We start from the raw sequence: 57,076 nt of genomic DNA on the forward strand, positions 1-57,076 counted from the left end.
ACCAAACCCATCGACAATGTCACCGAACACCACGACGCCAGCCACGGCATGATCCGCACCGAAGTGCGCAGCAAATACGGCGACAGCCACCTCGGCCACGTCTTCCCAGACGGCCCACGCGACCGTGGCGGCCTGCGCTATTGTATCAATTCGGCGTCACTGCGCTTCGTCCACCGTGACGACATGGAGGACGAAGGCTATGGTGAGTACCTGAACCAAGTGGAGGATGTAGCATGAGCGATCAACGCGCCGTACTGGCAGGCGGCTGTTTCTGGGGCATGCAGGACCTGATCCGCAAGAAACCGGGGGTCAAGGCAACGCGGGTGGGCTACACCGGCGGTGATGTCCCCAACGCCACCTACCGCAACCATGGCACCCACGCCGAAGGGATCGAGATCATCTACGACCCCTCCGTCATCACCTACCGCGATCTTCTGGAGTTCTTCTTCCAGATCCACGACCCCACCACACTGAACCGTCAGGGCAACGACGTCGGCCTCAGCTACCGCTCGGCCATCTACTACGTGGATGACGCCCAGAAACAGGTGGCAGAGGACACGATCGCGGACGTCGAAGCCTCAGGCATCTGGCCCGGCAAAGTCGTGACCGAGGTTGAACCGGTCGGCGACTTCTGGGAGGCAGAGCCGGAACACCAAGACTACCTCGAACGCTTCCCCAACGGCTACACCTGCCATTTCCCGCGCCCCAACTGGGTCCTTCCAAAACGCGCCGCAGAATAAATCTCGGAACAATCACCAGCGGCCCACGTTCTTTCTCCAAGACAGCAACCGATAGAGAAAGGACGAACACATGCTTGGTTGGGCACTGACCTTCCTGGTGATCGCCCTGATCGCTGGGCTTATGGGCTTTGGCGGGATCGCCGGGGTCTCGGCTGGGATCGCACAGATCCTCTTCGTCATCTTCCTGATCCTCTTCGTGGTGGCTATGCTGGCCCGCGCCATTCAGGGACGCCCCCCGATCTAGGGCGACGACTAGAGATCGCAAAAAAGGGCGGGCCATTTGGCTCGCCTTTTTTCATGCCTACGCGATCCGTGGCCGACCCGCCGCCTCTGCGGTCAGCGTCGCCTCGACAAACACCTCCCGCGCCTCGGCCTGCACCGTGCGGATGTCCCGCGACACACGCAGCTCAATATCGAACGCGCCCGCAGCACGCGCAGCCGCCCGCGCATCCTCAGCTAAAACAGTCTCTAACTTGGCCAAAGCAACCTCAGAAGCGGCAAAATCCTCCGGCCCCGTCGGCAAATGCACCCGAAACCGGCCCTCACTCGGCGCCGTCACCGTCCCGCTGCGCCGCACAGTCACACGGCCCACAACAGCACCAATCGCATTCGCCACACCGCCATCCTCCGGCAACTGCATCTCGCAGCCCAACCGCTCTCCCACCGCCGGATAATACGCCCGCGCCGATGCTCCCAATCCAACCACCGGCACATCCAAACCGGTCGACACACGCACCAACCCGCGCGCATCCGACAGCCCGCGCTGCATCAACGCATGGGTGGCCAAGTCCTCATCCAACCCATCCTCCGCCAGCGCTGCCTGCAACAACGCCACGCCCGTCTGATGCGTCAACCGATCCACAACAATCCGCGCCATCTGCTCGGGCTCAACGGCCAAGCGCTCCCCCGCCCCGGTCCGCCGCCGCCCGAACAGGGCGCAAGCCATCCGCGCTGCCTCCGCGTCCCAGTCCGACAGATACCCAAGCACGTGACTCGCATCCGATGGCGTGAGGCCTGCAACCTGCACCAGCCCCCGCGCCACCAATCGCTTCAACGCCGCCTGATCCATCCGGGTCCGCAACACGGCACCAAGCCCATGCACACGATCACCGATCCGCTCCAACAACGCCGCGTCCCGCGCCACCAACCCATCGGCAGACACCCCCGGCACCGTGCGCACAAAGCGCCCATCATGCTCCCCCGGCGTCGCACTCCGCATCTGCGCCTCAAGCAGCGGCAACACCACATCCGGCGCCTCATGCGCAATCAAGGAGACAGGCAGAACCCGACGGGGTCCAAGGGTGACACCCCCCTGCAGGCCCTCGGCCACAAAATGCACCTCACTGTCGCCACCCAGACCCGTGGTCCGCATCGCCACCGCCTCGACCATCGTGCGATGCGGCCCAACCCGCGCGCCGTCCGGGTCGATCACAGGCCGACCACCACGCAGCACGGCCACATCCGTCGTCGTCCCGCCAATGTCACTCACCAGCGCATGATCCGTGCCGGTCAGCCACCGCGCGCCGACAATCGACGCCGCCGGCCCGCTCAGGATCGTCTCAATGGGCCGCGCCCGCGCCTGCGCCGACGACATCAGCGCGCCATCGCCCCGCACCACCATCATCGGCGCAGTGATCCCAATGCTGCGCAACTCCGCCTCAGCACGGCCAATCAGCGCATCAATCATCCCGATCAGCCGCGCGTTCAGCACCGCCGTCAGCGCCCGCTTCGGGCCACCCAGCTTCGCCGACAACTGGTGCGAAGCGGAAACAGGCCGCCCCGTCACCTCGCGCACCATCTCCATCGCCCGCAACTCATGCGCCGGGTTCCGCGTCGCAAACTGTGCTGCCACGGCAAACCCGCTCACATCGCCAGAATGTGTCTCTAAAAAGCTCAAAAGCGCCGTTTCATCTAACGGCGAAACCTCCGCCCCATCATGCCCATGCCCCCCGGCCAGCACGCAAACCGGATCATCGCCCAAGGCCTCGGCAAGCCCCTGCGCCGCCAAATCCTTCTCCCGAAACCCGATATAGATCAGCGCAACACGCCCGCCCTGCCCCTCCACCAGCGCGTTGGTTGCCAGCGTCGTGGAAAGCGAAGCCATCCCGACCTCCTCTGCCTGCACGCCAGAGGCAGCCAAAACAGCACGCACCGCCTCACCCACGCCGACAGCCAAGTCATGCCGCGTCGTCAACGCCTTGGCGCGGGCCAGCACCCGCGCCTCGTCCTGCATCAAAACCGCATCGGTATAGGTGCCGCCCGTATCCACACCCAGCAAAATGGCCATGCCCGCTCTCCGTCTTTTCCAGCGGCCTACCGCACCTATTCGCGATCCGTCGCGCCCAATTGCGTCAACGCCCAGCGCGCCGCGTCGGCCACGGCTGGATCGGCGTCATCGACCAAGGCCTGCGCGGCGTGAACCAACTCTGGCAGCCCCGAATTGCCAATGGCATAGGCCACATTACGCACAAACCGATCCCGCCCAATCCGCTTGATCGGCGACCCGGAAAACCGCGCCCGAAATCCCGCATCATCAAGCGCCGCCAACTCGGCCAAAGGCGGCGCGCCAACAGCACCCAAATACCGCATATCACTCGCCGCTACAGCAAACTTGTTCCACGGACACACGGCCAGACAATCGTCACAGCCATAAATCCGGTTGCCCAAACCAGACCGCAGCGCCTCATCCACAGGCCCCTTATGCTCGATCGTCAGATACGAAATGCACCGCCGCGCATCGAGCTGATAGGGCGCAGGAAACGCATTCGTCGGACACACATCCAGACAGGCCCGACATGACCCGCAATGATCCACCTCAGACGCATCCGGCTCCAACTCCAACGTGGTAAAAACAGATCCTAAAAAGGCCCAATTGCCCCACTCCCGGCTCACGAGATTGGTATGCTTACCCTGCCACCCCAGACCCGCCGCCTGCCCCAACGCCTTCTCCGGCACTGGCGCAGTATCGACAAACACCTTCACCTCGCCCCCAGCCTCGGCAATCAACCACCGCGCCAACCGCTTCAGCCGCTTCTTCACAATGTCATGGTAATCCCGCCCCTGGGCATAAACAGACACAGCCCCCAACTCGGGCCGCTCCAAAACTGCCAACGGATCATGCTCCGGTGCATAACTCTCGGCCAGCATGATCACGGACCGCGCCTCGGGCCACAGCGCCGCAGGATTGCCGCGCCAATGCATCCGCTCCGCCATCCACCCCATCTGCCCATGGCGCCCTGCCTCAACAAAGGCCTCCAACCGCTCTGCCACCTCCGGCACAGCGTCCGGCCGGCACACACGCGCCATGATAAACCCCTCATCCAGAGCACGCCCTATGACCCGCTCTTTCAGGTCCATCTCTTCCCTGTTTCAAAAAAATCCTCGGGGGTCTGGGGGCAGACAGCCCCCAGTCCGACAGAATGATCAGAAATCCAGATCATTATAGTGCCGCGGCGGCGGAAACCCTGGCACCTGATCTGCCAGGATCGACCGAAAGGCCGGGCGCGACTTGATCTTCGCATACCAATCCTTGACCACCTCACTGCGGTTCCAATCCACATCAGAGATATAGTCCAAAGCAGACAAATGCGCAGCCGCCGCAAAATCGGCCAGGGTCATCACATCCCCCGCCAACCACCGGCGATGGTCCAAAAGCCACGTCATGTAATCGAGGTGATACTTGATCGCCTTCGCCCCATCCTTGACGTTGCGGCTGTCCGGGAAGCCCTGCCCCATCACCTTCTTGTTCACCCGCTCATAAAGCAGCTTCGACGTCACCTCATTGTGAAACTTGTCGTCAAACCACCCCACCAACCGGCGGACTTCCAGCTTGGCCACAGGGTCCGAGGGCATGAGCGACGGCTCCGGCCGCGTCTCCTCGATATACTCGCAAATCGCGGCGCTCTCGCTCATCATCACGCCGTCCAGACGCAGCACAGGCACCTTGGCGGCAGGGTTGCGGCGCAGGAAATCCGGATCAGCCTCCCAATACCGCTCCTCAACCAGCTCCACCTCGATCTTCTTCTCGGCGAGGCTCAGACGCACCTTGCGACAGAACGGAGAAAGCGGAACGTGGAACAGGCGGGCCATGGACAATCCGGGGTCTATAAATGGGTCAGGCATCCATGCACGGCGCGCACAGGATTTTCAACTCTCGAAACAGCGGGCCCGACCATCCGCGCGGATCGTGGCTGCCCCGTCAAGGATGCCGGCGGCGCGCTTGCGCACAAAGGACGACGGCTGGCTGGCTGACCGGCCCTTCGGGTTCGGCAGGATCGCGGCCAGACGGGCGGCTTGCGTGCCCGACAACGCATCAGGCGCAACTCCAAAATAGTGCCGCGCGGCAGCCTCTACGCCAAACACACCCTCATCGAACTCCGCCACGTTCAGATAAACCTCAAGGATCCGCCGCTTCGACCACAACGCCTCCATCAGCGGGGTCATCGCGGCCTCCATCACCTTCCGCACCCAGGACCGGCCATGCCACAGGAACACGTTCTTCACGACCTGCTGGCTGATGGTCGACGCGCCGCGATTGCTGCCCTCGTCAATCGCACGACGAATAGCCACCACATCCAAACCCCAATGATTGCAGAAATTCGCATCCTCCGCCGCGACAGCCGCACGGGCCATGACCGGGGCGATCTCCTCCATGGGCACCCACTGGTGATCTACACCGCCCAGACGGCGGCTTTCCTGCATCATATAAAGCGTCGTCGGCGGGTTCACGACGGACCACAACAACGTCACAGCAACCGCCAACAGAAACACCACGCTCACCACCCGCAGCGACCACCGAAACAGCCACCGACCGGGCCGAAACGCACGTTTCGCCGCTTTCTTTGTCGTCCGCTTACTGCTCTTTCTTGCCATGCGCCCAGCTATAGGGCGCAGGTCCCGCTATGAAAACTACCGCGCGAGCGATTGCGCCAGATAGGTGCCGATACGACGCGCCCCCGACGGCGACGGATGAATACCATCAAAGGCAAAAAGCGACCGATCCGACGGGTCCATCACATCCTCGCTGTCCAGAAACCGCACACCGTCGGTCTGCGCCGCAAACCGGGCAAGGCGCGCATCATACTCCACCAGATACGGACGGCACCCGGTAAACTGCCCAGACCGCGCACTGGCATAGTATCCCATCCACAGGACCTCCGCCCCGGTCTGCCGCAACCGCATCAGGAAATCGGGCACCTCACCGGTCAGCTCCGGCCCAATCAGCCCATTCAACACGCCATCACAGGCGCTACACGAACAATCATTCAGAAAGTCATTCGCCCCGCCATTGATCAGGATCACGTCCCAATCGCCCTGCCGAAACTGCGCCCGCACGTCGAACCCGACAGCACGGCCCAGCGCGGACGCATTGGAAAAGCGCGACCCGGCAACAGCCTTATTCTCCACCTGCGCGTCCAGCAAATCGCCCACGACAGCAGGAATGTCGCGCCCGGTCCACTTGTGCCACGCCATCAGACTGTCGCCGATGGTCAGCACGCGCAAAGGCTCGGCAGACACCGCCGACCCAAGCAAGATCAGAACCACAGCCAACAATCGCATGAATCAAAGATATATCAGCAGCGCCCGGATACCACCGGCAACATTCGATTCACCAATTCATCAGAAAACTCTAATCAAAAACAAAACGTTAATCGCTTCAGGGCGAAGACCGATTCTGTTAACCTCTTTCCGGGTGAGGGCACTTTTTCGTGCTCGGAGACAGGAGATGATTGAAATCACAACCGGCGTCCAACCCGGCGCCATCGCCCCGCAATACCGCGTGCTGAACGCGACCGACGCCGCCCTTGTATGGGTTCTGAAATGGGGCGGCGATGCAGACCACGTGATCGCCAATAAGCTCGACACCATGCCCAGCAAGGTGGCCGACATCCTCGCCGAAAACACCCATGTCGGTAGCAAGGACCAGGCGACCAAGATGGTCGCCCAGTCCAAGGACTAGACCCTATTCCGCAGGAATAGCCGCGTCTTCCAGGCTGATGGGATGCTCCAGCTTGTCCAGCATCTCCTTCGGGCAGACCTGAAGGAAGTTGTGCTGCTCGGTGTCCCAATGCTGGAGAATATCGGCGGCCTTCGCGCTGCCGGTCTCTTCCAGATGGCGCTCCAGCAACCCTTCCAACTGCGCTTTCCAGTGATCCACAGTCACCGGGCAAGTCACCAGCGTCTCAAGGTTCATCAGCGCTTCTGCCTTACCGTCCGGGTCATACAGATACGCCATACCCCCGGTCATCCCGGCGCCAAAGTTGGCCCCGATTTCGCCCAGGATCACGGCAACACCGCCGGTCATGTACTCACACCCGTTCGACCCACAGCCCTCGATCACGACCTTCGCGCCCGAGTTCCGCACGGCAAAGCGTTCACCCGCGCGACCCGCCGCAAACAGGTAGCCATCGGTCGCACCATACAGCACCGTGTTGCCGATGATCGTGTTGTCAGCGGCCACGATGGGCGAGGCCATTGGCGGACGCACCACCACGGTGCCGCCCGACAGGCCCTTGGCCACGTAGTCATTGGCATCGCCAGACACTTCCAGCTTCAGCCCCGGCGCTGCAAAGGCACCCAAGCTCTGCCCGGCACTGCCGGTCAGCTTCACCGTCAAGTGGTCGGGCTGCAAAGCATTGCGCATCCCGAACTTCCGAACAATGTGGCTGGATGTCCGCGTGCCGACGGTCCGATGCGTGTTCTGGATCGCGTATTGAAGCTGCATCTTCTCGCCATCTTCCAGGAAGCGCGCCGCATCCCGAACGATCTGCGCATCCAGCGTATCGGGCACCGCGTTGCGATCCTTGTCCCGGTTGTAGACGATGTCCGCCGCCCCATCGACGGTGATCAGCATCGGGTTCAGGTCCAGATCGTCCAAGTGGGCCGACCCACGCGACACCTGCGCCAGCAGATCCGCCCGGCCAATCACCTCGTCCAAGCTGCGCGCACCGATCTGGGCGAGCAGCTCACGCACTTCCTGCGCATAGAAAGTGATCAGGTTCACCACCTTGTCCGCGTTCCCGGTGAACTTCGCACGCAGGCTCTCGTCCTGCGTACACACGCCCACGGGGCAGGTGTTCGACTGGCACTGACGCACCATGATACAGCCCATCGCGATCAGCGCCGCGGTGCCGATGCCGTATTCCTCGGCCCCCAGCATCGCTGCCATCACAATGTCACGCCCCGTGCGCAGACCACCATCGGTCCGCAAAGTCACCCGGTCGCGCAGGTTGTTCATCGACAGCACCTGATGCGCCTCGGTCAGGCCCATCTCCCACGGCAGGCCCGCATATTTGATCGACGTCGCAGGCGACGCACCGGTCCCGCCATTGTGGCCGGAAATCAGGATCACATCCGCCTTCGCCTTCGCCACACCGGCGGCGATGGTCCCGACGCCAGAGGACGCCACCAGCTTCACCGTCACCTTACAGCGCGGGTTGATCTGCTTGAGGTCATAGATCAGCTGCGCCAAATCCTCGATCGAGTAGATGTCGTGGTGCGGCGGGGGCGAGATCAGCGTCACACCCTTGGTCGAATGCCGCAGACGCGCGATCAGGTCGGTGACCTTCATGCCGGGCAACTGCCCACCTTCGCCAGGCTTCGCGCCCTGCGCCACCTTGATCTCCAGCTCTTCGCACTGGTTCAGGTATTCAGCCGTCACACCAAAGCGGCCTGACGCCACCTGCTTGATCTTGGCGGACGGATTGTCGCCATTGGGCTCGGGGTGGAAGTGCGCCGGATCTTCACCGCCCTCACCACTATCCGACTTCGCGCCGATACGGTTCATCGCCACGTTCAGCGTCTTGTGCGCCTCAGGCGACAGCGCGCCCAGCGACATGCCCGGCGTGACAAAGCGTTTCCGGATCGAGGTGATGCTTTCCACCTCTTCCAGCGGTACCGGCTTGCCCAGCGGCTTGATGTCCATCAGGTCGCGCAGATGAATGGGCGGCTGCGACCGCATCTTGGCGCTGTACTGCTTCCACAGCTCAAACGACGCGCGGTTACACGCCATCTGCATCATGTGCATCGAGGTCGCTTCCCACGCATGGGTCTCCCCCGACTTCCGCGCCTTGTAGAAGCCACCGATGGGCAGCACATTCGTGCCGGTCCAACCCGCTGCATGCACTTCCTCGGCCTTCGCCTGAATGCCGGTCACACCGATGCCCGAGATGCGCGAGGTCATGCCGGGGAAATACTCCGCCACCATGGCCCGAGACAGCCCCACAGCCTCAAAGTTCAGACCGCCACGATACGAGGACACAACGCTGATGCCCATCTTCGCCATGATCTTCAGCAGACCCTGATCAATCGCATTCCGATACCGCGCCACCGCTTCGGTCAACGTGCCATCCAGCAGCCCCCGATCAATGCGGTCCGCGAGCGAGTCCTCAGCCAGATAGGCGTTCACAACAGTCGCACCGCAGCCAATCAGCACCGCAAAGTAATGCGGATCAATACACTCCGCAGACCGCACATTCAGCGAACAGAAGGTGCGCAAACCATTGCGGGTCAGATGCGAATGCACAGCCGACGTCGCCAAGATCATCGGCATCGCCACCTTGTCAGCATCCGCATGATGATCGGTCAGCACAATATGCCCCGCACCCGACCGCACAGCATCCTCAGCTTCGGCTCTAACACGGGCCAAAGCAGCACTCAGCGCGCCCTGCCCAGGCTCAAAGGTACAGTCAATCTCCACCAGATCGGCATTGAAATAGCTGACCAGCTTGTCCCACTGCGCATTGCCCACGAACGGGCTGTCGAGGGTAATGATCTCGGTCTGCGCACTGCTCTCATCCAGCACGTTCTTCAGATTCCCAAACCGCGTCTTCAGGCTCATCACCCGGTACTCACGCAGCGAGTCAATCGGCGGGTTCGTCACCTGAGAGAAGTTCTGACGGAAGAAATGCGACAGCGGCCGATACTTCTTCGACAACACGGCGCTCGGGGTGTCATCCCCCATCGACGCCAACGCCTCTTTCCCATCCTCAGCCATCGGGGCCAGAATGTTCTCCAACTCCTCGATCGAGTAGCCAGCGGCAATCTGACGACGCCGCAGCGCCTCACCATCAAACATCGCCTTCTCGGTCACACCGGACAGCTCACCCTCAAGGTCGGTGATCTTACCCACCCAATCGCCAAAGGGCTGCGAGGCCGCCAACTGATCCTTGATATCCGTGTCGTGGAACAGCTTGCCCTCGACCATATCAACGGCCAGCAACTGACCCGGACCCAGCGCGCCCTTCTCCACAACGTTGGACTCTTCCAGCGGCACCATCCCGGTCTCGGACCCGGCAATCACCATCCCGTCACGGGTCACGACATAACGCATCGGACGCAACCCATTCCGGTCCAAACCGGCACAGACCCAACGGCCATCAGTCATCGCCAAAGCAGCGGGCCCATCCCAGGGCTCCATCACCGAGTTGCAGTAGGAATACATATCCCGCCACGCCTGCGGCAGTTCAATCGCCTGCTTGGACCACGACTCCGGCACCAGCATGGTCTTCGCCATCGGCGCATTGCGGCCCGCACGGACCAGCACTTCAAACACCGCATCCAAGGCAGCCGAGTCCGACGACCCACTTGCAACAATGGGTTTGATGTCCTCCGCCATATCGCCAAACGCACCCGACGCCATCCGGATCTCGTGTGACTTCATCCAGTTCAGGTTGCCCTTCAGCGTGTTGATCTCACCGTTATGGGCCAGCATGCGGAACGGCTGCGCCAGCCACCACTGCGGGAACGTGTTGGTCGAATAGCGCTGGTGATAGATGGCAAAGGCAGACTCAAAACGCTCGTCCAAAAGGTCGGGATAGAACTCCGCCACCTGCTCGGCCAGCATCATGCCCTTGTAGATAATCGACCGGCAGGACAGCGACGCAATATACAATTGCGGCACCTGCGCAGCAGCCGCCGCCTTCTCGATCCGGCGGCGAATGACGTACAGCTCACGCTCAAACGTCTCTTCGTCCACCCCCTTGGAATTGCTGATCAAAATCTGCTCAATCTCGGGCCGGGTCGCATTTGCCTTCTCGCCCAGGCACTCGACATTCACCGGCACATGGCGCCAGCCATAGATGTAATAGCCCATGCGCAGAACTTCGGATTCAACGATGGTCCGGCAGGTCTCCTGCGCACCAAAGTCGGTGCGGGGCAGAAACACCTGCCCCACAGCCAGCAACTCATCACGGTTGGGGGTGTGCCCGGTCCGCTCCACCTGATCATAGAAAAACGCAACCGGGATCTGCACGTGAATGCCCGCGCCATCGCCAGTCTTGCCATCAGCATCCACAGCACCCCGGTGCCAGATCGCCTTCAGCGCCTTGATGCCATTCTCAACAACGGCCCGGCTTTTCGACCCGTCCACGGAAACCACAAGGCCGACACCGCAGGACGAATGCTCTTCCGCCTCGGAATAAAGACCGTTTTCGGCCATAAACGTGCGCTTGGCTTCTTCGCGGCGAACCCAGTCAGCATCATATTTGGTCATTGGTCGGTTCCTTTCTTCGGGCTTGCGTAACGCGCCAGCGTTGGCTCGCATTCGTAGAGGGGTGTTGTGGCGAAAAATCCGGGCTCACCCGGATAGATGAAGTCGATTGGGGACAGGTCCCACTCCTCGATCGCGCCATCGCGGTTGATCCGGTACGTGCCGGAGATGAAGTGGCGCAGGCGGGGCAGAACATATTCTGTCCCCGTCATCGTGAAATCACCTTCCTTGGTGCTTTCACGGCGCATGGAAAACTCGGTTTGCAGCAGCGTCTCACCGTCGATGACGACATCCTCGGACACGATGCGGTCATAGCCGACAAAACGCTGCACATCATCCTGCCCGCGCTGCTGAAAGTCATAGGAATCGGTCCCCGTCTCCATCAGCTCGGTCAGGTTCAACGGATCATCCGAGGGCTGCACCAGCACATAGCGTTGCGTCGGAAACAGATCATAGCTTTCCAGCCACTGCGTTTCCCGGTCGATCTTGCCCATGTAGCGCGGGCCATATTCGTCAAAGGTGATGTTCCACCGCTCGCCCGCCGTGTCTGCAGCGCAATTGTAAATATGCGTAACCTCGCAACTGCGCTGCTGGATCGTCAGATCACCCACGCAGCCCGGCGGCGGGGTGAACACCGGCGGATTGTCCTGCGCCTGCGCAAAACCCGCGACCAGCGCGGCGGCTATGATGGCAAGCGCTCTCATGTCGTCCCCACATCGGGGTTCAGCGCGACAACCTCGTCGCGCGTCAGCCGCTTCTGCCCGCAATCCGTCAGGGGAATGCCGCTGGGCTTGTGGTCCACGAAAATCTCGTGCGTCAGGTTGAAGACATCCGGCTGATCAAACAGTCCCAGCGGCAGATCGGTGCCACCAAACCACTCGCCTTCCTTCGTCTGACGGAAATACAGGTTGGTGCCGCATTCCTTGCACCACGCCCGCTCCGCCCAGTCGCTGGTGGCACGGGTGGCGATGTGGTCCGACCCGCTCCAGGTCAGGTCATCACTCTGCACACTGACTTCGAACAGCGCGGACCCCGTCCAGCGGCGGCACGATTCGCAATGGCAGATGCCAAACGTCGTCGGAACGTTGCGCGCGACAAAACGGACGGCCCCGCACAGGCAGCCTCCGGTCATTTTGTCGATCACATCGCTCATTCAGGTGTCCTTAACCTTTGCGGTTATTCGGGTCAGCCATGCTGCCGTTTCGTCTTCATCTTTCATTCAGGTTCGGCCCGTTTTCAAAAATGCGCAGTTTTGGGGCCAAAGTTCGCAGTTTCCGAAAATGGACCGGAAAAGCGCGTTTTCGGGGGGTTCGAAAACACGCAGTTTCGGGGCCAAAATGTGCAGTTTACTCCGCCGCGATGACCTGAGCGGTCGTATTGAACTGCTCCAGAATGGCCTCCGCACAGTCGCGCCCATCCCGGATCGCCCACACAACCAGCGATGCGCCCCGCACTATATCACCCACGGCATAGACGCCATCTACCGCCGTCTTGCCTGTCGTGAATTCCGCCTTGATCGTGCCCCAGCGGGTCACGTCCAACCCGTCGGTATCCCACAGCGTCGGCAGGTCCTCCGGCTCAAAGCCCAGCGCCTTGATCACAAGGTCCGCGTCTTCAACATAGTCAGCGTTTTCAATGACTTCAGGTGCCTGACGACCCGTTGCATCCGGCGCGCCAAGGCGCATCTTCTGCACCATCACGCCGGCGACCTTGTCACCATCGGTCGTGAAGCCCTTGGGCGCGCTAAGCCACTCAAATACAACGCCTTCTTCCTCGGCATTCTTCACTTCGCGCTGCGAGCCCGGCATGTTGGCGCGGTCCCGACGATAAAGACACTTGACCGACTTGGCCCCTTGCCGAATGGAGGTGCGCACGCAGTCCATCGCGGTATCCCCACCGCCGATAACAACCACCCGTTTGCCTTCGGCATTTAGGCGGCCGCTGTCAAAGTCCGCAACCTCGTCACCAAAGCTCTTGCGGTTCGATGCAGTCAGAAAATCAATCGCCTTTTCAATGCCTTGTGCCTCACCATTCGGCATTGAAAGATCACGGCTTTTGTAGACGCCCGTCGCGATAATCACTGCGTCGTGCTCGGCCCGAATAGAGGCAAAGATATCTGCATCCACATCGCAGTTCAGCACGAATTTCACACCGCCTTGCTCAAGCTGTTCGTTGCGCCGCATGACGACATCCTTCTCCAGCTTGAAGCCAGGGATGCCATAAGTCATCAACCCGCCCGCACGATCATAGCGGTCATAGACAGTCACCTGCACACCCGCCCGGCGCAACACATCCGCCGCCGCCAGACCACCGGGGCCTGCGCCAATTATCCCAACAGATTCAGCACGTTCCGCCATCGGCGCGATGGGCTGCACCCACCCTTCTTCCCATGCAGTGTCGGTAATGTACTTCTCAACCGACCCGATCGTAACAGTGCCGTGGCCGGATTGCTCAATCACACAATTGCCTTCGCACAACCGGTCCTGCGGGCAGATGCGACCACAAATTTCAGGGAAGGTATTGGTCGCCTGGCTGACTTCATAAGCCTCACGCAACCGCCCCTCAGCTGTCAGCTTCAGCCAGTCGGGAATGTTGTTGTGCAGCGGACAATGCGACTGGCAATAGGGCACACCACATTGCGAACAGCGAGACGCCTGCTCCTTGGCCTTGGCATCCGCATACTCCGCATAGATCTCGCGGAAATCCTCACGACGTGTTTCCGCGGCACGCTTTTCCGGCATGTCCCGTTCGATCTTCACGAATTTCAACATCGGTTGGTCAGCCACGCGCCTGTCCCCTCGGTTACATTGGTCTGCGCGGTCTAAGGCATAGCACGCGCGAATAAAAGTCAGCGACACTGACCTTTATTACGATTTCCCTACCAAATCGAGCGCTTGATTAACTTTTTTTGAACTTTTTAGGTCCGATCCGGATCTATATTCTGGCTTTGCGTTCAGAATCAGAGACTTGTAACGTCACCATAACACAAGGACTCTGGCGCCATGACTCTTTTTCAACTTCTGATGGTAGCCATCATTCAAGGCGTGACCGAATTCCTCCCGGTCTCGTCTTCAGGCCACCTTATATTGTTGCCGACACTAACGGGGACACCAGATCAGGGGCTGGCCATCGACGTCGCCGTTCATGTCGGAACCTTGCTGGCAGTCATCCTTTATTTTTGGGCCGACGTGCGCGTCGCAGCACACGGGCTGACACGGCTTGCCCGTCGCAAGGTCGATACCCAAGGCGCTTTCCTCGCGCTCTGCCTTGTCACCGCAACGATTCCCGCGCTGATCGTTGGCATTGCAATCAAGGTGACTGGCCTGGACGAAGCAATGCGCAGCGCGGCCGTCATTGGCTGGACGATGCTCATATTCGGGCTGGTGCTCTATTGGGCGGACATGCGCGGCACAACAGACCGAACAGCGGATCGCTGGACCATCAAACACGCAGGCATCATGGGCCTTGCACAATGCCTCGCCCTGATACCAGGCACATCGCGGTCGGGCATCACGATCACAGCCGCCCGAGCTTTGGGCTACGAGCGTGAGGGCGCCGCGAAACTCTCCATGCTGATGTCGATCCCGGTGATCATCGCATCGGGAGCTGTGCTCAGCGTGGATGTCGTTGCGCAAGCGAACTGGGCCGTTCTGCGCGACGCGCTGATCGCCGCAGCATTTGCGTTTTTAGCGGCGCTGGCCGCACTGGTGTTGATGATGCGCTTGCTAAAAAGCGTGAGCTTCACGCCCTACGTCATTTACCGGGTCGTGCTGGGCGTTGGTCTGTTGATCTGGGCGTACACCTAGACGCGCAGGTTCTTCGCGCTTTCCTTGATCGCATCGTACTGACCCGAGGGACGGAAACGCCACAGGTATTCCGGCAGAACCGACGACATCGCGACCGGCTTGATGTCCAGCGCGGCGAACCCTTTGGCTGTATCGGACACCACGTTGTCATTGCGCAGGTTGCGCACCTGATCGCGGGTGATCTGTGCCGGAACAAGTCCCAGGGTCAATGAATTCAGCGTGTCAAAGCCAAAGCCCATGATTGACGCGAGCCAGAACGGGATGTTCACGACTGCCCGGCGACGGCGGATCACCTGCAGCATCAACTCCATCAGCGCGCGGAAGCTCAGCACATCCGGCCCGCCCAATTCGTACACTCCAGCCTCGACCGAGGTGGTCAGTACGGTTTCAGCCGCCTTGGCCACGTCATCGACATATACCGGCTGAAATGCCGTATCTGCGCCGACAACAGGCAATACCGGACCCAAACGGGACATCGATGCAAAACGGTTAAAGAACTGATCTTCAGGACCGAAGACAATCGAGGGGCGCAGGATCACGGCCTGCGGCATGTATTCGAGCACCGCCGCCTCACCCTCTGCCTTGGTTCGGGCATAGTCGCTGGCGCTTTCCGCGTCGGCACCAATGGCCGACACATGAACCATCTTTTCAATGCCATGTTCCGCTGCGATCCGTGCAATGCGTGCTGCCCCTTCGGCTTGCACCGCATCAAAGGTATTCTTGCCCTGCTTCGCCAGAATGCCCACGCAGTTCACAACCGCATCAGCCCCGGCCATGACCTGCGCGACCGACGCATCGTCGCGAATGTTGCACAGTACAGGTTCCACCTGCCCGACAACCCCATACGGTTTGACGAAAATGGCTTCGTTCGGGCGACGGACGGCAACGCGAACACGCCATCCAGCCTTGGCCATGCGTCGTGCGATATACCGCCCGACAAAACCGGACCCACCGTAGATCGTGACCAGTTTGGACATCTTCCGCTCCTCGCGCACAGCTTCGCAAGGTGGTCTATCGCCCGCCTGCGCGACAGACAAGACGCCAATTTGGCGCGGGACCGCTCCACCTTCCCTGTTTCTGAAAAATCCCCGCCGCAGGCTCCCGAAATTTCAAACGACGCCGTCACCAGAATCGGATTGACACCCCTGCCAGCCCCCCTTAAACGACGCTCCACCAACCCGTGCCCAGATGGCGGAATTGGTAGACGCGCTAGCTTCAGGTGCTAGTGTCCGTATGGACGTGGAGGTTCGAGTCCTCTTCTGGGCACCATACTTTCTCAAAACTACTTCTGCTACCGGGATGTTTCCGTTGGTCTATTGGTCCGGACCACCCGTGCAACCACCTTCTTTGGCTTTATCCGGAATGGTCTTTTGGACTGCTGCACGTGGTCGCTGAGACCAATCACTGGATGGGCCCTGTCTTTGGGTTGAGCTTCCCCGCCGAACTAAACCGCTCTCGGACCACGCCCCTGTGCCTAGGGACGTGAGTGTCTAGGAACAACGGAACCATATGGAGGTACATATCCACGTCAAGTTTATGTACGCGGTTGAAAAACCGAAGGATACTGAGGTCCAAAAGACCTCAGGCCAGACACCCTACAAAGCAATCATAGTAAACTTGGGTCGATAGATACTCGTATAGGTAGTATTCGTATGATAGCGTTCCGGCAATGATCAATCGCCTGGGGGGATTGCTGGTGCCAGACGAACTGTTGGGCGGTATCATCATCAATGAAATACTTGTTGATCCAAGTGGTAGTACCGGGGATTTCGACACCGACGGAAACGGGACCGCGAGTCCAACCGACGAGTACATCGAACTGCGCAATGTCTCGGATACGCCTATCAACATATCAGGCGTTCAGCTTTGGGATGCTGGCTCGGACAACTGGTTTACTTTCCCCCCGAACACTGTCCTGCAGCCCGGCGCGCATGCTCTGGTCATAACGGGTGTTCAAACCGGCGGTTCACTGCCTGCCGGGGGACCGAACGACTTGGCTTTTGACGCCGGGCGGTCATCTGCGCTTCTCAACAATGGCGGTGATAACGTTGTCGTCTTGGACCCCGACAGCAATACCTACATCCAGGCAACCTACAACGGCGACGCCCTTGATGACCCAACAGCCGGCGGATCGAACTATGAAGGGTTTCCGAGTACCGCGACGCGTATCGGAGATGGAGAGGATTTTGGAAGCGACATTGATGGCTTCTCAATCCAGCGAGGGCCAGGCGATACCTTTATCAACGATCAAACGCCGACACCCGGATCTCAAAACGTGTGTTTTTGCGACGGCACGCTCATCTCCGTCGCGGACGGAGAAATACCGGTAGAGGATCTTGTGCCGGGTCAGCTTGTTCATGCGATTGATCAGGGCCTTACTCCGGTGGTCTGGATCCACTCCAGGGAACTGTCAGTTGATGAAGTCAACGCCAATACCAAGCTGCGGCCGGTTGTCATTGCGCCAGGCGCACTTGGCCACGGCTTGCCGCGGCGCGAGTTGAGGGTGTCGCAACAACACCGAATGCTGGTTTGTGGAAAGATCGCGGAGCGTATGTTTGACAGCAGCGAAGTCCTGGTGCCAGCCAAAGCGCTCACTGACATTGACGGGATTGAAATCCGCGCGGTTTCATCCGCGCTGACTTACTTCCACATCGCACTGCCGAGGCACAGCATCGTGCTTGCCAACGGCGCTCCGAGTGAGAGTTTTTACCCCGGCAAACAGGCCCTTGCGGCCTTGAGTGACGCGGCGCGAGATGAGTTTCTAACACTGTTTCCGGAGCTGGGCGACGGCAATTTGGCTTCCTACGGACCAGCCCGTACATTGGTGACGGTCCGTCGCGCGCAAAAACTCGCAATCCGACACCGCAAGAACCAGCGGGAACTGGTCAACAAATTTCACTAGCATCTACAGATTGTTCGCGCGAACAAGCGCTCGAATGATGCATCCGGCAGACACCAGTATCGCGGGCCTTTGCCGATGATCGAAAGTCACAACTCAATCCAGGCAAAAACCACGCTTGCGGATGAAGGTGCCAAAGTCCGCGCGTTCGGGCGCACTATACTGACGCACCTTGTCCTCGGACCAGCCGTAGCTCTCTGCCTGTCCAAAGGTCTGCACGAAGCGCTGTTTCGCGTAGGGCTGCGCGGCAGCGCGATCACGGTCGTAGGTGGCAACGGCCTCGCTCACACCGTCTTCGCTATATTGATCAACATGGCAGGTCACACGCAAAGGCAATCGCATTGAAATCGTGGCAGGCGTCGCGGGATATCCGAGCGCCAGACCCGCAAATGGAAAAACATGGTCGGGCAAGTTCAGCAGGTCTGACACTGCCTCCGCTTCATTCCGGACAGCACTGATAGGACAGCACCCAAGGCCCAGCGCCTCTGCCGCCGTCATGAAGGCACCCATGGCAATCGCGGCGTCAGCCGTGGCGTTGACCAGAGCATCGAGGTGGTCATTGGCGAAGGGCACGTCGTGCCACTCATGCATCAAACGCTGACGCCGATTGTTGCCACAAAACACCAGCACCATGGGCGCGCCCGCAACCCAGTCTTGCCCAACCACGAGGTCTGCCAATTGTGCGCGTTTCTCCGGCGACTTCAGCGCGATGATATCGCGCTGTTGCAAGTCACTCTTCGTCGGGGACGCCATCGCGACAGCACACAGCAGGTCCAAGAGCGCGTCCGGCACCGGTCTGCTATCAAAATCGCGGCAGGACCCACGTGCTGCCATGGGTTGGAGCAGGTCAGCAACAGCATATTCCTGCTCCGGCGCGTCGCTGTAACGGGCTTTAAGCGCTTCGGTCAGACGTTTCGGGCTCATCACGGATCATTCGTCCTGTTGTAAGCATTTCTTACGGAAAACTTCACATGAATACGCATTCATAAAGCAGATCTGTCCGTTATACTCTGCATGAAGTTCTGATGTCTTGAAAGCCCGCATACAGTATGACCTCACAAACGCTTTCGGTAACCATCGACCGCGGCGCGCATGGGCGGGACGTGTTCGACGTGCCCGCATATGAAAGCCAGACAGTCCTCGACGTTGTGTCGTGGGTGCAGCAGAACGCTGACCCGACCCTCAGCTACCGCTTCGCCTGTCGGGTCGGAATGTGCGGCAGCTGCGCGATGATGGTGAACGGCGTGCCGCGTTGGACGTGCCGGACGCATGTGTCAAAGGTCGTGCAGGATGGCGCAGTGCAAATCGGTCCCTTGCGCAACTTGCCAGTGGTCAAAGATCTGGTGGTCGACATGGACCCGTTCTTTGACAAATGGGTCGGGGCGGAAGGTGTGCACCACGGCGCGCTCACCCGCGATGACCCAATCGCCGCAGTCGATGAAACCAGCCCGGCGCGCGTTGAGGCTAACGCAGGTATTGAATGTATCAACTGCTCAGTCTGCTACGCCGCCTGTGACACCGTGGCAGGCAATCCTGACTATCTGGGACCGGCAGCCCTGCAACGGGCATGGACCCTGCTGAACGACGCCAAGGACGAGGGGCGCCTTGCAATTCTCGACGCTGTTTCAGGATCGGGCGGCTGCCACAATTGCCACTCCATGGGCTCCTGCACGACCTATTGCCCCAATGAACTGGACCCGATGTCCGCCATCGCGGGCCTGAAACGGGAAACGGCCAAGTCGTTCTTCAGAAGGGGCCGCTGATGTTGAGCCTGCGCCTTTACATGCTGCAACGGATCACGGCGCTCTTGATGGCGCCGCTGGTCCTCGGCCACCTCGCCACGATGATCTACGCGATCCAGGGGGGCCTGAGCGCTGCCGAGATTCTTGGCCGCACACAAGGGTCGGTCGCATGGTTCCTGTTCTATGGACTGTTCGTGATCGCAGTGTCAGTCCACGGTGCCATCGGGCTGCGCACAGTCGCCTACGAGTGGGGCGGTTTGAAGGGTGCCGCACTCGAAGCTTTCATGTGGGTCGTGGGCGTCGGACTGTTTGCACTTGGGGCACGCGCCGTCTGGGCCGTGACATTCGCATGACAACGGCTGGCATCACATCCCGTGCGCATCCCTTGTGGCTCGCCTACATCCTGCATCGGCTGTCGGGACTGGGCCTTGCCCTGTTTCTGCCGTTCCACTTCTGGATCCTGGCGCTGGCGCTGACAGACCCGGCGCGGCTTGACGGCTTTCTTGCCTTTACCGAGATTGGCGCCGTCAAACTGGCCGAGTTCGGCCTCGTGTTCCTGCTCGCCGTCCACATGTTCGGCGGTCTGCGCCTGATGGCGCTGGAATGGCTGCCGTGGACGCCCTCGCAAAAGACGCTGGCCGCCGGAGCTACGGCCCTGTCTTTCCTGATTGCCACGCTATTTCTGATGCAGGCGGTATGACATGAAGCTTTCAGACATCGAACGCCACGACACCGACATCCTGATCCTCGGCACCGGGGGCGCTGGGCTGTTCGCTGCCCTTCACGCACAACAGACCGCCCCCGCGGGCACCAAGATCACCATCGCCGTCAAAGGGCTGATCGGCAAATGCGGCTGCACGCGCATGGTACAGGGCGGGTATAACGTGGCCTTAGGCGGCGGCGACACGGTCGAGCGGCATTTCATGGACACGATCCAAGGCGGCAAATGGCTGCCCAATCAGGACATGGCGTGGCGGTTGTGCGAACAGGCAGTCGTCCGCATCCGCGAGCTGGAGAACGAGGTCGGTTGCTTCTTCGACCGCAACCCCGACGGCTCCCTGCACCAAAAGGCATTCGCGGGTCAGACTGCCGACCGCACCGTACACAAGGGCGACCTGACCGGGATCGAGATCATCAACCGGCTCATGGAAAAGGTGCTGGCGAGCGGTGTCGAGAAACTGCAGGAGCACCGCGCAGTCGGCCTGATCCCAACCAAAGATCGCAGCGCCCTTGCCGGGGTTCTGATGATCGACATGCGCACCGGTGGTTTCCGCTTGGTCCGGGCCAAGACGGTCCTGATGGCGACGGGCGGCGGCCCGACGATGTACAAATACCACACGCCGTCAGGCGACAAGACGATGGATGGCCTGGCCATGGCCCTGCGCGCGGGTCTGCAACTCCGCGATATGGAGATGGTGCAATTCCACCCCACGGGCCTACTGGCAGGCGACCACACTCGCATGACCGGAACCGTGCTTGAGGAAGGCTTACGTGGCGCTGGCGGGCAATTGATCAACCATGCAGGCCAACGCTTCATGTTTGACTACGACGCCAAGGGCGAGCGCGCCACCCGCGACGTGGTCAGCCGCGGCATCTATGCCGAGATGCGCAAGAACAACAATCCGGACCAGGAGGGCGTGTTCATCTCCATGTCCCACCTTGGCACCGACTGGGTGGCAGAGAAGTTCAAGGGCATGGTCAAACGCTGCGCCGACAGCGGCTTCGATCTGGCCGCGGGCAAAGTCGAGGTCGTCCCAACGGCGCATTACTTCATGGGCGGTGTGGTCGTCGATGTGGACACGCGCACGGCGATGGAGGGGCTCTATGTCGCGGGCGAGGATGCAGGCGGCGCGCACGGTTCGAACCGGCTCGGTGGCAACGGCGTCGCCAACTCCACTGTCTATGGCGGCATCGCAGGCGACACGATGGGGCGCGACGTGGCGCACATGACCCTGCGCGACCCGGATGAGGACGTGCTGGCCGCCGAATTCGAACGCGCCATCTATCCCCTGACCCGCAAACCAGACCTGATCCTGCCGCTGCGCAAACAGCTGCAGGACTTGATGTGGGAAGAGGTCGGCGTCATGCGGACCAAGGCCGGGATGAAACGGGGGCTAGAGGGCATCGCCCAATTGTCCGAGGCACTGATGGACGTCGGCGTCGACGCCAGCAATCTCGCCTTCAACCTCACCTGGCATGACTGGCTCAACCTCCGCTCTCTCTGCGACATCTCCGAGGTGATCGCCAAGGCTGGCATCGCCCGCGCAAACTCACGCGGCGCGCATTATCGGGAGGATTTCCCCGAGGATGGAGGGCTGGAGAACAGCGACTTCACAGTCGCAGCGCTCGAAAACGGAGAGGTCAACGTGACCCGCAAACCTGTCCAATTCACAATCGTCCGCCCCGGCGAAACGATCCTGCCGGAAGGCGAACCCGAAACTCTGGTGGCAGCGCAATGATCCCCATCTCCCTCATCCAATCCACCGCCGAAACCCTCATGGACAAGGCGGCTATCGAGATCCCGCAGGACTACCTCGACGGCCTGAAACACGCGGCCGCAACCGAAGAAGGTGACCTGTCTTCTTTCGTCCTCAAGGCCATGCTCGACAATTACGAAGCGGCAAAGGAAGACCGCCGCGCCATGTGCGGCGACACCGGCGTGCCGCGCTGGTTCGTCAAGATGGGGAACGAGGCGCGGGTCGAGGGGGGCATGGTCGCGCTCGAAGCCGCCCTGCGCCGTGCCACCGCAAATGCCACAAACGGCGTGCCTTTGCGCCCCAACCGCGTCCACCCGCTCTGGCGCACCGACCATGACAACAACGTGGGCATCGGCGCGCCCGAGATCGAATATGGGTTCGAGCCCGAGGGCGAATGGATCGACCTGATCACGGTGCACAAGGGCGGTCTTTTTGGCACCGACTACCGGATGCTCTTCCCCTCGGACGGGATGGAAGGGATCAAGCGGTTCTACCTCGACACACTCATGGCCTTCGGCAAGCGTGGCCTCGCCTGCCAGCCTGCGATAATCGGCATTGGCCTTGGTGGGTCCAAGGACATCTGCATGTGCCTGGGCAAACGCGCATCCATCCTGCGCACGGTGGGCAGCCGCAATTCCGATCCGCGCGTCGCCGAGATGGAGGACGAGTTCAAGGAACTCGGCAACTCCATCGGCATGGGCGCGATGGGCTTTGTCGGCAAGAACATGGTAATCGACTGCAATATCGAAGTCGGCTACTGCCACACTGGCGGCATGCCCATGTCGGTCCACGCCTTTTGCCTGTCCTCCCGCCGCGCCGTTGCCCGCATCCACGCCGACGGACGGGTCGAACACCGTACGGACCCGGATTGGTTCACCGATTACCAGCGCCGCGAGACAGTCGAATGGGAACCGCAGAAGGAGGCCGCAGAATGAGCCCGCGCGAAGTCCGCCTGTCGACCACGCCCACGGACGACGCCATTGCCGACCTGCGCTTAGGCGATGTCGTCTACCTCGACGGCCTCATGTACACCGCGCGCGAGGGCGTCTACATGCGCGCGCTCGAAGACAAAGCAAACATACCCATGGAACTGCCCAGCCAGTCGGCGGCCAACTTCCACTGCTCGCCTGCGGCGCGGATCAACCCAGATGGCAGCTTTGACATGAGCGCGGTCACCGCCACGGCCTCTTTCCGCTTTGCCAAGTGGTTGCCCGAATGGATGGCCAAGACGGGGGCCAAGCTGATTGTGGGCAAGGGCGGGATGTCCTCGAAAGACTACAAGGAATACTTCGTTCCAAACGGTGCCGTATACCTGTCCACCGTCGGATATGGCACCGGCGCTCTGCTGGGCCGTGGGGTCGAAAATGTCGAAGCCGTCCACTGGAACGAGGAGCTTGGCCTCGCGCAGGCCATGTGGGTTATCAAGTGCAACAAGATGGGGCCGTTCATTGTCGCGTCAGACATGAACGGCGACTGCTTGTTCGAACGCGAAAACGCGAAGATTGCCGAAAACGTCGCCCGGGTTTACGAAGGGACGAAACCCGCCGTCCTCAAACGCTACGGCGAAAGCGACGACCGCACCGACGAAGTGATCTGAAGCATCCATGCCCGACCCGTCCATGATTGCGTTCGCCAGCGCCGTGCTGCTGCTGGCCGGGACGGTCAAAGGGTTCATAGGACTGGGGATGCCGACGGTGGCTCTCGCCCTGCTGACCCTACAGCTTGATGCGCGATCCGCCGTCAGCCTGATCGTGATCCCCATGTTGCTCAGCAACGTCTGGCAGTTCTGGCGCGGGCCGGACATGGTGGGCTGCGTCAAACAGCACTGGCGATATGCCGTCATCCTGATCCTGTTTGTGGCCGCGACCATCTGGTTCAGCCAGACCGCACCCGACCAGCTTTTGCGGGGCGTTCTGGGGGCCTTCATACTGGTGTTCTGTTTCTTCAGCTGGCGCAACATGGTGCCATCCATCCCGGCACACCGGGTGCGCCTGTTCGAAGGGATCAGCGCGGTCATTGCGGGACTTGTCGGTGGACTGACCGCTGCCTGGGCGCCGCCCCTCGCCATGTACTTGACGGGCCTTCGGCTTGACCGCGACGCCTTTGTCCAGGCGCTCGGGTTCCTGATCACCGCCGGAAGCGTTTCCATCTTTGTGATGTATATCGCTGTGGGACATAGTTCCGGCCCAGATCTAGCGTTCTCAGCCTTTTTGCTGATCCCAGCGCTTATTGGCTTTTCTGTAGGCGAACGTTTGCGGCACCGGACGGACCCGGAACAGTTTCGAAAACTCTTCCTTGGCGCATTTTCGGTCCTGGGCTTAAACCTGCTCCTAGGTACGCTCTTGGGATAATCCCCTGCTATACCAGTTCACTGACCAGCACCCCGACACCCATCGCCAGCGTCAACAGGATCAGCAACCTGCGAAACCCCGCATCGCTCAACCTGCGAAAGACGGCGATACCGACCTGTGCCGCGATCAAGCCACAGGGAATGGTCAAAACCAGCGCCTGTAGCGCCGTCTGATCATAGGCACCCCGGAAGAACAGCAGCGTCACAGTCGTCGTCAGCATAGTCATGTTGAACGGTTGCAAGACGGCCCGTGTCTCGGACTTGGTCCAGGGACGAATGGACAGCCACATGGCTGGCAACGCCCCTGACACACCCGCCGCACCGCCAAAGACACCCCCCAGAAACCCGACCATGCCGTCAACAACAGGCGTCCGGCGCGAAAAGGCGGGCAGCGCTGCGCGAAAGCCGAAATAGCCGCCGTACACGATCAGAAAAACGGCGATGCCAAGGCGCAACGTACCGCTGTCGATCATATTGAGCAGAATGAGCCCCAAGGGCACACCGCACAACCCCGGCAGGATGAAGCGCACCAGCCGGTCCCTGCGGGCAAAGATCGAAGCACGCACGATCCAAAGGCCCTGAATGCCGACAAGAACAGACATAAAGGCCACGATGGCCACCGCAGTCGTCGGGGGCAGCACGACCAGATAGAACCCCAGTGCAAACAATGCGGTCCCTGTGCCTGACAAACCGTTGATAAAACCACCCGCCGCAGCGCCCAAGGCAAGGAATGTGAACATCTCGACCGTCATCGGTCTTGACCCCCGCGCGAACCCCGCGCGTTGGCAATGACGGCCTCAAAGGATTGAAACAGCTCGTCCACCGCGCGCGTCTTGATCTGATCTTCGGGATGGGCAAGGCCCAGCACACGGGTAGGACCATCCGGCCCTAGGGGCAGGCGTTTCACAGGCGCGCTTTCCAGCGGTTGGACCGTCAGGTCAGGCACGATGGAGACGCCCAGATTGGCATGCACCATGCTGGCTATCGCCTCCGGGCTGTCCAGTTCCATCGTCTCTGTCACCCGTATTCGCTTGGCCCGTATCCAGTTGTCGATCAGGGTGCCCAGAACGGCATTTCGGTTAAACCGGATGTAAGGACGATTGCGCAACAGTGTCATTGGGTCCATGTCACATTCTTCGACGGCGGCAATCAGGTGCATCGGCTCTTCGGCCAAGGGGCGAAATACGATGCCCGCAGGCATGAGATGTGGTCTGGTGATCAATGCGGCATCCAGGTTCCCGCGCGCAATCTCAGCCAATGACACCTCGGTCAATGCAGGGCGGATGTGCAGCCCAACACCCGGAAAGCGCGCCTTGAAGACGGCAACGGCCTGGGGCGTCAGACCGGTCAGGGTTGTGCCGAGCGCCCCCAGTTTCAGCACACCACTCAGACCACCGTCGGCCAGCACTGAAGGCACCAGATTGTCGTAGTCCGCCAGCAGTACCCGCGCCTTGGCGACAACTTCATGCGCAACCGGGGTCAGCTCGGGCGTGCGCGTGCTTCGGTTGAACAGGGTCAGGCCCAGATCTGCTTCCAATGTCTGCATTTGCTGGCTGACGGCGGCATGGCTTACATGCACGGCCTCGGCGGCTGCCGTGAATGTCTTGTGGTCTGCCACCGCAACAAGCGTCCGCAACAGGCGTATGGTCATGGCACATCGCACCTTGTGAAAGCCAGCCTTTCAAGACAAAGGACGAATTGGGTTAAAACGCAACCAGTTCTTTCCAAGCGGACGCCGCGCGCGCTGCGCGTTAGATGCCATGCATCACGCAGCGCATTTGGCAAGCGCACATTGCCGCCAAAGCGAGTCGAGCGCCACCAGCAACGCATCAATATCTGCATCCGTATGGTGCGGGCTCGGGGTGAGCCGCAAGCGCTCGTTGTCCTTCCCCCTTAGAACTGGGCCATTGCAGTGGGCACTGAAGGGGGACATTGAATGGCGAGGAAGCGACATTCAGACGAAGATATCTTGAAGGTGCTGCGTGAGATTGAGCTGAAGCTGACGGCTGGTGATGATGTGGCATCGGCGTATCGCGGTGTCGGGATCAGGGGTGCGACGTACTACAATTGGCGGAAACGGTTTGGCGGGATGGGCCGGTCGCAGTTGTCGGAGATGAAGAGCTTGGAGAATTGGAGCCGATAAAGCAAACGATCCGGGGGATCATTTGTCAGGCGGAACAACGCGCGGCTGAAGAAGATCGTCGCGGAGCTTGAACTGGATAAGCTCATTCTCAAGGAAGGTCTGAACCATCTAAAGCCCAGAGTCTGACCACAGCGGAGCTCCGTCAGGCCATCATTCACACACGTCAGAAGCTCGCAACTTCTGAGCGGCGGACGTACCGGGTGATTGGCCTTGCGCGGAGCTCCCTACAATATCGCCCAGCATCCAAGAACGATGATGCGTTGCGGTTGGCAATCATCCGGCTGACAAAGCAATACGGTCGATATGGCTATCGCAAGGTCGTCCTGGTTGCGCCATTGGTCCGAGCAACCAATGGACGACGAACTGCTCCACGTCGAGGGCTGGAAAATCAATCACAAAAAGGTCTAGCGACGAGACCTTGTCCGCCATTGGTCCGAGGACAATGGTCGAGTAGCGTGAGGAAGGATTGTAGCTTCCACAGAGATATAAGAAGCGACGCCGTCTCTATCACAAGGACAATTGGCTTGGGCAGACCTGCGACGCGCGAAAGGCGAAAAAGTTGTTAAGAACAAGATCAGGCTGACCAATCGCGCAATGCAGCTGGCGGTGGGCATTGATACGCCTGACTATGGCGTCCTAACGGACGCTATGGTCATTGATGACGGCGGTGTGATCGCAGCTGATCGCTTCATCACGCTGCGTTTCGAGGTTGAACTTGGCTTCAAGCTGAAAGCCCCGCTGGCAGGACCGGATGTCACTATTTTCGACGTCCTCAATGCGACAGATTGGGTGGTTCCAGTTATTGAGGTGATCGATTGTCGTTCCGCGCTGGTTGATCCAGAAACCCAAGTCCCGCTCAACGTCAAAGACTCGATTGCCGATAATGCGGCGAATGCAGGTAGCATCTGGGGTGGCAAACCGGTCCGGCCTGACGCGGTTGACCTCACAATGGTGCCGAGGGTCCTATATCGCCACGACAGGATCGAAGAGACGGGCGTGTCGGCCGGTGTCCTTGGACATCCAGCGAACGGGCTGGTCTGGCTCACCCGGCAATTGGCCGAATTGGGTGAAGGCCTGAATGATGGTGAGTTCGTTCTAGGCGGCAGTTTCACGCGCCCTGTTGCAGGCGCAGCTGGAGACACAATCCAATGCGATTTTGGCGCGCTTGGGGCTGTGACTTGCTCAATTGCGCGAAAGGTTTAGACATGCCTGCTCCCTAGAACACGTTCAAACAAGCTCTAGAAGAAAAGAAGCCGCAGATCGGCAGCTGGCTATCCATCGCTTGCCTCCGATGCCTTCACGTCAGCACTTTCGAAATCTGGGTGCCACCTGACTTGGTGTCTATCCGCAAGCCGGTGATATGATCCTGCGGTGATCCACTTCTCGACCACGTTTCGAAGCGGTGTCGATTCGTGGGTAGCCCACAGGAAAACTCGTCTACCTAGCGAAACCTTTTCTTCTTCGTTTTTCGCATCATCCATTGCGACACTTCATCGAACTTCCGACGCCAGGCGTCTCGAAGCTTTTCATCGTAGTTGGACAACTCGTCTTCCAGAATTAGGCTTTCTCGGGCCCAATGGGATTGCTGGGCGTACGCACGATAAAAGCCGGATGTCGCGCCGCGCACCATGCCGTCCGTGATTCTGATAGCTCGCATTTGGCGAACAAAAACACGGGTCTCGTCATCATCGCTGCATTCCTTGACATCCAATGTTTCCGGGTTGTCGATAGGTAACGCCTCATCTGTCAGCGTCTTACCAATCTCGTGCGCCTTTAGGATCAAGTGCTGAACAGGAATGCCTGCGTCATCCTCACCAATCAAGTGTTGACCAACTCTGTTCAACCACCATCCTTCCAAGTATTGCGCTGCAAGTTCAGCATTGGTGGGCGCGAGTATGTTGAGTGCGGCGACTATGTCTGAGACATACGTCTGTCAGGTTTGGGTGGTTGTCGATGACAACGACACGCGACAAGAGCAGTTTCGCTTCATCTGTAGTCATTTCCAAGAAGGCCGACCGCGCTACTTGAGTTGCGCTATTGGTCGAATTCTGTGCGGCTATTTTTAGCAGGTCATATGACGCATTGACGTCTGCATTTGACGCCCCTTCACGCATTTTGTACATTGCCTTCACGTTTCTGGCGCGTCAGCTCCAGGGCATGGAGACCCGCAAGGCGGCACTGGAACAAATACCCCGCCATCGAGCCACTTGCGTTGTATTTTGATAAATCAGTCACGTAAAGAAACCTTTCCCAATTGGCGTAGCAGACTGAAAATACAATTCAGAGTTGATTTCAGTTCTGTCAATAGCTCTGCTTTCCGACGGGAGTTAGTTTGACTGCGTACCCGCAATCATCGAGATCAGAAACGAGCTGTCCGGGCGAGTTGTCCTGGACCGAACTGTCACACGGTTTCGGTCATCCGGCTTCCATCCCTGACCCGGGCGAAGGGGAAGCAAGGATGCTGCTACGTTGATTTGACACGCGTGTTGGGCACACACTTGGAACCTGTTTCCCGGCTTACATCGACTCCGGCGACACCCTGATTGTGTGTCCACGATCTTCCGCCGCTGAAAATTGCCGTTGGCGAACAGGCGGCGTACTGGCGCTTCGTCCCGCAGAATGTGAGTCGGGAAGCTCCAGAGTTTGTGCCTGCAGAAAATGGCAGGTTTGACAGGTCGCATCGCAGCGTTTGGTGTCGCGGCTGAACGGCAGGTCAGGGCCACTCTCATCGACGCGATCTGACCTTTGCCAAGGCAAAGGATGCTGCAATCGCTCCGATGGCCGCAGAGAGCCCACTTTGACTGATGCCGCGGGACGCACCAATGTCTATAATGAGCCCAACCCGGTCATTTCCATTTCATGCTGCGTGCGCTCGCAGCACAGGTTTTGTAACTTGCACGCACGATTTGTAGCTGCAGCGCAGCAGGAGAAGCTGTCGTTCGGAAAGACTGCAGCAGACTTTTCGTATCCGATGGCCGATTGCAAGGAAAGGAACCCGGAGATCTCATTGAGACAACCGGGTTCCGACGCAACGAGTTTAATGTCGGACTGTGATACACAGCTCCAATAGCAATTAAATTCGGCCTGCTGTTGAGCGGAGCAATCCAAGCTCATCAACGACTATGCAAAGATGAAGTGATCCTCAGTCAGGTTTGCGATGTCTTCATCTGCCAGCCCATCGACACGTATGCGTTCACCATTGAATTCGATCGTCAGACGTCCCTGCAAAACACCTTGCCCGTTGGTTGCTTCGAAAATGTTGAGTTCCGAACGCTGGGTCACGCCCCACAAGCTGAGATCGAATATGTCCTCTCCGATTGTGAAGTCGGCTGCACGGTCCTCCGCGCCATCGCCCGCTATGAACCGGAACGTATCGGCGCCAGCACCGCCAACCAGGCGTTGCGCGCCCGCGCCATCTTGCAAGACATCGTTGCCGGAAAGACCAAAGAGCCGTTCAACATCTCCCACGATCACATCGTCGAAGTCTGTGCCATAGACATACTCGACATTCGTAAAGGTGTCTCCGGCTGCAATTCCAGTGCCCTGAGAACCGTCCACCGTATTGATTGTCAGACCTTCTGTTGCGGTGGAGTAGCGCACTTCATCGCGATCCGCTCCGCCATCGTAACTGTCAGCACCACCGCCTGCGAAGAAGATGTCACGACCGTCTCCGCCGTCAACTGTGTCGTCTCCGGCGCCATCATAGACACGATCATCCCCATCACCCGCGAAAATAGCCTGCCCTTCATCCGAGATGCTGTCCCCGTCAACGTCGACGAAATTCGCGTCGATGATATCGTCAGACCCATTTCCTTCAACGGACGCGCCGCCGCCCGACGGATTGCCGCCCGGCCCCCCCTCATCAGACGGTAGGGCAAAGATGAAGTGACTTTCGGTGAGGCTGGCAATATCCGCGTCAGCCAACCCATCGACACGAATGCTTTCACCATTGTACGCAATCGTAAGACGGCCTTGGGGGTTGCCTTGCCCATTAGTCGTTTCAAAGATGTCGAGGTCAGTAAGCTGGGTGACGCCCCACAAGCTGAGATCGAAAACATCTTCTCCAATCGTGAAGTCGTTTACCTGATCCTGCACACCGTCGCCTGCGATCAAGCGGAACGTGTCCGATCCAGCGCCACCGATCAAACGCTGAGCGCCGGCCCCATCCTGCAGGGTGTCGTTTCCATCCCGTCCAAAGAGCCTCTGCACATCGCCGACAAGCACGTCATCAAAGTTCGAGCCATGGATATATTCAATATCAAGAAAGGTATCACCCGCGGCGATGCCCGTACCCTGGGTCGGGTCGATGGTACTGACTGTGATCCCTACCGTAGCATTCGTGTAGAACACTTCATCACGATCTGCCCCGCCATCGTAGCCGTCGGCACCTGCGCCAGCAATGAAGATATCGCGGCCAGCGCCACCCAATACGGTATCGTCGCCTACACCGTCTTCGACACGATCATTGCCATCGCCTGCGAGAATGATCTGCCCATCGTCAGAAAGACCGTCACCATCCGGATCGACGTAGTTCACGTTGATAACATCATTCCCTGCTGTGCCATCGATCGTGACGACAGGTTCCGGCTCGGCCCATGTGGATATGTCAAATCCCAGGAGGGTCACACTGTCCAAACCGCCACCATAAGTGATCAGCGTATCAAAGCCGACCATTGTGAAATCGATGCCAAACAGATTTGTAAACGGATTGAAGATGGTGCCGTCAATGTCCAAGATATCTTCGAAGAAAGAAAAACCGACAATGGCGTCGTTTCCGTCCCCTTTTGCAAAAGTGAAGGTGTCAAAACCGTCACCGCCATCCAACGTATCGTTACCGGTGCCGCCGAGCAGCGTATCGTCTCCGGTACCTCCCACCAGAATGTCAGAGCCTTCAAGACCAGAAAGCAGGTCGTTTCCAGCATTTCCGGCTAACCTGTTGTCAGCCAAGTTGCCCAAAAGGATATCATTTCCGGCGCCGCCTACGGCGTTCTCAATCAACGACCGCAAGTCGCCCTGGTAGAGCATGGCATTGTAGATATTGCCGCTGGCAAAGTTTCCAAAGCCAAGCGCACTAAGCTGTTCCTGACTGAAGACAGAGGACCCGCCCGGTGACAGATCAATGGCAACGCCGTTTGCATAGGCGCTCAAGTCATATGTATCGACACCGCCACCATCCCAGATAGTCGCAAAGATACGATTGGCGCCCGGATTGATTGCAACTTCGCCATTGACGAAGGTGTCACCTGAGTCCGGTGTCCATCGGTAAACGGTGTCTCCAGAATTCGTATCGAAGTTTGCGCCGTACAGATGTTGTATCGTCGCGATATCCAGCATCATGTAGGTCTGCGCATATCCGAACTGTTCATTGCGGAAACCATCCGTTGGAGACGCACCGACAAACTCCCGATATGTCATCAGCGAGTATTCCATCGCATCGAATTCGGTCGGCAAAACACCGTACGGACTGCTTTCATGCCCGTGGTTCAGGCCCATGCTATGGCCCAACTCATGCAAGAGCGCGAACCACTGGAAGTTGCCAGCTTCAGCTATGCTGAAGTCGAGGCGTCTGCCGAACCACACATCCCCACCGGACACGTCGTTTCTTGGAAAGTAGGAATAGGCCGTCACCGGTGTGTCGGATTCACCAAACCGAATATGTGCCCCGGACGCTTCGGTGAATTCCAAGTTTATCCCCGCAAATCCCTCAATCGCAAAGCCGGAAGCGGCTGATGACCCATCCGCAGCGCTGAGCGCAAAGTGAGCAGCGGCCATCTGTGCAGCAGAGATCGGAGAAAAGGTTGAACGTTCGGGTCCATATTCATACTCATCAGCATTCTGAGGGAACGAATAGTAAATCGTGTCTTCCACCCAGGCCCGATTGAAAAGCGATCCATCGATAAGGGCATCGCCGGACCGCGGCACAAACCTTGTTTCATGGGTAATGTTCAGGACTTCGGACGCGTCCAGCACATCCTGTGCGGTCAAAGTGACGTCACTCAATTGAACCAAAGCGATGGTATTGATTTCGCCCGCGCTCGCGAATTGGTTCTGAAGACGTATCGTCCCATCTGGTGTGCTGATGATCGCATCCGCACCATCTCTTGAGACGTTGATGTCACTGCGCGCGAATTGAGTGAGGTCCAGCGTATCGACACCCGTTCCCACATCGTCGGACGCAATGATGTCGTTGCCGCCTGTGTATCGGAATACGTCGTTGCCATCGCCACCGCTTAGCGTGTCGTCTCCGTCCCGCCCAACGAGTGTGTCGTTGCCGTCCAAACCCAGAAGCACGTCATTGCCTGAGGTGCCAAAGATCAGATCATCACCTAAGGTGCTTTGAGTTGACACGGCAGTACTGGCAATGTCCGCTGCGGACAGCGTTGCATCGGAAAACTGGATGCTTTCAACCTGTGCATCAAGCAGTTGATCCAGCAGCGTAATTGTTCCGTTGGCCGTTATCAGTTGGATATGAACGCCGTCCGTTGAAATCTGCACATCGCCGACTGAGAATTGGGACAGATCCAGAAGATCCACCCCGCCCTGACCCGACACCGTGTCGTCACCGCTGTCGTAGACAATCGTGTCGTTGCCCAAACCTGCCAGGACGAAATCGTTGCCTGTGCCAGGCGCAATAAGATCGTCCGTGTCGCGGCCTGTAATCGTATCGTTCCCGTCCGTGGCCTGATCCGAGATCAACCGTGCGAGAACATCGGCCTCGCTCAAAACGGCGTCCGAGAACGCGAACACTTCGATGTTCGACCCCGCCGTACTGCCGTCGGACGGCAATTGATCTTGAAGCGTGACAATACCCCCAGACGTCTCCACGGTGACGCTGGTACCATCCCAACCGAAGCGAACATCGGCAGACGAAAACGCTGTGAGGTCAAGTGTGTCGTTTCCGGCGTTGTCACCTCCTCCAGCGATCAGCACTTCGCCCGATGTGTAGACAATCCTGTCATCACCATCACCGGCTAGGATTGTATCATCACCTCCGCCACCAGCGACGACATCATCGCTCGCAGTACCAAAGATGCGCTCAGCGGTATTGGTGCCGCGAATGGTGTTGGCCGCAGTCCACTGCGCAAGGTCGACATTCTCCAGCAAGATCGTGCCGCCGCCAAAAAATCCGTATGAAATCAGGACATCCCCACCGACCTGCTCGAACTGTGCCAGGCCATCGGGGATGAACGGGTTGACGATCCGGCCATCAATGGTGAGCACATCATCTGTGACGCTGAAGTCGGTGATCGTGTCATTCCCGCCGTCATTGTAAACGGCGAACTCATCCGCGCCTTCTCCACCTGTCAGCGTGTCACTGCCAGAGCCACCTTCAAGCCGGTCGTTACCAGCGCCACCGACAAGCGAGTCATTCCCAGCACCGCCAAAGAGCAAATTCGATGCGTCGTCACCTACAAGCGTGTCGTCTTGGGACGAGCCGGATATGTCCTCGATAGCTATCAGAACATCACCGTCTGCGAGGTCCCCCGCGACAGAACCAGTGGCCAGGTTCACCGAAACACCGGAAGAGGACGCAGCATAGCTGACGCGATCCGTCCCACCTGCACCATCGATGGTGTCAGCTCCGGCGCCGCCAATGAACCAATCATCGTTCACGCCACCGGTATGCACGTCAGCGGCGGCCGTTCCGAAGATGAAATTGAAACCGGTGGCCGGGCCATTGGTACTGGCGCCGCTCGGCAACGCCGTTTCGCCAACCCCAATCGCACCAGTGGGTACGATTGACGTGCCAAACATTTGCCCGCCTATCATGAACCAATCGCCTCGTCTGGCAAAGACGCCGTCGCCTTGGTCCGTATATTCGGGTGCGGGAATGCCATCCGGCGCCCACCAGTTGCCTTGAGCGAGATACTGGCCGCCTAGAAAATTCGAATTTGCTGTCCAAACATATTCGTCAGTGACGGCGCGGTTTCCGTCAAAATCCGGGGTAAAAAAGCTTTGATAGTCGAAGGCGGAGAAGCTGCTATTGATATCGCCGTGATCGCCGACGTCGAGAGTGATGAGTTCGGATGAAGCGATCGCGCCAGCATCGTCTCGTTCTAGGTAGTCCAGAACGATGTTGTCGCTTTCATCCGGATTGACAATCACCGCTCCAATCAGATCCCATCTAATCGACAGACCCAGCGCATCCAGAGAAAACTGGCCCAGCGAATTCGCATCCAAATTGGCCTGGACCACCATAATCCCCAAGCCGGCCTGAAGCTGAAACGTATCGGCCCCTTCGCCGCCCAACATGACAATAGGGTTCCCAAAGGCCGATGGACCAGTGTCCGACCTAACCGGTTCCGGCGTGTGAACAAGAGTGTCGTTTCCCAGATCGCCAGAGAGGTACAAGGTGCCAGCGGCAGGTGTCGATGCACTCAGCACATCGTCAAATTCACTGCCGCGAACGCCCTCGAAATTCGTGACAACGTCATCTGCAACAGCGGCACTCGTCACGCCTTCGGTGTTCAGTTCAACCTCGACAGCACTTTGTTCTGTCCCAAACCATAGGAAATCGACACCCTCGCCGCCATCCAGTGTGTCTGACCCTCCACCACCGTCAATGATATTGTTGCCGGCATCGCCCGCGACGACATCATCAAACTGCGTTCCGATGACGTTTTCGAAACGGACAATATCAACACCAGAACCACCAGAGTGTGTGAGCGAGCCCAAGGACAGGTCAGCAGAAATACCAGCTTCGCCTGCAATACTGCTCCACAACGATACATCTATCGTATCCAGACCTGCGCCAGCATCAAAAACGTCAAAGATCTCAAAGCCCTCTTGCAGACGAAACACGTCGTCAAATGCAGAGCCGACAACAGTACCCACATCGAAGGCTGTCAAAGACAAGCTTAGATCGCCGTTTGGACGAACCTGAATTCCGTTATTTGCAGCAGGAGAAGGCCTCAGACCAAGGAAATCCAAGCCTTCAATTTCCGTACTCAGCGAGAAGTTCAAACTGTCCAGATATTGGTCAAAAGCGTTGCTGTCCAAATTGATCGTCTGTACGCCTGTATCAAATTCGCCGGCAAGGTGAATAATGTCTGAGAAAACTGTCGTTTCGATAAATTCGATTCCAGAAAATGTATCGAAGGATACTCGAATACTTCTCGCGCCATCTACTTGGCCAAAATCAAGTGTATCTTGACCTATCCCGCCGTCAACAACGCCACCTGAACCAAGCGAACCGTCATGGAATGCGGATGTGCCGGTGCCAGAAAACGCAGCGGAGGTGTCAGGTATTCCACCGGCGAGTTCCCTGGTTGGATCCACGATCATGATATGATCGTCACCTGCGCCGGCCAAAAACTGGTCAGACCTGACCAGACTGCTTTGGTCGTAGCGCCCAATAAGCGTGTCATTGCCAGCTCCACCCAGCAAACGGTCAACATCATCATCGTCGCCACCAACCAGGTAGTTGTCTCCTGATGTACCAACGAGTGTATCCGCACCGCGCCCGCCAAATAGGTTTTCGATCCGCGCCAAGGAAGCAGGAATGGATCCGGCATCCATAAGGTCATCGGTTGTCAAGCCTAACCAGGTCTCCGAGCCGGGGGTAAACGGGTCTGTTTCAAAATTTTGAACTGGAATACCTACTTGGGTACTCCAGACAAGTATTGAAGTAACGAATGAGTTCGAATTTGCCGTAGGACCGAATACGAACGGTTCAAAAATTCGATATGCGTATTTTTCCGATATCTCTTGGGCAAACTCCACCATGCGCGCCCACGCTTGTGCTTCTTCGCTTGAAATACCGGTATCCATCACCGTTTTCGTTTCGCGAAGGACTGCCCGATAGCCCGCAGCCACCATATCTTCGACTGTTGCAGGTCTCGCGAGCGCCGCTTCAACTGTCTGAACGTCTGTCGCCCGAAAATCCGAAATTCCCCACCGATCAGGCGAGCCGCCGAGTTCCGAGTCTATTTCTCTGCCTACAAGCAATAAACCTTGGATGGGATCGGCTAGCGGAAATGCACCTATAGTTTTCCAAGCGGAGTAATCGCTCTCCGAACCTATCGGAGCAAATACAAGATATTGATGCTCAGCAAGACCGTTTGCGTTAAAACCGACACCACGAGATTCGATATAGATGGGCATTTCTTTTCCCCTATTTTATGGTGGAAGCTACGATATGAACTACTTGCCGTTTGTTCCGATAAATCCTCGCCTCGAGCTTGCATCTGTTCGTTACGCGACGGAGGAAAGAGCCGTAAAAGCAAAAAGTCATTTGGTTGTCCGCGTTGGCCGTCGGTGAATTTTTTCCACCAGGCCTTGCATCCTGCAGGCCGATGTAAACCCAGCCTCTTTCCAGGAAGTATTTCGTGAAGTGTTCCTGGCGGCATTCTTTTCCAACCAGCAGTTCGCGGCGCTCCTGGAGCGCAATTCCAACTGCGCCCTCTTCCGTAAAAGAAACTATTGGCTCAAGTTGTAACGCTTCATCGCAATCCAATTTATCAATTCCAGTAGTGGTCAAGTCTCCCGTGTTTCTTTCTACTTGAGCATCCGTCGGAATTGCCCAGAGACCGAATATGAAACTTGCCAACAATACGACAGTAGCAATTTGTCTACCAAGATCCATTTCTACCCACTTTTCTGCGCACCGTTCCTGAAATCAGATCGCCATTTGAAACGACACCTGACGCCCACGCCGCGCGCGATAGGCCCCAGAGATATTCGAACGGCTCCGCACTACCCCCTGTCGGTGCCTCAGCCTCGAGAAACTGACGCTAAAATTTCTGATCGATGGAGTAGGTGTGGCCGAATGATCAGCGACGGCAGAGCAAATAAAAAAAATGTAATTTGACGCAATTATTCGTTTGCGGAATCTCCGCATGTGTCCACCTCGCGCACCCTTATGCTTCACCCAGATGAAGCGCTTTAGCGTCAGTTCGAACACGTATTACGAGAGGTGTAAAGGAAAATGTGATGACAAGTGATTCATCGCATCAGCCGGATACTGATCAACGCCAAAGCGGGCATGTTGTGAGCTGGCTTATCAGTTTCTGGACGTTTAATATGACTTTAGCGGAATCGCGCTATCGGTTCAGTTTCGATTGCCTCCCGGCGTTGACACAATTGGTTCGCCAAATCGTGTAAGGTCATAAAATACGACCCAAAGTTGCGCACTCCGCCTATGGGCCTGCGAAAGCCAACTTCGTTAGGTCCGCATATCTTGAGCCAGGTGCTTGTACAGCGAAAATGTAGTTTGAACCGTTTTTTGAAAACTCCTCGCTCCAAAATGCGCTTCGAAAACCTGGAACTATCTTGTCATTGCGAGCGGCGTTGCAAACGCCGTTTATGATAGCGCTGTTTCGCAGAAGGATGTTCTGCAAAATTGATCGCCATGGCCCCGACACTGAATTCTTCAACACAATCAACCTTGTCCCTCGAAGCACCTCTTAATGGCCGCTAGCGAGCGTGGCAGCACCGGTTGTTCGACCAACACCATCGTTTTCGCCAGCAAACACACAAAATCTGCCGACTGACCAAAGTTAGCGACCAGAATGACCAAAAGTATGACCATAATGATCAAACATCACGATTCGTCACAATTTTTGTGTAGTGGTGAGCCGTGCAGGGTTCGAACCTGCGACCCACTGATTAAAAGTCAGTTGCTCTACCAACTGAGCTAACGGCCCACTAGGCGGCTTACTTAGAAAGGGTCGGGCACAGGGTCAAGCCGATTCTGCCATGTTTTCATGCGACATACTGGATTCCCGAAAAACGCAGGGTTATATGCCCGCCATGGCGGATATGGCGACCTCTCATTGGCCCTTCATGAAGATGCACGGGGCAGGCAACGACTTTGTCGTGATCGACGGTCGCACGGCCTCGGTGTCATTGACCGAACCGCTTGTGCAGGCTCTTGCAGACCGGCACCGCGGCGTGGGTTTTGATCAACTGGCCCTCATCACCGAAGGGTCGGACCTGACGGTGACGTTCTACAATGCAGACGGCTCTCAATCGGCGGCCTGCGGCAATGCGACCCGCTGCATCGCCGCGCGTGAACTGGCGCAGAACGGTGCGGACCGCATCCAGATCGAGGTGACGGGGCGAGGTACGCTCGAAGCCGTGCGCGGGCCAGATGGGGTGACATCTGTCAACATGGGGCAGCCGGTGTTGAGGTGGCAGGACATCCCCCTCACCCAAGACACCGACACGCTTTCCCTACCCATCGATGGCAGCCCCGTCGCCACTGGCATGGGCAACCCGCATTGCACCTTTTTTGTGAATGACGTGATGGGCGTGGACCTCGCAACCATTGGGCCAGAGATCGAGCATCATCCGCTTTTCCCCGAACGCACCAACGTACAATTCGCGCAAGTGATCGGGCCCGATCACATCCGCATGCGCGTCTGGGAGCGGGGTACAGGGATCACACTGGCCTCCGGCTCCTCCTCCTGTGCCACAGCCGTCGCAGCGGCACGCAGGGGCCTGACAGGGCGCGAGGTCCAAATCGACCTGGACGGCGGCACACTCCACATCGACTGGCGCGAGGATGGCGTGTGGATGTCCGGGCCCACGGCGCATGTCTTTGATGGCATGCTAACGCCAGAATTCCTCGCAAGCCTATGAGCGCGCCCATCTTCTCCAACCACGGCTGCCGCCTCAACGCCTATGAAACCAAGGCGATGGAGGAACTCGCTGCACAGGCAGGCGTCGAAAACACGGTGGTCGTGAACACCTGCGCCGTGACGGCGGAGGCGGTGCGCAAGGCCCGCCAGGACATCCGCAAACTCCGCCGCACCCATCCCGGCGCCAAACTGATCGTCACCGGCTGCGCAGCCCAGACCGAACCCGACACCTTCGCAAATATGGACGAGGTCGACGCCGTCATCGGCAACAGCGAAAAGATGCAAGCCAGCACATGGGCCGGCATCGCGGGCGACTTCGGGACCGAACCGGTGCAAGTCGACGACATCATGTCCGTCACCGAAACGGCTGGGCACCTGATCGACGGCTTCGGGACGCGCAGCCGCGCCTATGTGCAGGTCCAAAACGGCTGCGATCACCGCTGCACCTTCTGCATCATCCCCTACGGCCGCGGCAATTCGCGCTCGGTGCCGGCAGGCGTGGTGGTAGACCAGATCAAGCGACTGGTGGACCGGGGCTTCAACGAAGTCGTCCTGACCGGTGTCGACCTCACCTCATGGGGCGCGGACCTGCCGGGGGAACCGCAGCTCGGCGATCTCGTCATGCGCATCCTCAAGCTGGTGCCGGACCTGCCCCGCCTCCGGATCAGCTCCATCGACTCGATTGAGGTGGATGAGGCTCTAATGCAGGCCATCGCGACAGAACCCCGCCTCATGCCGCACTTGCACCTGTCGCTGCAACACGGCGACGACCTGATCCTCAAACGGATGAAGCGCCGCCACCTGCGCGACGATGCCATCCGCTTCGCGCAAGAGGCGCGCAAGCTGCGCCCCGACATGACCTTCGGGGCCGACATCATCGCGGGCTTCCCCACCGAAACCGAGGCGATGTTCGAAAACTCCCTGCGCCTCGTCGAAGAGTGCGACCTGACATGGCTGCACGTCTTCCCCTACTCGCCCCGCCCCGGCACCCCAGCCGCGCGTATGCCGCAAGTCAACGGCAAGGCGATCAAGGACCGCGCCGCCCGCCTGCGCAGCGCGGGCGAAGCGCAAGTCACAAAGCACCTCGCCGCGCAGCAGGACAAGCTCCATCACATCCTGATGGAAAACCCGCATATGGGCCGGACGGAACAATTCACCGAAGTCACCTTCGACGACGCCCAACGCGAAGGACAGATCGTCACCGCACGGATCACCGGCCACTCCGGCAAAGCCCTCATGGCTTCTTCTGACTAAAAATACGACGGGGGGCGGCGCAAGCCGCGGGGGCAGCGCCCCCTCCACAATCATCTAGCAGGCGAAACGCAAGCGCAAAGCGCAGGTGTCCTGCACCAGAACAAAAAGCCCCGCCAAAAGGCAGGGCTTTCACGTCGCTATGCGCGTAACTTACTTCTTCTTGTAGCGTGCCTTGACCGGCGCCCACAGGCGCTTGTTGGTCAGATACAGCAGCACCGACAGGATGGTCAGAAAGATCACCCCGACAAAGCCAGCCTGCTTGCGGGCCATCATCTTGGGCTCAGCCGTCCACATCAGGAACGCAGACACATCTTCCGACAGGCTTTGCAGGTCGGTGGGTGCGCCATCGGCAAACTCGGTGTCATCACCCCAAAGCGGGGGTGCCATCGCGATCCAGCCACCGGGGAAGTACTTGTTCTCATACAGAACGGCCCCGGCCTCTTCCTTCTCTTCACCGGTGTACCCGGTCAAAAGCGCTGTGATGTATTCCGCACCACCAATACCGTTCATAAGCTGGTTGATGCCCAGACCGTACGGCCCATGGAAACCGGCGCGCGCCTTGGCCATCAGGCTCAGGTCAGGCGCGTTTTCCAGGTTGGAGCCTGGGAAGTGGTCGTTCGGGATGGCCGGACGGAAATCATCAATGGCCGGATCGAACACTTCGTAGAACTCGGCATACGCGCGCACCTGGTCGGCGGGCAGTCCCGGGCCGCTTTGATCTTCCAGCGTCCGGATCGGCACATATTGCAGGCCGTGACAGGCCGCGCACACCTCGGTGTAGATCTGCAAGCCGCGCTGCAGCTGGTTCTGGTCGAACGACCCGAACGGACCATCAAAACTGAAGTTCACGTTGGGCACATTCTTGGCCTCGCCAGCGGCGAAGGCGCCGGTGGCCAGCGCGAACGCCGCCACCATGCTTGCTGCAAGTTTCTTGAACATTTGCAGTCTCTCCTTATTCCGCAGGCTGAGCCGAAGGTGCAGCCGTTCCGCTGTCGCCCTTGCTCATGTTCGCGGCAAAGTCTTCTTCAATGGTCGCCGGTTGCGCATTCGGCTTCTCGATCACGCCCAACAGGGGCAGGATGACCAGGAAGTACACGAACCAGTAGGTCGACGCGATCAAGGCAATCGTGTTGTACGGCTCCTCCGCCGGGCGGGCACCCACCCACATCAGCACGAAGAAGTCGACGACCAGCAGGGCAAACCACCACTTGAACATCGGACGATACCGACCCGAGCGCACGCTGGAGGTGTCCAGCCACGGCGCCAGCGCCATCACCGCAATCGCACCAAACATCGCAAGTACGCCAAAGAAGTCGGCCTGGATGATGCCACCGCTGATGAAGGTCGCGAACTGCACGATCCAGACTTCAGGGGTGAACGCGCGCAGGATTGCGTAGAACGGCAGGAAGTACCATTCCGGCACGATGTGCGCAGGGGTCGCCAGCGGGTTCGCCTCGACATAGTTGTCGGGGTGGCCAAGGTAGTTCGGCATGAAGCCCACGATGGCAAAGAACACCACCAGAATGATCGCCAGCGCGAATAGGTCCTTGATCACGAAGTATGGCCAGAAAGGCAGCGTGTCTTTCTCTGCGTCCTCTTTCGACGTGCGGCGGACCTCAACACCGGTCGGGTTGTTATTGCCCGTGGTGTGGAAGGCCCAGATGTGCACGATCACCAGACCGGCAATCACGAAAGGCAGCAGGTAGTGCAAGCTGAAGAAGCGGTTCAGCGTGGAGTTGTCCACGGCGGGCCCGCCCAGTAGCCAGCTCTGCAGCGCTTCACCCACAAACGGGATTGCACCAAACAGGCCGGTGATCACGGTCGCACCCCAGAAGGACATCTGACCCCAGGGCAGCACATAGCCCATGAACGCCGTACCCATCATCAGCAGGTAGATGAGCATCCCAATGATCCATGTGATCTCACGCGGCGCCTTGTAGGAACCGTAGTAGAGACCACGGAAGATGTGGGCGTAGACAGCAACAAAGAACAGCGACGCGCCGTTCATGTGCAGGTAACGCAGCATCGCGCCACCGTTCACGTTGCGCATGATGTGTTCAATCGACGCAAACGCCTGATCCACATGCGGCGTGTAGTGCATCGCCAGCACGATACCGGTGATGATCTGCAGCGCCAGACAGAAGGTCAGAACGATGCCCCAGATCCACATCCAGTTCAGGTTCTTCGGCGTCGGGATCATCAGCGTGTCGTACATCAGGCCAACGATCGGCAACCGCTTGGCCAGGCCCTTTTCCCAGGCCGCCTTCGGTTCATAATGGTCGTGAGGAATTCCAGCCATGGTCTCTCTCCCTTACCCTAACAGGATCGTGGTCTCGTCCACGAATTCAGCAACAGGAACCGGCAGGTTTTCAGGCGCGGGTCCACGACGGATCCGGCCCGAAGTATCATAGTGCGAGCCGTGGCAGGGGCAGAACCAGCCGCCAAAATCCCCTGCATCGCCCAAGGGCACACAGCCCAGGTGCGTACACACGCCTTGCATCACAAGCCACTCGCCCGCTTCATCCAGCGTGCGGTTGGCGTCATCTGCGGGCACATCGCCCAGGTTTTCGTTGCGTGCGATACCGTCGGGCAGGTCACCCACGACAACATCGCGGGCCGCGCTAATCTCTTCCTCGGTCCGACGGCGAATAAACACCGGCTTACCCAGGAACAAAACGGTCAATTGCGTGCCGGGCGACAGGCTCGACACGTCAACGCGCATCTGGCTTGCCGCGACAACGTCAGCCGACGGGTTCATCTGGTTCACCAACGGCCAGATCGCCGCACCGGCCGTCACCGCACCTGCGCCAGCCGTGGCGTAGTACAGAAAATCGCGCCGGGTGCCTTCGTGGTCTTCTTCTACGTGGGACACGGGGGACTTCTCCAGTTTCCAACGCCCCAAGAGGGGCCAAATAAGACAATGGGCCGCGCGCAGGCGCAGCCGTTTCATCGGGCTATCTAGCGGGGTCCCCCGCCCACGTCCAGCGCGCAAACTGACACACGTGGTCGCAGGGCCCTTGAATATTAACCCATTGATAAGATTCAGGACCGCGCGCTGCGTTAACCGCGGCTTTTGCGCCGGGCCGGTGTACAGGGGGTGCACAGGGGGTGTACGCCCGGTGCCAGGCGCATATCCCTTGTTTTGCTGGCGTTAACCACGATTCGCACCCGTTTGGGTCAGATGACCCACCGAACGTTGCGCAAAACTACGCCTGTGGTTCGGTCACCTGCATCGACGGACGCGCCGCAAAGCCCTCGTACCACGTGGCCAAAGCATCCCGCCCCTTGCGCCAATCCCGGTCGCCGTGCCGAAAATCCAGATAACCCAGACCACAGGCCACCCCGATATGTCCGATGTCTATGCGCCCGGCCAGATGCCCCATCCAACGTGCATTCAGAGCATCCAAGGCCCCCTCGACCTTACCCCACTGCGCCTCAATCCAGTCGTTCGACCAAATCTCCTCCGGGCGGAACCGCTTCTCATAAACCATCAGCACGGCGGCCTCCATCATGGCATCCGCCGTCGCTTCCAGCACCAGCGTCTCCCACCCCTTCTCAGGGTACAGCCCAGCCTCCGCCCGCGCATCCAGATAGCGACAGATCACCTTGCTATCATACAGCGTCGGCCCCTCGTCCCGCACCAGTGCCGGGATCTTCCCCACCGGGTTCGCCGCCTTTAACGTCGCATCGGTTCCACCCGGCGCAGCCGTCACAGTGACAGTCTCGACATCCTCCACCTGCCCCGTTTCATGCAACAAAACCAGCACCTTGCGCACAAAGGGGCTTGGCCCCGCCATCAACAGCTTCATCGCGATTCTCCCCTTGGGTTCGCGCGCAGCCTAGGCCCCACGCATCAGCGCAGCAAGGATACGGGTCTCCTGCCCAATCCCATAGGCATCGACATAATCCGACGCCCTCAAGCGCACCTCATCCGGCTTGTTCTGGTTCAGCTTCCATGTGCCATCGATCGCTTCAATCGTCATCCGACAGGGCACGATCTGGCGCATCATCTTGTCCAACACCTCGGGCGTCATCTTGTCTGTCTTCCAGGGCGTCTTGGGCAGCAACTGATCCTCGAAATGCTTCGACTGCCGGTCCAGCATATCCCGCATCTCATCATGCGGCAGCATCTCCAAAGTGCCCGTAATGTGCACGGCCACATAGTTCCACGTCGGCACCTGATCCGGCACCTCGTACCAGTCGGGCGAGATGTACCCATCCGCCCCACTCACCGCGATCTTGGCCTGCATCGGCACCTTCAACGCCCGCGCAATCGGGTTCGACCGGACCAGATGCAGATCCAACTGCGCGCCCCGTTCATCAATTAGAAAGGGGATGTGCGACATCATCGGCCCGCCCTCGCCATTCACCGCCAGCACACCGAACGCACGCTCCCGCGCAAACGCGATGTTCCGCTCTTCGGTCTCGGTGTGAAAAACAGGGTTCGGGTGCATGGGTCCGCTCCGTGATACGTGGCGTCCCTCTTGCCTCTGCCGTCCCGGCTTGGCAACCTGGGCCTGTTCTCAGGGCGGGGTGAAATTCCCCACCGGTGGTATGCAGGTTCGCCTGTGAGCCCACGAGCGCCCCGCACCGCGGGGGTCTAGCAGATCAGGTGAGAGGCCTGAGCCGACGGTCATAGTCCGGATGAAAGAGAACGCAGGTGACAGCATCCATACGGATGCGTCTTGTCACGTGCGCAATCGCCTTGGGTGACGTGTCTGAACCTAAAGGAGAAAACCCATGACACACACCCGCTTCGCCTTTGTCAAAGCCCAGTGGCACGCCGCTATCGTCGATCAAGCTTTGCAAGGTTTCACTGAAATTATCGCGTCAAATCAGGTGGATGTCTTCGACGTCCCCGGTGCATTCGAGATGCCGCTCATGGCCCAAACGCTTGCCGAAACAGGGCGCTACAACGCCATCGCCTGCGCAGCACTCGTGGTTGACGGCGGCATCTACCGCCACGACTTCGTGGCCTCCGCCGTGGTCGATGGTCTGATGCAAGTCGGCCTCAAAACCGGCGTCCCGATCCTCTCCGTCTCGCTCACCCCCCACCACTTCCAGGAAACCGAGCACCACCTGAACATCTACGCCGACCATTTCGTGCTCAAGGGACGGGAAGCAGCGCAAGCCGCCCTCGGCATCACTGCCACACGCGCAGATCTACGCTCAGCGGCCTAGATAGGCCCGCAAGGCGGGCGGCGGATCAGCGAGGACTGCGCCCACAGGCGCAGGAGGAGCGACCGCCCCCGCCTCAACAAAGATCAGATCATCCGCCCGCTCCGCATCCTCCGGCGCGTGGGTGATCATCAGCACCGTGGCGCCTGCGTCCCGCGCCACCTGCGACGTCAAATCCAACATCTCAACCCGCAACGCAGGCCCAAGCGCGGCAAAGGGTTCATCCAACAAAAGCAAAGGCTTGGCCTGCACCAAAACCCGCGCCAACGCCGCCCGGCTCTGCTGTCCACCCGACACATCGCCCGGCTTGCGATCCGCAAACTCCGCTAAGCCTACCCGGCCCAACGCATCCCGCACCTGCGCCGTCTCAGCCTCATTCAACCGCAGCGCGGGCCGTATCCCCAACCCCACATTCTGCGCCAGCGTCAAATGCGGAAACAGGTTCCCATCCTGAAACAGCATCGCAATCCCGCGCTTGTCAGGCCGCGCATCCGTCACATCCCGACCGTCCACCTCAATCCGTCCGGAAGCAATGTCGATATACCCACCCAACGCATTCAAAAGCGTGGACTTTCCCGCCCCCGAAGGCCCGATCACGGCAAGCCGCCGTCCCCGCTCAACGGCAAAATCAGCGCTAAGAGCAAAGTCCCCCTGCGCAATCTTCAACCCCTCAACTCGCAGCATACCGCCGCCCCCACGCATCACAAATCCAGAACATCCCAAAGGCCAGCGCCACCAGCACCAACGCCGCCCCCGCCGCCGCCTCAGTCCGGTAGGCCCCCATCAGCCGGTACATCTGCAACGGCAGCGTCGCTACATCAGGGTCCGCAAACAGCGCCACAACGCCCAGATCCCCGACACTCAACGCCGCCGTCAGCCCGGCTGCAAACCCAATCTGAGGACGCAACCTCGGCACCAGCACAAACCGCCACAGTGCTAGACTGCGCAGCCCCAACCCCATGCTCAACCGCCCGTAATCATTGAAAACCTGCCGCATCGGCGGCAGCAGGATACGCACCGCAAATGGCAGTGCCATCATCGCGTTGATCAGGGCGGTGACAGGCAGGGCAAAGGCCGTAGGTGACGCATATGGGAAGATCAAAATGAACCACCCCGTCCCGATCATCAGCGGCGACGCAACCAGCCCCAGCAGGGTCAACGCCTCCGCCCCGCCCCACTTGGCCTGCGCCAGCCACGCAGCCATGGGCAGTGCCAGAACCAGCAGAACAACAGTGCTGACACACGCCACCCAAATGGTCGTCCAAGTGGCGGTCAGCACCGAAAAAGGCATGTAAAACAGGCCAACCAGCCCCGACAGCGCAATGGACAACAGCGGCAGCAACAAGAACCCGGCAACCAGCGTGATCCAGAACGCATCGCCCCAAGGGCTCGGCGCATCCCAGCGACGCACCGCCCGGTCACGCCCGGTTTGCACAGCAATGGGCGGCAAAATCCAAAGCGCCAGCACCGCCGCGGCCCCGGCCACAGCCAGTTGCAGCAAGCTCAACACCGCCGCGCGCCCAAGGTCGAAATCAAAGCGGAACGCCTGATAGATCGCCAACTCAATCGTGGTCGCGCGCGGCCCGCCTCCAAGGGTCAGAGCCACCGCAAAACTCGTCAGACAGATGACAAAGATCAGCGCAAAGGCCCCCGGCACCACCTGCCGCAAGATCGGCCATTCGATGACGCGAAACACCATGCGCGGGGTCAGACCCAACTGCCCCACCATGCGAAACTGCTCTGCCGGAACCGACTGCCACCCTTGCAGGATCAACCGCGTCGCCAATGGCATGTTGAAAAAAACATGGGCCAAAACAACGCCATGCGCGCCATAGATCGAAACCTCCGGTAACCCGACCACGCCCAGCGCCGTATTCAACCACCCGTTCCGCCCAAAGATCGCGAGCAGTCCCAGCACGGCCACGATCACAGGCAATATAAACGGCGCACCCAACAGCGTGACGAGCAACGTATGTCCCGGCACCCGCCGCCGGGCGAGTGCGCGCGCCACGGGCACCGCCAAAACCACCGAAATCAAAGCAGAGAAAAACGCCTGCCAAACGGTAAACCGCACCGCCTGCCATTCGGCGGCGCGCAGGCCAGTGGTCGTCTCAATCCTCTGACTGATCCCGACAAAGGCGGCAATCACCACCGCGACGACGAAACCCGCCGCGATGATGCCAACCCAAGGGCTTACTGGCTGAGCGCGGCGCGCCATGTCTCGATCGCGTCCGCTTGCAGCTCTGCCGCTTCAGTCTCGGAATAGAACAACACCTTCTCGGGCAGCGGCAGCTCCGACCACCCCTCGGGCCAGTCCGCCTGCGGCAACGCCGAGGGCAACGACCAGTTAGCAGTTGGAATAATCGTCTGGAACTCGCGCGACATCACAAACTCCAGAAACTGATCCGCCAGCTCGGGCTGGTCCGTCCCCGCGATCTTGCCCACGGTTTCGACCATGAAATAGTGACCCTCGGGGAAGATCGCCGCCTTCTTGGTAAAGTCCTCTTCCGCGAACATGTGGTACGCGGGCGACGTCGTATAGCTCAGCACCATGTCCGCCTCACCATCGGTGAAAAGACCGTACGAGGCCGACCAATCCTTGGTCACGGTCAGGATGTTGTCAGACAGCGCCTCCCAAACTTCAGCCGACCGGTCGCCGTAAACAGCCTGCACCCACAGCACCAATGCCAGACCGGAAATGGACGTGCGCGGGTCCTGAATGACGATCTTCACGTCATCGGGCAGCGCCAGCAATTCCTCAAAGCTCGCGGGCGGCGCGTCCATGGTCGTCTCGTTGTAAATGAACGCTGTGTGCCCGTAGTTGAAGGGCAGGAACGTGTCGTCCGTCCACTCAATGGGCAGCGTCAGTGCGCTATTGTCCTGCCCATGGGGCGCGAACAGGTCCGTCGCCCGCGCCTTGGCCGTCACGTCCGATGTCAGACCAATCACCACATCCGCCTTGGTCCGCTCGCCTTCCAGCAGCAGGCGCGGCACAAGATCGCCCGTGGACCATTCCAGATCGCATTCACAGATCTTTTCAAACTCCGCCTCAAGCGTCGGGCCAGGACCCCACTCGGACGTAAAGTAGTCCCCGGCGTAAACCGTTAAAACGGTTGTGTCAGCCAGCGCGGTCGTGGCGCCCAGCGCGGCGGCCAGTGTCAAAGCGTATTTCATCGCATCCTCCAATCAGAGAGGCGGCGGGAGTGCGGTCTTGGGATGAACCAAACCTTCCCTCCGCCGGTGTTAACCGGTTCAGGTTCTACGGGTTCGCGATATGCATCTCAGCCTGTGTCCAGGCACCCCGAGGTGACAGCAGGTATAAGAGGGCGCCTGCCGGGTAGCAAGCGCCCTTGCGTTTCAATCACGCTCTCTAAAAGTAGTGGTCCCGCCAACTGCCGTCATAGCGCCCACTGCGCAGACAGCACCGTTTGAACCGCTTGCCCGATCCGCACGGGCAGGGATCATTGCGACCAAGTTTTTCACGAAGTTCCACGTCGCCCATGCACCGTACGGTCACCCGTCTTAACCCGGGTCTCGGACGGGAAGGAACGTCTGCGTTTAGCGATCACCTCGAAAGGAGGGGCGGTCCTGGGGGTCAATGCGTTTTGCCATGTCAGCCTCCATCGGTTTTGCGTGGACCGTTCTGTTAGAATGGTGTGGCGTTTAAAACAACAGGTTTTCAATGGACTTGGCATCGCATTCAACGCGGCGTATGTCCTCGTGAACCTTGTCGGAGCGCGTTCATGTCGATCAACATTTTTGGCCATCTTTTCCGTGTGACCACATGGGGCGAAAGCCACGGGCCCGCGCTTGGAGCCACGGTTGACGGCTGCCCTCCGGGGATCGAAGTGGACGAGGCGATGCTGCAGCACTGGCTCGACAAACGCAAACCGGGTCAGAACAAGTACACGACGCAGCGGCGCGAACCCGACGCGGTCAAGATCCTGTCTGGTGTGTTCGAGGGGCAAACGACCGGCACCCCTGTCCAACTGATGATCGAGAACACCGACCAGCGGTCCAAGGATTATGGCGACATTGCCGAGAAGTTCCGCCCGGGCCACGCCGACATCACCTATTGGCAGAAATACGGCATCCGCGACTATCGCGGCGGTGGCCGGTCCTCGGCCCGTGAGACGGCAGCGCGTGTCGCGGCGGGTGGCCTTGCACGCGCAGCGCTGGACAAGCTGGTGCCGGGGATCGAGATCAAGGGTTACATGACCCGCATGGGCGCGCACGAAATTGACCGCGACCGCTTCGACTGGGACCAGATCGACCAGAACCCGTTCTGGGTGCCCGATGCGCAGGCGGCAGCTACATGGGCCGACTATCTCGACGGGCTGCGCAAATCCGGCTCGTCCGTTGGCGCTGTGATCGAGGTTGTGGCACGCAACGTACCACCGGGCCTCGGCGCGCCGGTTTATGGCAAGTTAGACACTGATCTGGCTGCCGGCATGATGTCCATCAACGCGGTCAAGGGCGTCGAGATTGGCGAAGGCATGTCCGCCGCGATGCTGACTGGTGAACTCAACGCGGACCAGATCACGATGGGCCCAAACGGGCCAGAGTATTCCTCGAACCACGCGGGCGGCATCCTCGGCGGCATCTCGACAGGACAGGACATCGTCGTGCGCTTCGCCGTGAAACCAACGTCCTCCATCCTGCAAACCCGCAAGACGATCACCAAGTCGGGCGAAGAGACCGAGATCATCACCAAGGGCCGCCACGACCCCTGCGTCGGCATCCGCGCCGTACCCGTGGGCGAAGCCATGATGGCCTGCGTGATCCTCGATCACCTGCTGCTCGACCGCGGCCAGACCGGCGGCGTCCGTGGCAAGATCGGCTAGGCCAGCATCACGCCCACAGAGCGCACGATGTTGTGCAAAGTCTCGTGGTCGATCCGCGCCCGCGCCATGGTGCGCAACCCAACGTACTGGGCGATGATCATATCAGCGAGGGCACCGCGCTCCGCCGGGTTCAGCGTGGCGTGCTTGGGCGATGCGCCCAGCGCGACGTAGATCCCGTCACGCAGCGCGCCCAACCCCTCGGATACAGCCTTGGCAATTTCATCATCATATGAACTCGGGCCAGCCGCTGCAGTACATAGCAGGCAGCCACGGTCGTCGCCGTTGACCACATTCTGATACGAGCCTTGGAACATCGCCATGATGCGTTCAGCGCCGTTGGGAACAGAGGGATCGCTCAACATCGCCACACCGGCCTGCACAGCTTGTTTTTCGTAACGCTGCAAGACCTGCATAAAAAGCGTCTTCTTGTCGGTGAACGCCTTGTAAAGACTGCCGCGTGTCAGACCCATACCATCCAGCAGGTCGGGCAGCGACGCCCCCTCGTACCCGTGTTGCCAAAAGACGTGCATCGCCTTTTCAAGCGCGTCGTCGGTGTCGAATGATCGTGGTCTGGCCATGTGATGTCCTCAGCTCTGACCCTCAATATAGAGTTTGGAACCAGATAGTCCAGAACTCACGGTTTCGTGTTTTGTACCGATTGGTTCCCTTTGCTATCTCCAAATTAGGAACCAACCAGTCTACAACGGAGACCCCAATGCTCAACCTCATCAAATCCATCGCCCTGACCGTCGCCATAGTCATCGGCTTCGCGACCGGCCCGGTATCGGCAGGCACCGTTGCAAGCGGCACCTTCACAGGCGCATCCGACCACATCACCACAGGCGCGGTCGACGTGATCAAGAACGCCGACGGCAGCCACACCATTGTACTCGGCGACGATTTCAGCCTCGACGGCGCGCCTGACCCACGTGTGGGACTTGGCACAAACGGTCAATATGACAGCAAGACCGACTCGGGTCTGCTTGGCAGCCTGACAGGCGCGCAATCCTTTATCATCCCTGCTGGCGTAGACGTGTCGGCGTTCAACGAAGTCTACATCTGGTGCAAAAAGTTCAGTGTTCCGCTCGGGATCGCCAAACTGAAGTAATCGGCTTGCCATTCCACCCCCGACCCGACAAGCATTGGGGGAAATGAAAGCCCCCACAACCCAGAACAAACCCGGCACCGCCATCGGCCTCAAGCTCGTGGCGGTGTTCCTGTTCATGGTCATGGCCGCCATGATCAAGGTTGCAACGCAAAACGTGCCGTCGGGCCAGGCGGTGTTCTTCCGGTCCTTCTTTGCCATGCCGATCATCATCGCCTGGATCTGGCGCGCGGGCGAGATGCGCGAGGCACTTACACCCAACAACCTGACAGGGCACATCTGGCGCGGACTGTTCGGCACATCCGCCATGGCGCTGACCTTCGCGGGGCTGGCCCTGCTGCCCCTGCCCGAAGTCACCGCCATCGGCTACGCCACTCCGATGTTCACCGTCATCCTCGCTGCCGTCATGCTGGGCGAAAAGGTGCGGCTGTTCCGGATCAGCGCCGTCGCTCTTGGGCTGGTCGGCGTGATGATCGTCATGTGGCCACGCCTGTCTGTGGACATGGCAACCGTGGGCACGGCAGGGACCATCGGCGCATTGATGGTGCTGGGGGCGTCGATACTGCGGGCGCTGGTGCAAATCCACATCCGCACGCTGGTCAAAACCGAACACACCGCCGCCATTGTGTTCTACTTCTCACTCACAGCCACGGTGCTCAGCCTGCTCAGCCTGCCCTTTGGCTGGATCATGCCCACGACGACAGATGCGATGCTCCTGATCGGCGCAGGCCTGATCGGCGGCGTCGCCCAAATTCTGGTAACGGCCAGCTACCGCTTCGGCGCAGCCTCTATGCTGGCCCCGTTCGACTACACATCCCTGATCTTCGCCGCGCTGATCGGCTACCTGATCTTCGCCGAACTGCCCACGTTAGAAACGGTTATCGGCGCTTCCTTGGTTGTGCTGGGCGGCGTGATCATCATCTGGCGCGAACGGCAATTGGGCGGCGGACGCAAACGGGCACGGGCGGTGACAGATCCGAAGGGTTAAGGCTTGTGACAGGCCGACGCTTCCACCACCAAACCATCCGGTCCGAAGCGTAAGGTTTCTGCTGCCAATACATCTCGCTGATTGCGATACGTGATCACCATCATGCCGTGCCCATGCAGCACGTCCACCACGATGAAAGATAAGTCCGGCTGCGCCTCCAAAGCGCGCGTCCAGTAGTCACGCACCGCTGCCTTGCCGCGCAACTCACCATGCCCGACAAGGCGCATGGCCTTTTGCGAGCGAAACACCACATCCTCGGCATAGTGCGCGAGGATGCGGTCCAGATCGTGGGAATTCCACGCCGCCTCCCACGCGATGGCGAAGGCGTCGTAATCCATATCAGCTGCGCACCAGCTTCTCGTAATCCTCGGCCACGTCGCGGCACAGGGCACCGACCTCGAAGTTATAGTCGCCGATCTGACCCACCGGCGTGACCTCAGCGGCGGTACCAGTCAACCAGCACTGTTCAAAGCTCTCTAGCTCGTCCGGCATGATCACTCGCTCGTGCACCTTGATCTGCTTGTCCTTCAACCGACCGATGACCGTCTGACGGGTCAGACCATTCAGGAACACATCGGCCATAGGCGTGTGCACCTCACCATCCTTGACGAAGAAGATGTTGGCGCCCGTGCACTCGGCCACATAGCCGCGATAGTCCATGAACAGAGCGTCGGAACACCCCTTGGCCTCTGCCGCGTGCTTGGACGTGGTGCAAATCATGTAGAGACCGGCCGCCTTGGCGTGCACAGGGATCGTCTCGGGCGACGGGCGCTTCCACTTGGAAATGTCGATCTTCGCGCCCTTGTACTTGGCGTCGCCATAGTAGCTGCCCCATTCCCACGCCGCGATGGCCAGGTGAACCGGGTTGCGGGCGGAGGAAACACCCATGTCCTCACCCGCACCACGCCACGCCACTGCACGGACATAAGCGTCGGTCAGACCGTTGGCGGTCAGGACCTGCTGCTTGGCCGCCTCGATCTCGTCCACGGTGTATGGGATCTGGAAATCCAATTCACCAGCCGAGAAATGCAACCGCTCCGAATGCTCACGGCTGAGAAAGATCTTGCCGTTATACGCCCGCTCGCCTTCGAATACAGAGGACGCATAGTGCATGGCGTGGCTCAGAATGTGGACATTCGCCTGACGCCAGTCGACCATTTGGCCGTCCATCCAGATTTGTCCGTCGCGATCATCGTAGCCAGCCATGGCATCCTCCCGATTTGCATTTATTGCGCAGTTAGGACCGATGCGGTCATAAAGTTGCGCAAAACCTGCGATTCGATATCGCTTCGCCCTTGGAATGTCAACAAGGCTGACTTAAACTGCCACAAAAGACGACGCTTGCGCGGGGGCGGTTATGGACGACGGACGGGCAACCACGACCAGAGGTGGAGAGAACCTTCTTTTCCTGACAGACGAACAGTTGCGACAGGGGATCGAGGCGATGTTCTTTGCCTATCGCGGCTTTACCGCTGATCCGGACCGCATCTTGTCGGACATGGCATATGGCCGGGCGCATCACCGCGCCATCCACTTCATCAATCGCGCGCCGGGCACGACGGTCAACAACCTCCTGAACATCCTCGGCGTGACCAAACAGTCGCTCAACCGCGTCTTGCGCACACTGATCGAGGACGGGCTGGTCGAAAGCCGCGTCGGCACGTCGGACAAACGGGAACGTCACCTGTTTCTGACCGAAGACGGCCACGCATTGGAAAGCCGACTGTCCGACGCCCAGCGCGCACGGATGCGTACGGCATTCCGTGATGCGGGCCCCGAAGCAGTGGCGGGCTTCCGCACCGTGCTTGAGGCAATGATGGACACAGAAATGCATCGCACCTATCAAAGACTGAAGGAGAGCGGTGCATGAGTGACTTTGACGCCCACTTGCTGATCGTCGATGACGATGAACGAATTCGGAGCCTTTTACAGAAATTCCTGATGCGGAACGGGTTCCTTGTGACCGCCGCCCGCGACGCCGCCCATGCACGGCGGGTGCTGGCCGGTCTGGATTTTGACCTGATCGTGCTGGACGTGATGATGCCGGGCGAAGACGGGCTAAGCCTGTGCCGCAGCTTGCGCGAAACACACGCCACACCCATCCTGCTGCTCACCGCCAAGGGCGAGACCGGCAACCGGATCGAAGGGCTGGAAGCAGGCGCCGACGACTACCTGCCCAAACCGTTCGAGCCCAAGGAACTCCTCCTGCGCATCAACGCCATCCTGCGCCGTGTGCCCGATGTCGCACCCGAAGAGGCAGCGCCGAAAATCCTCACCCTCGGCCCCATCCGCTATGACATGGAACGGGGCGAGATGTGGCAGGGCGAAGACCTCGTGCGCCTCACCGCCACCGAAATGCAACTGATGAAGATCTTCTCAGCCAAACCCGGCGAAGCCATCAGCCGCGCTAAGCTGGTCGAAGACCTCGGCCGCGACAGGGGCCAAGCGCAGGAACGGGCCGTGGACGTGCAGATCACGCGGTTGCGGCGCAAGATCGAAAGCAACCCGAAACAGCCCCGCTACCTGCAAACCGTGCGCGGTGCGGGCTACATGCTGGCGCCCGATTGAGCCGTCGGATTTGCATATTTTTGGAACAATGAAGCCATGAGTACAGCTCTGCTGACCCACGCGGACGGCCTTTTGCACGTCACACCGCCCGGTATGCCGGAGCAAGTAGCGCGGCTCGACTACATCCAACGGGCGCTGGCCGATCTCGACCTTGTCCGTGTTGATCCGCCGCTGGCCGATGACGCATCCATCGCGCTGTGCCATCCGCAGGACTACATCGCCTTTGTGCGCGCCAAAGTACCCAGCGAGGGCTTCGCCGGTCTCGACCGCGAAACCGACGCCGAAACCTTTCTTTCACCCACATCCTACAACGCCGTCTGGCGCGCAGCGGGCGGCGCGGTCAAAGCAGTCGATATGGTACTGGACGATGAGGTGACCAATGCCTTCGTCGCCATGCGCCCGCCCGGGCACCACGCAGAACAGTCTCTCCCCATGGGCTTTTGCATCTTCGGCAACGTCGCCATCGCCGCCAAACACGCGCTCGAAGTGCATGGGCTCGAACGGGTCGCCGTGGTCGATTTCGACGTCCACCACGGCAACGGTACCCAAGCGCTGCTGCAAGACGACCCACGCGCGCTCGTCATCACATCACAACAAATGCCGCTCTGGCCCGGCACGGGCGAAGCATCGGATCGCGGCCCGCACGGCACCATTCTGAACATCCCGCTCGCCCCCCATACAGACGGCAACCACGCCATCGCGGAATACGAACGGCAGGTGATCCCGGCCCTGATCAAACACCAGCCCGAGTTGATCCTGATCTCGGCGGGTTTCGACGCGCATCAGGACGACCCCCTCGCCCAACTCAACTGGACGGCGGACACCTACACCCGCCTCACCGACATGCTCACGCAAGCTGCACGAGACCTGTGCAAAGGCCGGGTGGTGTCGGTGCTGGAAGGGGGCTATGATCTGGACGCGCTGGCGGCCTGCGCCCGCGCCCACGTCCAATCGCTGATGAAGGCCACCGCATGACTGACCGCCCCGTAGACGAAATGAGCTTCGAAGAAGCGATGGCCGAACTGGAACAGGTGCTGGGCCAGTTGGAACGGGGCGACGTGGCGCTGGACGATTCGATCAAACTCTACGAACGCGGAGCGCTGCTGAAAAAGCGGTGCGAAACCAAGCTGCGTGAGGCCGAGGAAAAGGTCGCCGCCATCACCACAGATGCAGACGGCAACCCGACAGGGCTGAAACCGGTCGAAGGCCTGTAATCCATGTTCCGCCAAAGGCTGAGTGACGCGGCTGCCGCCATTCAGGCGCAGTTCGATATGGTGCTGGGCGCACTCGATCCAGTGCCCGTGGTGAAGGCCATGGCCCACGCCACGAACGGCGGCAAACGGTTGCGCGGCTTCCTCGTGCTGGAAAGCGCACGACTGCATCAAATAGACCCTAACAAGGCCATTTGGCCCGCCACCGGTATCGAAGCCCTACACGCCTACTCCCTCGTCCATGACGACCTGCCCTGCATGGATGACGACGACCTGCGGCGGGGCGAACCGACGGTTCATATCAAATGGGACGAGGCAACGGCGGTACTGGCAGGCGACGCCCTGCAAACGCTCGCCTTCGAACTCTGCACCCACCCCGACACCGGCAATGGTGACGTCCGCGCCGACCTCGCCCTGTCCCTCGCCAAAGCCTCAGGTGCCCAAGGCATGGTACTGGGCCAGGCCCTCGATATCGCCGCCGAAACGGCAGACACCCCCCTGACCCTCGACGAAATTACGTCTCTACAAAGGGGCAAAACCGGCGCTTTGATCGAATGGTCCGCCACCGCAGGCGCGCGGATGGCGCAAGCCGACATCACACCGCTGCAAACCTACGCCCGCGCTCTCGGCCTCGCCTTCCAGATCGCGGACGATGTGCTGGACGTGACCAGCGACGCCGCCACCATGGGCAAGGCCACGGG

The 57,076-nt window shown here is 59.5% G+C and carries 53 protein-coding genes, 2 tRNA genes and 2 riboswitches (2 of these 57 cut by a window edge); of the genes, 27 read left to right on the forward strand and 28 right to left on the reverse strand.

From position 1 onward, the window contains the following. The 3 genes from msrB to RA29_RS22400 all read left to right on the forward strand — a co-directional run. A protein-coding gene (gene msrB / locus RA29_RS08420) for a peptide-methionine (R)-S-oxide reductase MsrB (RefSeq protein ID WP_039685874.1) crosses the window boundary here: on the forward strand, positions 1-237 show its 3' portion. It extends 207 nt beyond the left edge of the window; 237 of the gene's 444 nt are visible here — the last part of the coding sequence; its start codon lies off the left edge, out of view; its stop codon occupies positions 235-237. Beyond that, the gene (gene msrA, locus RA29_RS08425; RefSeq protein WP_039684896.1) at positions 234-740 is read left to right on the forward strand and encodes a peptide-methionine (S)-S-oxide reductase MsrA; all 507 of its coding nucleotides are present in this window, start codon (positions 234-236) and stop codon (positions 738-740) included. Before msrB ends, msrA begins: the two co-directional genes overlap by 4 nt. Positions 741-810: 70 nt before the next feature. Further along, on the forward strand, positions 811-984 hold the full coding sequence (locus RA29_RS22400; RefSeq protein ID WP_039684898.1) for a DUF1328 domain-containing protein: 174 nt from the start codon (positions 811-813) through the stop codon (positions 982-984). Between the two features lie 57 nt (positions 985-1,041). Here the strand turns inward: RA29_RS22400 and RA29_RS08435 are convergent, their stop codons facing one another. From RA29_RS08435 to RA29_RS08455, 5 genes are all read right to left on the reverse strand, one after another. Further along, positions 1,042-3,027: a hydantoinase/oxoprolinase family protein gene (locus tag RA29_RS08435; protein WP_039684900.1), complete on the reverse strand. Its 1,986-nt coding sequence runs from the start codon at positions 3,025-3,027 to the stop codon at positions 1,042-1,044. Between the two features lie 35 nt (positions 3,028-3,062). After that, positions 3,063-4,097: a tRNA epoxyqueuosine(34) reductase QueG gene (queG, locus tag RA29_RS08440; protein WP_039684902.1), complete on the reverse strand. Its 1,035-nt coding sequence runs from the start codon at positions 4,095-4,097 to the stop codon at positions 3,063-3,065. A gap of 66 nt (positions 4,098-4,163) precedes the next feature. Next, complete coding sequence (locus RA29_RS08445) at positions 4,164-4,829, reverse strand: glutathione S-transferase family protein (protein WP_039684904.1); 666 nt, start codon at positions 4,827-4,829, stop codon at positions 4,164-4,166. Between the two features lie 57 nt (positions 4,830-4,886). Continuing rightward, positions 4,887-5,612 carry a monofunctional biosynthetic peptidoglycan transglycosylase gene (gene mtgA, locus RA29_RS08450; protein WP_039684906.1) on the reverse strand — a complete coding sequence of 242 codons (726 nt, stop codon included), beginning with the start codon at positions 5,610-5,612 and terminating at the stop codon, positions 4,887-4,889. Between the two features lie 36 nt (positions 5,613-5,648). Then, positions 5,649-6,299, reverse strand: a complete 651-nt coding sequence (locus RA29_RS08455; RefSeq protein WP_039684909.1) for an SGNH/GDSL hydrolase family protein — start codon at positions 6,297-6,299, stop codon at positions 5,649-5,651. A gap of 166 nt (positions 6,300-6,465) precedes the next feature. On the opposite strand from RA29_RS08455, the gene RA29_RS08460 reads away from it, so the two are divergent. Then, positions 6,466-6,699, forward strand: a complete 234-nt coding sequence (locus RA29_RS08460; RefSeq protein ID WP_039684910.1) for a hypothetical protein — start codon at positions 6,466-6,468, stop codon at positions 6,697-6,699. Positions 6,700-6,702: 3 nt separating this feature from the next. Here RA29_RS08460 and gltB read toward each other — a convergent pair whose 3' ends face one another. The 4 genes from gltB to RA29_RS08480 all read right to left on the reverse strand — a co-directional run bounded on the left by gltB (position 6,703) and on the right by RA29_RS08480 (position 14,015). Continuing rightward, positions 6,703-11,232: a glutamate synthase large subunit gene (gene gltB, locus RA29_RS08465; protein ID WP_039684912.1), complete on the reverse strand. Its 4,530-nt coding sequence runs from the start codon at positions 11,230-11,232 to the stop codon at positions 6,703-6,705. Beyond that, the gene (locus RA29_RS08470; RefSeq protein ID WP_052249553.1) at positions 11,229-11,933 is read right to left on the reverse strand and encodes a hypothetical protein; all 705 of its coding nucleotides are present in this window, start codon (positions 11,931-11,933) and stop codon (positions 11,229-11,231) included. Before RA29_RS08470 ends, gltB begins: the two co-directional genes overlap by 4 nt. Next, positions 11,930-12,382, reverse strand: coding sequence for a GFA family protein (locus tag RA29_RS08475; protein WP_052249554.1), 453 nt, complete (start codon positions 12,380-12,382; stop codon positions 11,930-11,932). Before RA29_RS08475 ends, RA29_RS08470 begins: the two co-directional genes overlap by 4 nt. 193 nt (positions 12,383-12,575) lie before the next feature. Then, the gene (locus RA29_RS08480) at positions 12,576-14,015 is read right to left on the reverse strand and encodes an NAD(P)-dependent oxidoreductase (RefSeq protein ID WP_039684914.1); all 1,440 of its coding nucleotides are present in this window, start codon (positions 14,013-14,015) and stop codon (positions 12,576-12,578) included. A gap of 216 nt (positions 14,016-14,231) precedes the next feature. Between RA29_RS08480 and RA29_RS08485 the strand changes: the two genes are divergently transcribed. Further along, a complete protein-coding gene (locus RA29_RS08485; protein WP_039684916.1) occupies positions 14,232-15,035 on the forward strand; it encodes an undecaprenyl-diphosphate phosphatase in 804 nt (267 codons plus the stop codon). On the opposite strand, the gene RA29_RS08490 is transcribed toward RA29_RS08485, so the two are convergent. Next, positions 15,032-16,012 carry a complex I NDUFA9 subunit family protein gene (locus tag RA29_RS08490; protein ID WP_039684918.1) on the reverse strand — a complete coding sequence of 327 codons (981 nt, stop codon included), beginning with the start codon at positions 16,010-16,012 and terminating at the stop codon, positions 15,032-15,034. The genes RA29_RS08485 and RA29_RS08490 overlap by 4 nt on opposite strands. Before the next feature lie 205 nt (positions 16,013-16,217). Here RA29_RS08490 and RA29_RS08495 point away from each other — a divergent pair. Together RA29_RS08495 and RA29_RS21825 are read left to right on the forward strand one after the other, a co-directional pair. Continuing rightward, positions 16,218-16,304, forward strand: a tRNA-Leu gene (locus RA29_RS08495). Between the two features lie 400 nt (positions 16,305-16,704). Continuing rightward, entirely contained in the window at positions 16,705-17,937 is a 1,233-nt protein-coding gene (locus RA29_RS21825) for a Hint domain-containing protein (protein ID WP_052249555.1), read from the forward strand. A 93-nt stretch (positions 17,938-18,030) separates the two neighbouring features. Here the strand turns inward: RA29_RS21825 and RA29_RS08505 are convergent, their stop codons facing one another. Next, a complete protein-coding gene (locus tag RA29_RS08505; protein WP_039684920.1) occupies positions 18,031-18,858 on the reverse strand; it encodes a nitroreductase family protein in 828 nt (275 codons plus the stop codon). Between the two features lie 125 nt (positions 18,859-18,983). Between RA29_RS08505 and RA29_RS08510 the strand changes: the two genes are divergently transcribed. The 7 genes from RA29_RS08510 to RA29_RS08540 are packed head-to-tail and all read left to right on the forward strand — an operon-like array spanning position 18,984 to position 24,504. Beyond that, a complete protein-coding gene (locus RA29_RS08510) occupies positions 18,984-19,697 on the forward strand; it encodes a 2Fe-2S iron-sulfur cluster-binding protein (protein ID WP_039684922.1) in 714 nt (237 codons plus the stop codon). After that, positions 19,697-20,029, forward strand: coding sequence for a succinate dehydrogenase (locus RA29_RS08515; protein ID WP_039684924.1), 333 nt, complete (start codon positions 19,697-19,699; stop codon positions 20,027-20,029). Before RA29_RS08510 ends, RA29_RS08515 begins: the two co-directional genes overlap by 1 nt. Beyond that, positions 20,026-20,376: a succinate dehydrogenase gene (locus tag RA29_RS08520; RefSeq protein ID WP_039684925.1), complete on the forward strand. Its 351-nt coding sequence runs from the start codon at positions 20,026-20,028 to the stop codon at positions 20,374-20,376. The genes RA29_RS08515 and RA29_RS08520 overlap by 4 nt, the downstream gene beginning before the upstream one ends. A 1-nt stretch (position 20,377) precedes the next feature. After that, complete coding sequence (locus RA29_RS08525) at positions 20,378-22,135, forward strand: FAD-binding protein (RefSeq protein ID WP_039684927.1); 1,758 nt, start codon at positions 20,378-20,380, stop codon at positions 22,133-22,135. Continuing rightward, positions 22,132-23,088: a fumarate hydratase gene (locus RA29_RS08530; RefSeq protein WP_039684929.1), complete on the forward strand. Its 957-nt coding sequence runs from the start codon at positions 22,132-22,134 to the stop codon at positions 23,086-23,088. Before RA29_RS08525 ends, RA29_RS08530 begins: the two co-directional genes overlap by 4 nt. Then, positions 23,085-23,750: a fumarate hydratase C-terminal domain-containing protein gene (locus RA29_RS08535; protein WP_039684930.1), complete on the forward strand. Its 666-nt coding sequence runs from the start codon at positions 23,085-23,087 to the stop codon at positions 23,748-23,750. Before RA29_RS08530 ends, RA29_RS08535 begins: the two co-directional genes overlap by 4 nt. A gap of 7 nt (positions 23,751-23,757) precedes the next feature. Continuing rightward, positions 23,758-24,504 (forward strand): sulfite exporter TauE/SafE family protein, encoded by a 747-nt coding sequence (locus tag RA29_RS08540; RefSeq protein ID WP_039684933.1) that lies wholly within the window; start codon positions 23,758-23,760, stop codon positions 24,502-24,504. Positions 24,505-24,511: 7 nt separating this feature from the next. On the opposite strand, the gene RA29_RS08545 is transcribed toward RA29_RS08540, so the two are convergent. Together RA29_RS08545 and RA29_RS08550 are read right to left on the reverse strand one after the other, a co-directional pair. Further along, positions 24,512-25,243: a sulfite exporter TauE/SafE family protein gene (locus tag RA29_RS08545; protein ID WP_241462574.1), complete on the reverse strand. Its 732-nt coding sequence runs from the start codon at positions 25,241-25,243 to the stop codon at positions 24,512-24,514. Between the two features lie 8 nt (positions 25,244-25,251). Further along, positions 25,252-26,154 (reverse strand): LysR family transcriptional regulator, encoded by a 903-nt coding sequence (locus tag RA29_RS08550; protein ID WP_039684936.1) that lies wholly within the window; start codon positions 26,152-26,154, stop codon positions 25,252-25,254. 285 nt (positions 26,155-26,439) lie between these two features. On the opposite strand from RA29_RS08550, the gene RA29_RS21830 reads away from it, so the two are divergent. After that, positions 26,440-26,646 carry a transposase gene (locus tag RA29_RS21830; RefSeq protein ID WP_052249556.1) on the forward strand — a complete coding sequence of 69 codons (207 nt, stop codon included), beginning with the start codon at positions 26,440-26,442 and terminating at the stop codon, positions 26,644-26,646. Positions 26,647-27,252: 606 nt separating this feature from the next. Then, the gene (locus RA29_RS08560) at positions 27,253-27,849 is read left to right on the forward strand and encodes a 2-oxo-hepta-3-ene-1,7-dioic acid hydratase (protein ID WP_193743498.1); all 597 of its coding nucleotides are present in this window, start codon (positions 27,253-27,255) and stop codon (positions 27,847-27,849) included. Between the two features lie 238 nt (positions 27,850-28,087). On the opposite strand, the gene RA29_RS08565 is transcribed toward RA29_RS08560, so the two are convergent. The 4 genes from RA29_RS08565 to RA29_RS08580 form a co-directional block, all read right to left on the reverse strand. Then, complete coding sequence (locus RA29_RS08565) at positions 28,088-28,489, reverse strand: ABC-three component system protein (protein WP_193743499.1); 402 nt, start codon at positions 28,487-28,489, stop codon at positions 28,088-28,090. Between the two features lie 1,277 nt (positions 28,490-29,766). Further along, complete coding sequence (locus RA29_RS21835; protein WP_082029489.1) at positions 29,767-36,750, reverse strand: M10 family metallopeptidase C-terminal domain-containing protein; 6,984 nt, start codon at positions 36,748-36,750, stop codon at positions 29,767-29,769. A gap of 10 nt (positions 36,751-36,760) precedes the next feature. Then, complete coding sequence (locus tag RA29_RS08575) at positions 36,761-37,231, reverse strand: hypothetical protein (protein ID WP_039684940.1); 471 nt, start codon at positions 37,229-37,231, stop codon at positions 36,761-36,763. A 984-nt stretch (positions 37,232-38,215) separates the two neighbouring features. After that, positions 38,216-38,291: transfer RNA gene (locus RA29_RS08580), tRNA-Lys, on the reverse strand. 97 nt (positions 38,292-38,388) lie between these two features. Here RA29_RS08580 and dapF point away from each other — a divergent pair. Both dapF and mtaB read left to right on the forward strand, forming a co-directional pair. After that, on the forward strand, positions 38,389-39,228 hold the full coding sequence (gene dapF / locus RA29_RS08585; protein WP_039684942.1) for a diaminopimelate epimerase: 840 nt from the start codon (positions 38,389-38,391) through the stop codon (positions 39,226-39,228). Then, a complete protein-coding gene (gene mtaB / locus RA29_RS08590; RefSeq protein ID WP_039684944.1) occupies positions 39,225-40,481 on the forward strand; it encodes a tRNA (N(6)-L-threonylcarbamoyladenosine(37)-C(2))-methylthiotransferase MtaB in 1,257 nt (418 codons plus the stop codon). The genes dapF and mtaB overlap by 4 nt, the downstream gene beginning before the upstream one ends. A gap of 150 nt (positions 40,482-40,631) precedes the next feature. On the opposite strand, the gene RA29_RS08595 is transcribed toward mtaB, so the two are convergent. The 5 genes from RA29_RS08595 to RA29_RS08615 all read right to left on the reverse strand — a co-directional run bounded on the left by RA29_RS08595 (position 40,632) and on the right by RA29_RS08615 (position 44,935). Next, positions 40,632-41,420 (reverse strand): cytochrome c1, encoded by a 789-nt coding sequence (locus RA29_RS08595; protein WP_039684946.1) that lies wholly within the window; start codon positions 41,418-41,420, stop codon positions 40,632-40,634. Positions 41,421-41,433: 13 nt separating this feature from the next. Beyond that, positions 41,434-42,780: a cytochrome b N-terminal domain-containing protein gene (locus RA29_RS08600; RefSeq protein WP_039684948.1), complete on the reverse strand. Its 1,347-nt coding sequence runs from the start codon at positions 42,778-42,780 to the stop codon at positions 41,434-41,436. A gap of 12 nt (positions 42,781-42,792) precedes the next feature. Further along, positions 42,793-43,353 (reverse strand): ubiquinol-cytochrome c reductase iron-sulfur subunit, encoded by a 561-nt coding sequence (petA, locus tag RA29_RS08605; protein ID WP_039685885.1) that lies wholly within the window; start codon positions 43,351-43,353, stop codon positions 42,793-42,795. A 334-nt stretch (positions 43,354-43,687) separates the two neighbouring features. Beyond that, positions 43,688-44,290, reverse strand: a complete 603-nt coding sequence (locus RA29_RS08610; RefSeq protein WP_039684950.1) for a glutathione S-transferase — start codon at positions 44,288-44,290, stop codon at positions 43,688-43,690. Positions 44,291-44,320: 30 nt separating this feature from the next. Continuing rightward, entirely contained in the window at positions 44,321-44,935 is a 615-nt protein-coding gene (locus RA29_RS08615) for an FMN-binding negative transcriptional regulator (RefSeq protein ID WP_039684952.1), read from the reverse strand. Between the two features lie 61 nt (positions 44,936-44,996). Further along, positions 44,997-45,141, forward strand: a riboswitch (FMN riboswitch). Between the two features lie 80 nt (positions 45,142-45,221). On the opposite strand from RA29_RS08615, the gene RA29_RS08620 reads away from it, so the two are divergent. After that, positions 45,222-45,662 (forward strand): 6,7-dimethyl-8-ribityllumazine synthase, encoded by a 441-nt coding sequence (locus RA29_RS08620; protein WP_039684954.1) that lies wholly within the window; start codon positions 45,222-45,224, stop codon positions 45,660-45,662. Here RA29_RS08620 and RA29_RS08625 read toward each other — a convergent pair. The 3 genes from RA29_RS08625 to RA29_RS08635 are packed head-to-tail and all read right to left on the reverse strand — an operon-like array spanning position 45,651 to position 48,833. Beyond that, a complete protein-coding gene (locus RA29_RS08625; RefSeq protein WP_039685887.1) occupies positions 45,651-46,343 on the reverse strand; it encodes an ATP-binding cassette domain-containing protein in 693 nt (230 codons plus the stop codon). The genes RA29_RS08620 and RA29_RS08625 overlap by 12 nt on opposite strands. Then, positions 46,330-47,877 (reverse strand): thiamine/thiamine pyrophosphate ABC transporter permease ThiP, encoded by a 1,548-nt coding sequence (locus RA29_RS08630; protein WP_039684956.1) that lies wholly within the window; start codon positions 47,875-47,877, stop codon positions 46,330-46,332. Before RA29_RS08630 ends, RA29_RS08625 begins: the two co-directional genes overlap by 14 nt. Next, on the reverse strand, positions 47,853-48,833 hold the full coding sequence (locus tag RA29_RS08635) for a thiamine ABC transporter substrate binding subunit (protein ID WP_039684958.1): 981 nt from the start codon (positions 48,831-48,833) through the stop codon (positions 47,853-47,855). The genes RA29_RS08630 and RA29_RS08635 overlap by 25 nt, the downstream gene beginning before the upstream one ends. A gap of 38 nt (positions 48,834-48,871) precedes the next feature. Continuing rightward, a riboswitch (TPP riboswitch) is annotated at positions 48,872-48,973 on the reverse strand. A gap of 429 nt (positions 48,974-49,402) precedes the next feature. Here RA29_RS08635 and aroC point away from each other — a divergent pair. After that, the gene (aroC, locus tag RA29_RS08640) at positions 49,403-50,503 is read left to right on the forward strand and encodes a chorismate synthase (protein WP_039684959.1); all 1,101 of its coding nucleotides are present in this window, start codon (positions 49,403-49,405) and stop codon (positions 50,501-50,503) included. Here aroC and RA29_RS21840 read toward each other — a convergent pair. Continuing rightward, positions 50,500-51,081: a TetR/AcrR family transcriptional regulator gene (locus RA29_RS21840; protein ID WP_052249559.1), complete on the reverse strand. Its 582-nt coding sequence runs from the start codon at positions 51,079-51,081 to the stop codon at positions 50,500-50,502. The genes aroC and RA29_RS21840 overlap by 4 nt on opposite strands. A gap of 137 nt (positions 51,082-51,218) precedes the next feature. Between RA29_RS21840 and RA29_RS08650 the strand changes: the two genes are divergently transcribed. Further along, positions 51,219-51,611 (forward strand): DM13 domain-containing protein, encoded by a 393-nt coding sequence (locus tag RA29_RS08650; protein WP_039684961.1) that lies wholly within the window; start codon positions 51,219-51,221, stop codon positions 51,609-51,611. A gap of 43 nt (positions 51,612-51,654) precedes the next feature. Beyond that, positions 51,655-52,596 carry a DMT family transporter gene (locus RA29_RS08655; protein WP_039684966.1) on the forward strand — a complete coding sequence of 314 codons (942 nt, stop codon included), beginning with the start codon at positions 51,655-51,657 and terminating at the stop codon, positions 52,594-52,596. Here RA29_RS08655 and RA29_RS08660 read toward each other — a convergent pair. Together RA29_RS08660 and RA29_RS08665 are read right to left on the reverse strand one after the other, a co-directional pair. After that, a complete protein-coding gene (locus tag RA29_RS08660) occupies positions 52,593-52,934 on the reverse strand; it encodes a nuclear transport factor 2 family protein (RefSeq protein ID WP_039684968.1) in 342 nt (113 codons plus the stop codon). The genes RA29_RS08655 and RA29_RS08660 overlap by 4 nt on opposite strands. Before the next feature lies 1 nt (position 52,935). After that, positions 52,936-53,802: a branched-chain amino acid aminotransferase gene (locus RA29_RS08665; protein WP_039684972.1), complete on the reverse strand. Its 867-nt coding sequence runs from the start codon at positions 53,800-53,802 to the stop codon at positions 52,936-52,938. A 151-nt stretch (positions 53,803-53,953) separates the two neighbouring features. Here RA29_RS08665 and RA29_RS08670 point away from each other — a divergent pair, with 151 nt between their 5' ends. The 5 genes in view from RA29_RS08670 to RA29_RS08690 are tightly spaced (at most 36 nt apart) and all read left to right on the forward strand, a layout consistent with a single transcriptional unit that may run on beyond the window. Continuing rightward, the gene (locus tag RA29_RS08670) at positions 53,954-54,466 is read left to right on the forward strand and encodes a MarR family transcriptional regulator (RefSeq protein WP_039684974.1); all 513 of its coding nucleotides are present in this window, start codon (positions 53,954-53,956) and stop codon (positions 54,464-54,466) included. After that, positions 54,463-55,164 (forward strand): response regulator, encoded by a 702-nt coding sequence (locus RA29_RS08675; protein WP_039684975.1) that lies wholly within the window; start codon positions 54,463-54,465, stop codon positions 55,162-55,164. The genes RA29_RS08670 and RA29_RS08675 overlap by 4 nt, the downstream gene beginning before the upstream one ends. A 36-nt stretch (positions 55,165-55,200) precedes the next feature. Then, on the forward strand, positions 55,201-56,139 hold the full coding sequence (locus RA29_RS08680; RefSeq protein WP_039684977.1) for a histone deacetylase family protein: 939 nt from the start codon (positions 55,201-55,203) through the stop codon (positions 56,137-56,139). After that, entirely contained in the window at positions 56,136-56,378 is a 243-nt protein-coding gene (locus RA29_RS08685) for an exodeoxyribonuclease VII small subunit (RefSeq protein ID WP_039684979.1), read from the forward strand. The genes RA29_RS08680 and RA29_RS08685 overlap by 4 nt, the downstream gene beginning before the upstream one ends. Positions 56,379-56,381: 3 nt before the next feature. Next, a protein-coding gene (locus RA29_RS08690) for a polyprenyl synthetase family protein (RefSeq protein WP_039684980.1) crosses the window boundary here: on the forward strand, positions 56,382-57,076 show its 5' portion. It continues 172 nt past the right edge of the window; only the first 695 of its 867 coding nucleotides appear in the window; its start codon is at positions 56,382-56,384; its stop codon lies beyond the right edge, outside the window.

Source organism: Tateyamaria sp. ANG-S1, assembly GCF_000814025.1.
In the GTDB taxonomy this organism is placed as follows: Bacteria; Pseudomonadota; Alphaproteobacteria; order Rhodobacterales; family Rhodobacteraceae; genus Tateyamaria.

Bases quoted from the DNA above. Each gene is read 5' to 3' on its own strand.
- msrA (WP_039684896.1), top strand. From the start codon at position 234: ATGAGCGATCAACGCGCCGTACTGGCAGGCGGCTGTTTCTGGGGCATG.
- RA29_RS22400 (WP_039684898.1), top strand. From the start codon at position 811: ATGCTTGGTTGGGCACTGACCTTCCTGGTGATCGCCCTGATCGCTGGG.
- RA29_RS08435 (WP_039684900.1), bottom strand. From the start codon at position 3,027: ATGGCCATTTTGCTGGGTGTGGATACGGGCGGCACCTATACCGATGCG.
- queG (WP_039684902.1), bottom strand. From the start codon at position 4,097: ATGGACCTGAAAGAGCGGGTCATAGGGCGTGCTCTGGATGAGGGGTTT.
- RA29_RS08445 (WP_039684904.1), bottom strand. From the start codon at position 4,829: ATGGCCCGCCTGTTCCACGTTCCGCTTTCTCCGTTCTGTCGCAAGGTG.
- mtgA (WP_039684906.1), bottom strand. From the start codon at position 5,612: ATGGCAAGAAAGAGCAGTAAGCGGACGACAAAGAAAGCGGCGAAACGT.
- RA29_RS08455 (WP_039684909.1), bottom strand. From the start codon at position 6,299: ATGCGATTGTTGGCTGTGGTTCTGATCTTGCTTGGGTCGGCGGTGTCT.
- RA29_RS08460 (WP_039684910.1), top strand. From the start codon at position 6,466: ATGATTGAAATCACAACCGGCGTCCAACCCGGCGCCATCGCCCCGCAA.
- gltB (WP_039684912.1), bottom strand. From the start codon at position 11,232: ATGACCAAATATGATGCTGACTGGGTTCGCCGCGAAGAAGCCAAGCGC.
- RA29_RS08470 (WP_052249553.1), bottom strand. From the start codon at position 11,933: ATGAGAGCGCTTGCCATCATAGCCGCCGCGCTGGTCGCGGGTTTTGCG.
- RA29_RS08475 (WP_052249554.1), bottom strand. From the start codon at position 12,382: ATGAGCGATGTGATCGACAAAATGACCGGAGGCTGCCTGTGCGGGGCC.
- RA29_RS08485 (WP_039684916.1), top strand. From the start codon at position 14,232: ATGACTCTTTTTCAACTTCTGATGGTAGCCATCATTCAAGGCGTGACC.
- RA29_RS08490 (WP_039684918.1), bottom strand. From the start codon at position 16,012: ATGTCCAAACTGGTCACGATCTACGGTGGGTCCGGTTTTGTCGGGCGG.
- RA29_RS21825 (WP_052249555.1), top strand. From the start codon at position 16,705: ATGATCAATCGCCTGGGGGGATTGCTGGTGCCAGACGAACTGTTGGGC.
- RA29_RS08505 (WP_039684920.1), bottom strand. From the start codon at position 18,858: ATGAGCCCGAAACGTCTGACCGAAGCGCTTAAAGCCCGTTACAGCGAC.
- RA29_RS08510 (WP_039684922.1), top strand. From the start codon at position 18,984: ATGACCTCACAAACGCTTTCGGTAACCATCGACCGCGGCGCGCATGGG.
- RA29_RS08515 (WP_039684924.1), top strand. From the start codon at position 19,697: ATGTTGAGCCTGCGCCTTTACATGCTGCAACGGATCACGGCGCTCTTG.
- RA29_RS08520 (WP_039684925.1), top strand. From the start codon at position 20,026: ATGACAACGGCTGGCATCACATCCCGTGCGCATCCCTTGTGGCTCGCC.
- RA29_RS08525 (WP_039684927.1), top strand. From the start codon at position 20,378: ATGAAGCTTTCAGACATCGAACGCCACGACACCGACATCCTGATCCTC.
- RA29_RS08530 (WP_039684929.1), top strand. From the start codon at position 22,132: ATGATCCCCATCTCCCTCATCCAATCCACCGCCGAAACCCTCATGGAC.
- RA29_RS08535 (WP_039684930.1), top strand. From the start codon at position 23,085: ATGAGCCCGCGCGAAGTCCGCCTGTCGACCACGCCCACGGACGACGCC.
- RA29_RS08540 (WP_039684933.1), top strand. From the start codon at position 23,758: ATGCCCGACCCGTCCATGATTGCGTTCGCCAGCGCCGTGCTGCTGCTG.
- RA29_RS08545 (WP_241462574.1), bottom strand. From the start codon at position 25,243: ATGTTCACATTCCTTGCCTTGGGCGCTGCGGCGGGTGGTTTTATCAAC.
- RA29_RS08550 (WP_039684936.1), bottom strand. From the start codon at position 26,154: ATGACCATACGCCTGTTGCGGACGCTTGTTGCGGTGGCAGACCACAAG.
- RA29_RS21830 (WP_052249556.1), top strand. From the start codon at position 26,440: ATGGCGAGGAAGCGACATTCAGACGAAGATATCTTGAAGGTGCTGCGT.
- RA29_RS21835 (WP_082029489.1), bottom strand. From the start codon at position 36,750: ATGCCCATCTATATCGAATCTCGTGGTGTCGGTTTTAACGCAAACGGT.
- RA29_RS08575 (WP_039684940.1), bottom strand. From the start codon at position 37,231: ATGGATCTTGGTAGACAAATTGCTACTGTCGTATTGTTGGCAAGTTTC.
- dapF (WP_039684942.1), top strand. From the start codon at position 38,389: ATGCCCGCCATGGCGGATATGGCGACCTCTCATTGGCCCTTCATGAAG.
- mtaB (WP_039684944.1), top strand. From the start codon at position 39,225: ATGAGCGCGCCCATCTTCTCCAACCACGGCTGCCGCCTCAACGCCTAT.
- RA29_RS08595 (WP_039684946.1), bottom strand. From the start codon at position 41,420: ATGTTCAAGAAACTTGCAGCAAGCATGGTGGCGGCGTTCGCGCTGGCC.
- RA29_RS08600 (WP_039684948.1), bottom strand. From the start codon at position 42,780: ATGGCTGGAATTCCTCACGACCATTATGAACCGAAGGCGGCCTGGGAA.
- RA29_RS08610 (WP_039684950.1), bottom strand. From the start codon at position 44,290: ATGAAGCTGTTGATGGCGGGGCCAAGCCCCTTTGTGCGCAAGGTGCTG.
- RA29_RS08615 (WP_039684952.1), bottom strand. From the start codon at position 44,935: ATGCACCCGAACCCTGTTTTTCACACCGAGACCGAAGAGCGGAACATC.
- RA29_RS08620 (WP_039684954.1), top strand. From the start codon at position 45,222: ATGACACACACCCGCTTCGCCTTTGTCAAAGCCCAGTGGCACGCCGCT.
- RA29_RS08625 (WP_039685887.1), bottom strand. From the start codon at position 46,343: ATGCTGCGAGTTGAGGGGTTGAAGATTGCGCAGGGGGACTTTGCTCTT.
- RA29_RS08630 (WP_039684956.1), bottom strand. From the start codon at position 47,877: ATGGCGCGCCGCGCTCAGCCAGTAAGCCCTTGGGTTGGCATCATCGCG.
- RA29_RS08635 (WP_039684958.1), bottom strand. From the start codon at position 48,833: ATGAAATACGCTTTGACACTGGCCGCCGCGCTGGGCGCCACGACCGCG.
- aroC (WP_039684959.1), top strand. From the start codon at position 49,403: ATGTCGATCAACATTTTTGGCCATCTTTTCCGTGTGACCACATGGGGC.
- RA29_RS21840 (WP_052249559.1), bottom strand. From the start codon at position 51,081: ATGGCCAGACCACGATCATTCGACACCGACGACGCGCTTGAAAAGGCG.
- RA29_RS08650 (WP_039684961.1), top strand. From the start codon at position 51,219: ATGCTCAACCTCATCAAATCCATCGCCCTGACCGTCGCCATAGTCATC.
- RA29_RS08655 (WP_039684966.1), top strand. From the start codon at position 51,655: ATGAAAGCCCCCACAACCCAGAACAAACCCGGCACCGCCATCGGCCTC.
- RA29_RS08660 (WP_039684968.1), bottom strand. From the start codon at position 52,934: ATGGATTACGACGCCTTCGCCATCGCGTGGGAGGCGGCGTGGAATTCC.
- RA29_RS08665 (WP_039684972.1), bottom strand. From the start codon at position 53,802: ATGGCTGGCTACGATGATCGCGACGGACAAATCTGGATGGACGGCCAA.
- RA29_RS08670 (WP_039684974.1), top strand. From the start codon at position 53,954: ATGGACGACGGACGGGCAACCACGACCAGAGGTGGAGAGAACCTTCTT.
- RA29_RS08675 (WP_039684975.1), top strand. From the start codon at position 54,463: ATGAGTGACTTTGACGCCCACTTGCTGATCGTCGATGACGATGAACGA.
- RA29_RS08680 (WP_039684977.1), top strand. From the start codon at position 55,201: ATGAGTACAGCTCTGCTGACCCACGCGGACGGCCTTTTGCACGTCACA.
- RA29_RS08685 (WP_039684979.1), top strand. From the start codon at position 56,136: ATGACTGACCGCCCCGTAGACGAAATGAGCTTCGAAGAAGCGATGGCC.